Source organism: Bacillus sp. JJ1609 (assembly GCF_036967045.1).
Lineage (GTDB): Bacteria > Bacillota > Bacilli > Bacillales > Cytobacillaceae > Mesobacillus.
This window is the reverse complement of sequence record NZ_JBALSS010000008.1, coordinates 95,719-140,625: the sequence shown is the minus strand read 5'-3', so window position 1 is coordinate 140,625 and position 44,907 is coordinate 95,719. Positions and strand designations below refer to the sequence as shown.

General features: G+C 43.2%; 39 protein-coding genes. 33 read left to right on the top strand and 6 right to left on the bottom strand.

What is annotated here, in order from left to right:
- The first annotated feature begins 404 nt into the window (after positions 1 to 404).
- Positions 405 to 977: a TetR/AcrR family transcriptional regulator gene (locus tag V7654_RS09430; RefSeq protein ID WP_335430089.1), complete on the top strand. Its 573-nt coding sequence runs from the start codon at positions 405 to 407 to the stop codon at positions 975 to 977.
- 73 nt (positions 978 to 1,050) lie between these two features.
- Positions 1,051 to 3,252, top strand: a complete 2,202-nt coding sequence (locus V7654_RS09425) for a YhgE/Pip domain-containing protein (RefSeq protein ID WP_335430088.1) — start codon at positions 1,051 to 1,053, stop codon at positions 3,250 to 3,252.
- A gap of 122 nt (positions 3,253 to 3,374) precedes the next feature.
- On the opposite strand, the gene yhfH is transcribed toward V7654_RS09425, so the two are convergent.
- On the bottom strand, positions 3,375 to 3,509 hold the full coding sequence (gene yhfH, locus V7654_RS09420) for a protein YhfH (RefSeq protein ID WP_335430087.1): 135 nt from the start codon (positions 3,507 to 3,509) through the stop codon (positions 3,375 to 3,377).
- A 172-nt stretch (positions 3,510 to 3,681) separates the two neighbouring features.
- Here yhfH and V7654_RS09415 point away from each other — a divergent pair, with 172 nt between their 5' ends.
- The 10 genes from V7654_RS09415 (at position 3,682) to V7654_RS09370 (ending at position 13,470) form a co-directional block, all read left to right on the top strand.
- A complete protein-coding gene (locus V7654_RS09415; protein WP_335430086.1) occupies positions 3,682 to 4,416 on the top strand; it encodes an MBL fold metallo-hydrolase in 735 nt (244 codons plus the stop codon).
- A 14-nt stretch (positions 4,417 to 4,430) separates the two neighbouring features.
- A complete protein-coding gene (locus tag V7654_RS09410; protein WP_335430085.1) occupies positions 4,431 to 5,420 on the top strand; it encodes a lipoate--protein ligase in 990 nt (329 codons plus the stop codon).
- Positions 5,421 to 5,594: 174 nt separating this feature from the next.
- The gene (locus tag V7654_RS09405) at positions 5,595 to 7,151 is read left to right on the top strand and encodes a fatty acid--CoA ligase family protein (RefSeq protein ID WP_335430084.1); all 1,557 of its coding nucleotides are present in this window, start codon (positions 5,595 to 5,597) and stop codon (positions 7,149 to 7,151) included.
- 94 nt (positions 7,152 to 7,245) lie between these two features.
- Positions 7,246 to 8,022, top strand: coding sequence for an enoyl-CoA hydratase-related protein (locus V7654_RS09400; RefSeq protein WP_335430083.1), 777 nt, complete (start codon positions 7,246 to 7,248; stop codon positions 8,020 to 8,022).
- A 159-nt stretch (positions 8,023 to 8,181) separates the two neighbouring features.
- Complete coding sequence (locus V7654_RS09395) at positions 8,182 to 8,910, top strand: AzlC family ABC transporter permease (RefSeq protein ID WP_335430082.1); 729 nt, start codon at positions 8,182 to 8,184, stop codon at positions 8,908 to 8,910.
- Positions 8,903 to 9,208 carry an AzlD domain-containing protein gene (locus V7654_RS09390; RefSeq protein WP_335430081.1) on the top strand — a complete coding sequence of 102 codons (306 nt, stop codon included), beginning with the start codon at positions 8,903 to 8,905 and terminating at the stop codon, positions 9,206 to 9,208. The genes V7654_RS09395 and V7654_RS09390 overlap by 8 nt, the downstream gene beginning before the upstream one ends.
- A 201-nt stretch (positions 9,209 to 9,409) precedes the next feature.
- Positions 9,410 to 10,198: an ABC transporter ATP-binding protein gene (locus tag V7654_RS09385; RefSeq protein ID WP_335430080.1), complete on the top strand. Its 789-nt coding sequence runs from the start codon at positions 9,410 to 9,412 to the stop codon at positions 10,196 to 10,198.
- Positions 10,182 to 10,937, top strand: a complete 756-nt coding sequence (locus tag V7654_RS09380; protein WP_335430079.1) for an ABC transporter permease — start codon at positions 10,182 to 10,184, stop codon at positions 10,935 to 10,937. The genes V7654_RS09385 and V7654_RS09380 overlap by 17 nt, the downstream gene beginning before the upstream one ends.
- An 18-nt stretch (positions 10,938 to 10,955) precedes the next feature.
- Positions 10,956 to 11,954 carry an ABC transporter substrate-binding protein gene (locus V7654_RS09375; RefSeq protein ID WP_335430078.1) on the top strand — a complete coding sequence of 333 codons (999 nt, stop codon included), beginning with the start codon at positions 10,956 to 10,958 and terminating at the stop codon, positions 11,952 to 11,954.
- Between the two features lie 238 nt (positions 11,955 to 12,192).
- On the top strand, positions 12,193 to 13,470 hold the full coding sequence (locus V7654_RS09370; protein WP_335430077.1) for a M48 family metallopeptidase: 1,278 nt from the start codon (positions 12,193 to 12,195) through the stop codon (positions 13,468 to 13,470).
- 91 nt (positions 13,471 to 13,561) lie between these two features.
- Here V7654_RS09370 and V7654_RS09365 read toward each other — a convergent pair whose 3' ends face one another.
- The gene (locus V7654_RS09365; protein WP_335430076.1) at positions 13,562 to 13,798 is read right to left on the bottom strand and encodes an IDEAL domain-containing protein; all 237 of its coding nucleotides are present in this window, start codon (positions 13,796 to 13,798) and stop codon (positions 13,562 to 13,564) included.
- Positions 13,799 to 13,988: 190 nt separating this feature from the next.
- Between V7654_RS09365 and V7654_RS09360 the strand changes: the two genes are divergently transcribed.
- The gene (locus V7654_RS09360) at positions 13,989 to 14,570 is read left to right on the top strand and encodes a competence protein ComK (protein WP_335430075.1); all 582 of its coding nucleotides are present in this window, start codon (positions 13,989 to 13,991) and stop codon (positions 14,568 to 14,570) included.
- Positions 14,571 to 14,628: 58 nt separating this feature from the next.
- Here the strand turns inward: V7654_RS09360 and V7654_RS09355 are convergent, their stop codons facing one another.
- Positions 14,629 to 15,015 carry a hypothetical protein gene (locus V7654_RS09355; RefSeq protein ID WP_335430074.1) on the bottom strand — a complete coding sequence of 129 codons (387 nt, stop codon included), beginning with the start codon at positions 15,013 to 15,015 and terminating at the stop codon, positions 14,629 to 14,631.
- A gap of 253 nt (positions 15,016 to 15,268) precedes the next feature.
- Between V7654_RS09355 and V7654_RS09350 the strand changes: the two genes are divergently transcribed.
- The 6 genes from V7654_RS09350 (at position 15,269) to V7654_RS09325 (ending at position 23,860) form a co-directional block, all read left to right on the top strand.
- Positions 15,269 to 17,257 (top strand): S9 family peptidase, encoded by a 1,989-nt coding sequence (locus tag V7654_RS09350; protein WP_335430073.1) that lies wholly within the window; start codon positions 15,269 to 15,271, stop codon positions 17,255 to 17,257.
- A gap of 290 nt (positions 17,258 to 17,547) precedes the next feature.
- Entirely contained in the window at positions 17,548 to 18,486 is a 939-nt protein-coding gene (locus V7654_RS09345) for an LCP family protein (protein ID WP_335430072.1), read from the top strand.
- Between the two features lie 178 nt (positions 18,487 to 18,664).
- Entirely contained in the window at positions 18,665 to 19,282 is a 618-nt protein-coding gene (locus V7654_RS09340) for a TVP38/TMEM64 family protein (RefSeq protein ID WP_335430071.1), read from the top strand.
- A 240-nt stretch (positions 19,283 to 19,522) separates the two neighbouring features.
- Positions 19,523 to 20,077 (top strand): signal peptidase I, encoded by a 555-nt coding sequence (gene lepB, locus V7654_RS09335; protein WP_335430070.1) that lies wholly within the window; start codon positions 19,523 to 19,525, stop codon positions 20,075 to 20,077.
- 126 nt (positions 20,078 to 20,203) lie between these two features.
- The gene (locus V7654_RS09330; RefSeq protein WP_335430069.1) at positions 20,204 to 23,446 is read left to right on the top strand and encodes a BTAD domain-containing putative transcriptional regulator; all 3,243 of its coding nucleotides are present in this window, start codon (positions 20,204 to 20,206) and stop codon (positions 23,444 to 23,446) included.
- 15 nt (positions 23,447 to 23,461) lie between these two features.
- Entirely contained in the window at positions 23,462 to 23,860 is a 399-nt protein-coding gene (locus tag V7654_RS09325) for a VOC family protein (protein WP_335430068.1), read from the top strand.
- A gap of 7 nt (positions 23,861 to 23,867) precedes the next feature.
- On the opposite strand, the gene V7654_RS09320 is transcribed toward V7654_RS09325, so the two are convergent.
- Both V7654_RS09320 and V7654_RS09315 read right to left on the bottom strand, forming a co-directional pair.
- Entirely contained in the window at positions 23,868 to 24,185 is a 318-nt protein-coding gene (locus V7654_RS09320) for a hypothetical protein (protein ID WP_335430067.1), read from the bottom strand.
- 69 nt (positions 24,186 to 24,254) lie between these two features.
- A complete protein-coding gene (locus V7654_RS09315; protein ID WP_335430066.1) occupies positions 24,255 to 24,953 on the bottom strand; it encodes a DNA alkylation repair protein in 699 nt (232 codons plus the stop codon).
- Between the two features lie 164 nt (positions 24,954 to 25,117).
- On the opposite strand from V7654_RS09315, the gene V7654_RS09310 reads away from it, so the two are divergent.
- The 12 genes from V7654_RS09310 to V7654_RS09255 all read left to right on the top strand — a co-directional run bounded on the left by V7654_RS09310 (position 25,118) and on the right by V7654_RS09255 (position 35,964).
- Positions 25,118 to 26,365, top strand: coding sequence for a substrate-binding domain-containing protein (locus V7654_RS09310; RefSeq protein ID WP_335430065.1), 1,248 nt, complete (start codon positions 25,118 to 25,120; stop codon positions 26,363 to 26,365).
- 210 nt (positions 26,366 to 26,575) lie between these two features.
- Positions 26,576 to 27,349 (top strand): ABC transporter ATP-binding protein, encoded by a 774-nt coding sequence (locus V7654_RS09305; protein WP_335430064.1) that lies wholly within the window; start codon positions 26,576 to 26,578, stop codon positions 27,347 to 27,349.
- Positions 27,327 to 28,034, top strand: a complete 708-nt coding sequence (locus tag V7654_RS09300; RefSeq protein ID WP_335430063.1) for an ABC transporter ATP-binding protein — start codon at positions 27,327 to 27,329, stop codon at positions 28,032 to 28,034. The genes V7654_RS09305 and V7654_RS09300 overlap by 23 nt, the downstream gene beginning before the upstream one ends.
- Positions 28,035 to 28,051: 17 nt before the next feature.
- A complete protein-coding gene (locus tag V7654_RS09295; protein WP_335430062.1) occupies positions 28,052 to 28,912 on the top strand; it encodes a branched-chain amino acid ABC transporter permease in 861 nt (286 codons plus the stop codon).
- Between the two features lie 7 nt (positions 28,913 to 28,919).
- On the top strand, positions 28,920 to 29,930 hold the full coding sequence (locus V7654_RS09290; protein ID WP_438825276.1) for a branched-chain amino acid ABC transporter permease: 1,011 nt from the start codon (positions 28,920 to 28,922) through the stop codon (positions 29,928 to 29,930).
- Complete coding sequence (locus V7654_RS09285) at positions 29,930 to 30,109, top strand: hypothetical protein (RefSeq protein ID WP_335430061.1); 180 nt, start codon at positions 29,930 to 29,932, stop codon at positions 30,107 to 30,109. Before V7654_RS09290 ends, V7654_RS09285 begins: the two co-directional genes overlap by 1 nt.
- A complete protein-coding gene (locus tag V7654_RS09280; RefSeq protein ID WP_335430060.1) occupies positions 30,096 to 30,278 on the top strand; it encodes a hypothetical protein in 183 nt (60 codons plus the stop codon). Before V7654_RS09285 ends, V7654_RS09280 begins: the two co-directional genes overlap by 14 nt.
- Positions 30,279 to 30,610: 332 nt before the next feature.
- Positions 30,611 to 31,624, top strand: a complete 1,014-nt coding sequence (locus tag V7654_RS09275; RefSeq protein WP_335430059.1) for a 3-oxoacyl-ACP synthase — start codon at positions 30,611 to 30,613, stop codon at positions 31,622 to 31,624.
- A gap of 2 nt (positions 31,625 to 31,626) precedes the next feature.
- Positions 31,627 to 32,538: an intracellular short-chain-length polyhydroxyalkanoate depolymerase gene (gene phaZ / locus V7654_RS09270; protein ID WP_335430058.1), complete on the top strand. Its 912-nt coding sequence runs from the start codon at positions 31,627 to 31,629 to the stop codon at positions 32,536 to 32,538.
- Between the two features lie 12 nt (positions 32,539 to 32,550).
- Positions 32,551 to 33,291 carry a 3-oxoacyl-ACP reductase FabG gene (gene fabG / locus V7654_RS09265; protein ID WP_335430057.1) on the top strand — a complete coding sequence of 247 codons (741 nt, stop codon included), beginning with the start codon at positions 32,551 to 32,553 and terminating at the stop codon, positions 33,289 to 33,291.
- A gap of 619 nt (positions 33,292 to 33,910) precedes the next feature.
- A complete protein-coding gene (locus V7654_RS09260; protein WP_335430056.1) occupies positions 33,911 to 34,237 on the top strand; it encodes a hydrolase in 327 nt (108 codons plus the stop codon).
- Positions 34,238 to 34,422: 185 nt separating this feature from the next.
- Positions 34,423 to 35,964: a class I adenylate-forming enzyme family protein gene (locus tag V7654_RS09255; protein WP_335430055.1), complete on the top strand. Its 1,542-nt coding sequence runs from the start codon at positions 34,423 to 34,425 to the stop codon at positions 35,962 to 35,964.
- A 45-nt stretch (positions 35,965 to 36,009) separates the two neighbouring features.
- On the opposite strand, the gene V7654_RS09250 is transcribed toward V7654_RS09255, so the two are convergent.
- Positions 36,010 to 37,140: an MFS transporter gene (locus tag V7654_RS09250; protein WP_335430054.1), complete on the bottom strand. Its 1,131-nt coding sequence runs from the start codon at positions 37,138 to 37,140 to the stop codon at positions 36,010 to 36,012.
- Positions 37,141 to 37,429: 289 nt separating this feature from the next.
- On the opposite strand from V7654_RS09250, the gene addB reads away from it, so the two are divergent.
- Together addB and addA are read left to right on the top strand one after the other, a co-directional pair.
- Positions 37,430 to 41,005: a helicase-exonuclease AddAB subunit AddB gene (gene addB, locus V7654_RS09245; RefSeq protein ID WP_335430053.1), complete on the top strand. Its 3,576-nt coding sequence runs from the start codon at positions 37,430 to 37,432 to the stop codon at positions 41,003 to 41,005.
- A gap of 1 nt (position 41,006) precedes the next feature.
- The gene (addA, locus tag V7654_RS09240) at positions 41,007 to 44,792 is read left to right on the top strand and encodes a helicase-exonuclease AddAB subunit AddA (protein WP_335430229.1); all 3,786 of its coding nucleotides are present in this window, start codon (positions 41,007 to 41,009) and stop codon (positions 44,790 to 44,792) included.
- The last annotated feature ends 115 nt before the right edge of the window (positions 44,793 to 44,907 follow it).

Sequence of the window (44,907 nt, the reverse complement as noted above, 5' to 3'; positions counted from 1 at the left end):
AGAGGCCTTATTGGAGCCCTCTTTTACCATTTTTTGTACTATTCAGGTACCCAAGACGTCTTTTCGGCGCCCACTTATTCCAGTTTTTGCTCATTAAGTTATCCAACAGGCCATGTGTCCCACTGGAGCCTAGCACTTACCGCTCTAGTCATCGATTTGTTTATAAACAAAACAGCAAACGTTTAGTAAAGTACCTCCTTTTTTGAAATTGTTTCACGAATCTAAATGGCTTTTATTTCACGCTCATAACTATGGGAATCAATAGAAATCATAAAACTCCACAAGCTAAGAAACAAAACAACTATTTTAATGTTGTAAAGCAAAATAATATGTGATAAAGTATCTATTGAACGAATTGACCAATTCTCTCATTTGGTCATTTTTATTCGTAGAGAGGTGTAATCATGGCAATCGACCGAAAACAGCAAATCATTGATGCAGCATCCAATTCATTTTCTCTCTATGGCTATAAAGCTACAACCATTGACCAGGTTGCTAAAATGGCCAACGTTGGAAAAGGAACGATATATACCTTTTTCAAGAACAAGGAGGAACTTTTCGATGAGATCGTTAACAGGCTTATCAAGGAAATGAAGCGGGTTGCAGACGAATCAGTAGATCCGTCTCATTCATTTTACGAAAACGTTCATCGGGCGCTGTATAAGCTCCTTGAGTTCCGTAAAGAACACCAGCTGACGATCAAGCTTTCCCAGGAAGCGAGAGATCTAGGGACACCGGCAGTATTGGAAGTGATGGCAAAAATGGAAACAGCCATTATCAACTATATTAAGGATAAGGTCGTCCTGGCTGTTCAAAAAAAGGAGATTAAAGAGTGCGATCCCGAAATGACGGCGTTTATCATGATGAAACTCTATATTGCCTTAATATTTGACTGGGAGAAAAAACACAAACCGCTGGAAAAGGAAGAAATCTCACAGCTGTTTGAGTTTTACATTTTCAAAGGATTGTCTATATAGGATAATCCTTGTTTTATGGAGTCGATTGACCGAATGAACGAAATGGTCATTTATTACCAAGAGGAGGACAACAATGAAAAACAAACTATTGCAACAGGAATTGTTAGCGGTATTTCGCAATAAGAAGCTGCTGATCCCAATTTTAGCTGTGATTTTCATCCCGGTTCTATACAGCGGAATGTTCCTGTGGGCCTTTTGGGATCCTTATGAACATCTATCTGATTTGCCAGTTGCTATTGTCAATGAGGATTCAGGAGCGATGATCGAAGGGGAACAACTGGAGCTTGGGGATAATTTGGTTGAGAAACTACAGGAAAGCAAAGACTTTAGTTTTGATTTTGTAGATAAAGCAGACGGAGAAAAAGGGTTAAAAGAGCAAAAGTATTATATGCTCATTAAAATTCCTGAGAATTTCTCCGAAAATGCTACCACATTGCTGGATGACACTCCAAAAAAACTTGAACTCATTTACATGCCGAATGAAAGCTTTAACTTTCTTTCTGCTCAAATCGGTGAAACGGCAGCTGAAAGAATTAAAGCCTCTGTATCTGAGAAGGTGTCTGAAACTTATGCAGAAACAATGTTTGATAAAATAGGTGAACTGGCTGACGGATTGGATCAGGCTAGTGAAGGCGCATCAGAATTAAAGGATGGTGCAGGGAAGTTAAAAAATGGTTCAAGTGAGCTTTATGAAAATCTTTCTGTGCTCGCCGGCAAATCTGTTGAGTTCAACAATGGCATGCTGTCGGCCAAGTCAGGTATCAAAGAAGTTGCTAATGGGGCAAATTCCCTTGCTGGAGGACTGGGACAGCTGGAAACTGGGCATAAGAAGCTAGAAGCCGCATCCGGGGAAATCCTTGCAGGTGAAAAGGAATTGTCCGCAGGCGCATCAAAGTTAGCTGCCGGTTTACAAGAAGCTAACAGCAAGCTTCCTGCCATGGAGGACGGTACATCCAAGCTCAAACAGGGCTCTGAGCAGCTGTCACAAAATATGCTTGCCTGGAAAAAGGGCTCAGATCATGCAGCTGCAGGAGCAAATGAGCTGCATTCAGGCATTCAGGAGCTGCAGAAACAAATGCAAATGATGCAGCCGCTTTTAGCTGCTTATCCAGATAAGGAGAAACAACTTGCAGAAGCATTGCAAAAATTGGAAGCAGGAAGTGCCCAGCTTGCTCAAGGGACAGGAACTCTTTCAGATTCCGCTGGTGCCCTTGCAGGAGGAGCACAGCAGCTTACTGGTGGTCTGGATCAATTAGCTCAGGGTCAATCACAGCTGGGTAAAGGATTTGAGACTCTTTCATCAGGAGGAGCACAGCTTCAAGAAGGAGCCAATAAACTAGCTGCTGGACAGGAACAGTTTAATTCCGGGATGGTCATGTTTGGTGAAAAGCTTGCCGAAGCTAAAGCTGGATCAGATAAGCTTTCTGCTGGATCAACGAAGCTTGCGGGAGGCATGGACCAGCTTGCAGCAGGATCATCTGCAATGGCTGATGGAACTGGTAAGCTGTCATCAGGTGCCGAAAGGCTTGCTGAAGGGAATGGGAAAGTAGCGGCTGGCACAACGGAACTCGCCGATAAGCTTAAAGAAGGTGCAGAAAAAGCGAAGGTCAATCCTTCTGATGATACGTATAATATGCTTGCTGCTCCTGTTAAATTGGATAATGAGAAGATCAACAAAGTTCCAAATTATGGAACAGGTTTCGCGCCTTACTTTTTATCTTTAGGACTTTTTGTCGGTGCATTGCTGCTGTCAATTGTCTTTCCGTTAAGAGAACCTGCAGGGGTGCCATCAAGCGGCTTCAGCTGGTTCAGGAGTAAGTTTGTGATTTTAGCTGGAATAGGGATTATTCAGGCATTGATCGCTGATGCCATATTGCTTGGAGGATTAGGTTTGCAGGTTACGAGCCTTCCGCTCTACCTTCTCTTTTCCATAATAACAAGTCTGACATTTATCACCCTGGTCCAATTCCTTGTTACTTTATTGGGGGATCCAGGACGATTTGTGGCAATTGTCATCTTGATCTTACAACTTACAACAAGTGCTGGAACATTCCCATTGGAATTAATACCAGGATTCCTGCAGAAGTTCAATGCGTTTTTGCCAATGACGTATTCAGTACAAGGCTTCAAAGCCGTCATTTCCAGCGGGGATATCGGCTTCATGTGGCAAAATGCCGGAATCCTCGGAGCGTATATTGCTGCATTGTCTATGGGAACGTGGTTCTACTTCCATCTCATGCATAAGAGGCGATTTGCCATTTCTGCAGAAAAATAGACGTTTTTTATAGCATTTTAAAAAAGGCCAGCCGTTCAAAATGAACGAGCTGGCCTTTCATTTGCTCTCAAAAACTGCTGAAAGGGGTTGTATTACAACCGGAAAGGAAAATAATTTAAGTTTTATAGTTTCCCAGGATGCAAGCATCCATCGCACTTATTCCCATAACATTCGTGCTGTTCTTTTATTGGTTCTCCACACTCCATGCATTGTTTCTGAGGTAAATTACGAAAGAATTCAACGATATTTTCAATCATGCTGTTCGCCTCCAAGTATTAAAGTGTTTTGATACAGATGTCTTATTGATTAAATTGTATTATAACAGTTTGGAATCGTCAATGATTGTTTTCTGAAAAATACCGTTTAAATGAAAAAATGGGCAAAATGAAGTATAGTGAAAGCAAACACGGGATTAAAGGAGGAATATTATTGAAGCTCACAATAGTAGGGTGCTGGGGCGGATATCCTAAGGTTAACGAGGCAAGCACTGGATATTTGCTGGAGCATGACGGCTTTAAACTTATGATAGATTTTGGCAGCGGTGTCCTGGCGAAACTCCAAAACTTTGTACAGCCAGAAGAGCTGGATGCAATGGTGCTGTCACATTACCATCCTGATCATGTGGCAGATATCGGTGTGTTCCAGCACGCAAGACTTATCCAAGGATTTTTAGGAAAAAAATCGCCGCAGCTTCCTATTTATGGCCATACACAGGACAAGCAGGAATTCGCGAAGCTTACATATAAAAACATCACAAAGGGCGTAGCTTACGACCCTAAGAAAAAGCTGGAGATTGGTCCTTTTACTATTACTTTCATGACCGCGGTCCATCCAGTGCCATGCTATGCGATGAGAATTGAAGCAGGAGGGAAATCCCTTGTTTATACGGCCGACACATCATACAAGCAAGATTTCATTTCCTTTGCTAAAGGTGCAGATTTGCTGTTGTCCGAGTGCAATTTTTACGGCAGCCAGGATGGGAAGGGAGCGGGTCATATGAACAGCTATGATAATGGAAGGCTCGCTCAAGAAGCAGGGGTTAAACAGCTCGTACTGACCCACCTTCCTCATTATGGAGAATTGGAACAGCTTGTTACTGAGGCATTGACACTATATGAAGGCCCAATTTCACTGGCAAAAGAAGGGCTGGAGCTTACATTATAAAAGGAGAATCAACTATGCTATTTATCGATAATCAAGGAATCACAGATCCAAGAATAAACCTGGCGATAGAAGAATATGCCTTGAAAAATCTAGATATAAACGAAACATATCTTTTGTTTTATATAAACGAACCGTCCATCATCATCGGCAAAAACCAGAACACAATTGAAGAAATCAATACAGCGTATGTCGAGAAGAATGGCATCCACATTGTTCGCCGACTATCAGGCGGAGGCGCTGTTTACCATGATTTAGGTAACCTGAATTTCAGCTTCATTACAAAGGATGACGGAGAAAGCTTTCATAACTTCAGAAAGTTTACAGAGCCAGTCGTCAATGCTTTGAGAAAATTAGGTGTGGACGCTGAATTAAGCGGCAGGAATGACCTTCTCGCTGCAGGAAGAAAAATTTCAGGAAATGCCCAGTTCTCTACAAGGGGCAGAATGTTCAGCCATGGAACCTTATTATTCGATTCAGAAATTGATAGTGTTGTTTCAGCTCTTAACGTGAAAAAAGATAAAATCGAATCAAAAGGCATTAAATCCATACGGAGCCGTGTGGCCAACATTTCTGAGTTTCTTTCTGAAAAAGTGACAATTGAAGAGTTCCGGAACCTTCTATTAAAAAATATCTTTGAAGGGATGGAGGAAGTTCCAGAATATATCTTAACGGAAAAGGACTGGGAGAATATCCATGAACTTTCAAAAGAAAGATATCAGAACTGGGAATGGAACTATGGGAAGTCACCGAAATTCAATCTTCAACATTCTCATCGTTTCCCTGTCGGCCAAATCGATGTACGCTTTGAGGTGAACAAAGGAATCATTGAAAACTGCAAAATATATGGAGATTTCTTTGGTGTCGGCGATGTGAACGAAATTGAGGCTAAGCTCACAGGCTTAAAATATGAGAAATCACAAATAGCGGCAGCTTTAGAAGAGATGGATATCAAACATTATTTCGGAAATGTTTCTAAGGAAGATTTCATTAATTTAATTTATTGAGCATGAAGAAACGCAATGTCTTTGACATCGCGTTTTTTTATTTACTTAAGTTAAATTGATGGAAATGTCAGCACATTTTTCTTGAATACATAATTTTCTTTCAATATAATATATTTAGAAAACTTTTTACGAGTTTGGTGATAATTACATCACCGCAAAGGGGGAAGGGAGTTAATGAATCTTTCATCACAGCTTCATCACACTGCCTCAATGCTTGGCGAAAAGCCGGCATATTTTTTCATGGACAAGGCAAGTACATATGCTGAACTCGATGCCACTGTTACCAAGTTTGCTTCGGGCCTTGAAAAATTAGGGGTGAAAAAAGGCGATCATATCGCGCTGCTGTTAGGAAACTCTCCACATTTTGTCATCAGCTTGTACGGAGCTCTCCGGCTCGGTGCAACAGTTATTCCCATCAATCCCATTTATACTGCAGATGAAATTGGCTATATTCTGAACAACGGGGATGTTAAAGCCGTTGTTGGACTGGACCTGATGCTGCCTTTGGCTGAAAAAATGCATCACCACCTGCCTAAGGTAGAGAATTTCATCATTTGCGAAACAGGTCAGAGCCAAATGCCAGAAGAGGAAATTTCCAAGTTGTCATTAGGTTCAAAAATGAAACCGTTTACACATGTCGTCGGTTCTGGTGATCACGGATATAAAGGACCAGAGCTTAATGATGACGATGTCGCCATCATTCTTTATACCTCTGGAACAACAGGAAAACCAAAGGGTGCCATGCTTTCACACAAGAACCTTTACAGCAATGCGAAAGATGTAAGCGATTACCTTAAAATGAATGAGGATGATCGTGTCATTACTGCATTGCCTATGTTCCATGTATTTTGTTTGACAGTTGCATTGAATGCACCATTAATGAATGGAGGAACTTTGTTAATCGTTCCTCGCTTCAGTCCGGCAGAGGTTTTCAGAATTGCTAAGAAATATGAGGCAAGTGTATTTGCTGGTGTACCTACGATGTACAATTTCTTATACCAGTATCCAGAAGGAAACCCAGATGATTTAAAATCCTTGAGACTGTGCATTTCCGGTGGAGCATCACTTCCTGTAGCATTGCTGCATAATTTCGAAAGAAAATTCAACGTGATGGTCTCCGAAGGGTATGGACTGTCCGAGGCTTCACCAGTGACATGTTTCAATCCTCTTGACCGCCCTCGCAAGGCCGGTTCGATTGGCACTTCGATTATCAATGTAGAAAACAAGGTTGTAAATGAACTAGGGGAAGAAGTTGCTCCAGGAGAAGTTGGCGAATTGATTGTTCGTGGACCAAATGTTATGGCAGGCTACTATAAAATGCCTGAAGAGACAGCTGCAACAATTAAAGACGGCTGGCTTTATACTGGAGACCTTGCGCGCATGGACGATGAAGGCTATTTTTATATCGTCGACCGCAAAAAAGATATGATCATTGTCGGTGGGTACAATGTGTATCCTCGTGAAGTCGAAGAGGCCTTGTATAACCATCCTGATGTTGTCGAGGTTGCCGTCCTGGGGGTACCAGACCCTAATTTGGGCGAAGCAGTCAGATGCTACGTTGTCAGCAAGAATCCAGACCTGACAGAAGAGCAGCTGCTCGAATATTGCCGTGAGCATATGGCTAAATACAAAGTGCCAAGTGCAATCGAGTTCTTGGAAGAACTGCCTAAGAATACAACCGGCAAAATTTTAAGAAGAGCATTGAAAAATCAAGTTTTACAGGGTCAATAAATTCGAGAGAGGCAGGCTTCCAAGCTCGCCTCTTTTTTAAAGAGGATTTTTTGATATTAAACAAGAATGAGAATAAAGAAAGGAGTAGAGTGGTTTGCAAAATATCCATTTTGAATTAAAAGGGCATACTGCTATCGTTACACTAAATCGCCCTGATGCACTCAACGCATTTAATTATGAGACGCTTGAAGAGCTCCAGAAGACTGTTGAAAAAATCAGGATAAGCGTTGAAGCAAGAGTGATTATTTTTACAGGTGCCGGAGAGAAAGCATTCAGTGTTGGAGCAGATCTAAAAGAGCGCAGGACTTTGGCTGAGGAAGACGTGAAGCGGAATATTTATAAAATCGGTGAAGTATTCACTGCAATAGACCAGCTGCCGCAGCCTACCATCGCAGCAATCAATGGATTTGCGTTTGGAGGCGGGATGGAGCTAGCCCTTGCCTGTGATTTCCGCATTGCCGCAGCGGGAACGCTCATGGGTTTGACAGAAACAAGTCTTGCCATCATCCCCGGTGCTGGCGGGACACAGCGTCTGCCAAGGCTAGTAGGACAGGCAAAAGCATTAGAATTGATTTTGACTGCCCGCCGAATTAAAGCAGAAGAAGCCCTGCAATATGGCCTTGTCACATCAGTAGCCGAGAAAAAAGGTTTACTTGATGAGTGCTTCCGTTTGGCAGAAATGATGCTCGCTAACGGACCAGTGGCATTACAACAAGCAAAGTTCGCAGTCAAGCAGGGATTGAACGCTGATTTACAGACAGGTCTGCAGATCGAGAGAAAAGCGTATGAAGTGACGATTCCAACAGAGGATCGAATTGAAGCATTAGCTGCTTTCAGTGAGAAGAGGAAGCCAGTTTTTAAAGGAAAGTGATGAAACACGGCTATAGCCGTGTTTTTTTATTTCGGGAGAAGAAGTACTTTTCCAAAGTAATGGAAATATGTATAATATATTTTAATGACTTAATTCGTTTAATGGGGTAAAGTATTTTTAATTGAGTAATATTTAATAGTTTCAAAGGGAGGGAAGCGCGTGGAAAGCACATTAGCAGTCAAGCAGGCAACAGAGTTTAAAAAAGGAATCCAATCAGGCATCAGCATTGCGATAGGCTATATGCCGATTGCGCTTACCTTCGGTTTGATTGCCAAGACGACAGGGCTTTCATTGGGTGAAACAGTGATGATGAGCCTGCTGGTCTTTGCAGGTGCAGCTCAATACATATCATTAAGCCTGCTGGCGCAGGGAATTGGGATTTTTGAAATTGTCCTTACAACTTTTATTGTAAATATCCGTCATTTTCTTATGTCTGCCTCACTGAACGAAAAGGCGGACGAAGACAGTATCCCCGCGAGAATGGCCTATTCATTCGGCATTACCGATGAAACCTTTTCGGTAGCTGCGACTCGTGAAGGGACTGTAAATGCAGGATACATGTTCGGTTTGAACCTTACCGCTTATTCCAGCTGGGTAATTTTTTCAGGATTGGGCTTCCTCATTGGTGCAGCTTTGCCGCAAACCCTGCAAGAGAGCATGTCGGTTGCTCTATATGCGATGTTTGTCGGACTTTTGGTGCCGTCGATGAAAAAGAATGTGAAGGTAGTTTTCCTTGCCGTTCTGGCGGCGTGCTTCAACTCAATTTTCACCTTGGCTGAATTGATGTCCACAGGCTGGGCAATTGTATTGGCAACGCTGCTGTCTGCAATTTTAGTAGAAATAGTGGAAACAGTTAAGCTTGGCAGGAGGGCAGAGGCAGATGAGTAAAGAGATTATTATCATGATTATCGGCATGGCAGTCGTAACCTACCTTCCAAGAATGCTTCCGTTTGTCATGTTCAAAGGGAAGGAACTTCCACCATTTTTACAGGGAGTGTTGAAAAATGTTCCCTATGCCACGCTTGGTGCCCTTATTTTCCCAGCGATACTTTTTATCCAGGAAGATATCTGGTACGGAGTTATCGGAGCAGCATCTGCGTTCATTGCTGCTTTTCTGGGTGCAAATGTAATCGTCGTAGTCATAGGCTCTATTTCCGTATTAACATTATATTCGTATTTTTTCTAGATCTGCTTTATTGCAGGTCTATTTTTTTATTACCTCAAAATTTTGTAGACTGGAAAATCTGCGCGGAAATTACCAATTTTCGTTTGAACGAAAAAAAACGCGCAAAAAAAACGAAATGTTGACAAGGTGAGAGAATACATTATAATTAACTTTATTAATTCCGACTAAACTGATTTGTTTTATTTGAATGGGGTGATTTGATTGTTCATTTCTATAAATAATGTTCATAAACAATACGCAGATAAAGATAATCACCAGATTGATATTTTGAAAGGTATTGATCTTGGAGTAAATAAAGGTGAATTTGTTTCGATTCTTGGTCCTTCTGGCTGCGGGAAATCTACGCTTCTATCGATTGTTGCCGGGCTTACCCCAGCAACCAGCGGAGATATTCTTATAGATGGCAAGCGTGTAGAAAAGCCAGGAAAGGATCGGGGAATGGTTTTTCAGCAGGCGGCTTTGTTTCCATGGCTGAATGTGCTGGAGAATGTCATTTTTCCTTTTAAAAGAGAACTGCCTAAGAAACAGGCAGAAGCAGAAGCGAAAAAATATCTGCAAATGGTCCAGCTAGGAAACTATACAGGTCATTATCCTCACGAGCTTTCTGGCGGGATGCAGCAACGTGTCGCAATCGCCAGAGCACTTGCGATGAATCCGGATATTCTCTTGATGGATGAACCGTTTGGCGCGCTTGATGAACAGACGCGTACTCGACTCCATGACCAGCTGGAGACAATCTGGACAGAAACGCAAAAGACGATTTTATTTGTAACCCACAGCATCTCTGAATCAATCAAACTATCAGACCGGATCATTGTGATGGGGACGAAGCCCGGTATCATCCTTAAGGATATTAAGGTGGATATCCCAAGACCGCGCCATCAGCACAAAAAAGCGATGGTGGAGCTGGAAGAATACATCATGGGATTCCTGAAGAAGGAAATCGACAAAGTGGTCAGAGAGGAACTTGCACATGAATCCAACCATTAAAAGAATCATATTTTTCACAGCAATCATTGCATTTTGGTATACCGGATCGAAGCTGGAGTGGTGGCTGCCAATTATTTTGCCGTCTCCGGAAAAAGTGCTTGAGGCGTTAGTGACTGGATTCCAGGATAAAACATTGATATACGATTTAGTCGCCAGCTTTAAACGTCTGGCAATTGGCCTTGGGATCTCTCTCGTGATTGGATCGGCACTGGGAGTCCTGCTCGCGAGGTCAAAATCAGCCGACGAAACGATCGGTACAGTCGTTCTAGCCCTTCAAAGCGTACCAAGTATCGTCTGGCTTCCACTAGCCATCATGTGGTTCGGCATGAATGAAAAAGCCGTCATATTCGTTGTTGTACTTGGAGGAACATTTGTGATGACTCTGAATCTCAGAATGGGCATCAAGAATGTTTCACCACTTTATATAAAAGCAGCCAGGACAATGGGGTCCACCGGCTGGGATTTATTCAGAAGAGTTATTTTCCCTGCATCGATTCCTTATGCAGTGACAGGCGCAAGGCTAGCATGGGCATTTGCCTGGCGTGCGCTGATGGCAGGTGAGCTGTTGAGCACCGGACCGGGACTAGGCTACACGCTGCGTTATGCTTCAGACTTCGGGAACATGGCTCTGGTAATTGGTGTCATGATTATCATTGGAGTTATTGGAACAATTGTAGACCAGATCATTTTCCAGCGCATCGAAAAATCAGTGCTTCACCGCTGGGGACTTGAATCATAAAACTAAGGGGGAAATCTTATGAAAAAAGCTATTTTAGTAGTAACCTTCTTGTTCACGTTTGCGGTGCTGCTTTCCGGATGCGGTTCAGGCGGGGCATCGAAAACAAACGCTGGCAAAGAAAAAATCGTTATTGGCTATTTCCCGAACATCAATCACGTGCCTGCAATGGTTGCAAAGGATAAAGGCTTTTACCAGCAGCAGCTTGGCGACGGCACAACAATCGAGTATAAAACCTTCGCTGAAGGCGGCTCGTTCATGACGGCGCTTAAAACTGGCGAAATTGACGCGGGACTTGTAGGTCCTGCTCCTGCGATGAACAATTATACAACAGGTGCTGATGTGAAAATCATTGCCGGAGCGTCGACTGGCGGCACGGTCGTTTTAGCAAGAAAAGGAGTCAGCATCGACTCTGTTGAGGACTTTGCAGGCAAGACTTTCATTACTCCAGGCGTAGGCTGCACTCATGACGTTCAATATGAAACATATCTTGAGGAAGCAGGCATTACATCAGAGCGCATCGGCGGAACAATGAAGCATCTTACCGGACAGCCGGCACAATATGCTGCCATGCTGAAATCTGGAAAAATCGACATTGCTGTAGCTCCTGAACCATGGGCTGCTGTTATTGAAAAACAAACTGGTGCTGAGGTTGTCATAGGCTGGGATGAAGTAGCATATGGCGAAACACTGCCGGCTTCTGTCATGGTCACTTCAGGTAAAATGATTAAGGAAAACCCTGAAACGGTTCGAAAAATAATTGATGCTCATAAGCAAGCCGTCAAATTCATTAATGAAAATCCTGAGGAAGCACAACAGATCACAATTAAAGACATCAAAGAAACAACAAAGCAAGAGCTCGAGAAGGACGTAGTAGAGCTAGCCTGGGAGCGAATTGGATTCACTTATGAAGTAGATGAGAAAACAATCCAGGAGTTCTCTGATTCCTCATATGCTTTGAAATTCCTAAAGGATAAACCCGACTTTAAGAAATTGATCGATAAAACTTTTATCAATTAAGCTGTGTAAGGTCTGGGCTAATTTATAGCACCTGACGCCCCGCGGAAAGCGAGTGCCTGGAGCGGAAATCAACAGACTAATTTGACATAACCATTAATTAAATTCACTGAGGGTACCAAGAAGTTGCATCTTGGTACCCTTTTTCTGTGTGCGTTTAAACCCGACAATAACTTGTTCTATTTTTAAAGCAGCAGACTAAAATAGTTATTGAAGGGTTGTACGTAAAGGGGGAAAAGCTATGGCGAGAAAAATGGGCTTTTATGGAGTAATCGCCTATGTGCTCTACGGATTTGCGGTATATTGGTACTTATTTTATTTTGCAGATACAAATCTTCCATTTGAATTTGAAGGCTCGAGGGCTGATCCTGCGACTTTCCTGAACGGCAGGGAATTGATGCTCAGCGAGGAATATTCGAAAGTCAGGAACTTATTATTCTTTCTCTCTACACCATTTGAATGGCTATTTTACTTTTTGATTCTGTTATTAGGGCTCTCCAAAGCTTTTAAAAAATGGGGAGAACAAACATCCAAGAATAAATACGGCCAAACGGCCATCTACTTGATCTGGCTTTCGTTCTTTGCGTTCGTTGCAACATTCCCGCTTAGCTATATAAGCTATACACTTTCAAAGACGTATAATATTTCAACCCAGACTTTTGCTTCGTGGATGAAGGATGAAATGATCGATTTCTGGATCAATTATGCAATGATGTTCGTGATCGTAGTTGTCCTGTACTGGCTGATGAATAAAAGCAAAAGATTCTGGTGGCTGTTCGCATGGCTGCTGTCGGTGCCGTTTACACTTTTCATTATGTTCCTCCAGCCGGTCGTGATCGATCCGCTGTATAATGACTTTTACCCGCTAAAAAACAAGGAGCTCGAAACGAAAATCCTTGATCTTGCAGAGCAAGCGAACATCCCGGCGCAGCATGTGTTTGAAGTGAATATGGCTGAAAAAACGAATGCTCTTAACGCATATGTTACTGGTATCGGTTCTAATTCCCGCATCGTCCTGTGGGATACGACCCTGAATCGGCTGAATGATGACCAAATTCTGTTCATCATGGCCCATGAAATGGCCCACTATGTAGAAAAACACATATATATCGGTATTGGCGGATATCTGCTCCTATCTCTCGTCGGCCTGTATGCTGTTTCACGATTGATGAATTGGGCAATCGCGCGCTGGGGACGAGAATTTAAAATCACGGATCCCGGTGATCTCAAATCGCTGCCACTATTCCTTATGTTCCTGTCGATGATTATGTTTGCTGCAAGCCCGGTTTCAAACCTTGTTTCACGTTATCAGGAAACCCGCGCTGATAAATATGCGATTGAAATGACTGATAATACAGATGCAGCGATTTCATCCTTCCAAGAGCTGACAAAGGCAGGGCTTAGCCAGGTTAATCCTCCATTTATGGTGAAGATTTTCAGGTACGGACACCCGACTATGCTCGAAAGAATAACCCGTCTTGAGGATTATGAAGTGCAGAAGCGGAATGAACAAGAGTGAAAATGAAACAATAAGCCCCTGAATGAATTTTTCAGGGGCTGTTTTTTATTGTAAAATAATAAAAACCCCCTTTATGGGGGATTTCACTCATTTACGTTCCAAATTGTTTATTAAGATCCTTCAACTCTTCTGTCAGGGATAGAAATAAAATCTGGTCGCGTTCATCTATTGCTTTATCGATTTTAGACAGCAATTTTTCTTTTTTCGTGTTTAATTGGATTTCAGAAATAAGCATGTCAACATACAGGTCCAGAACAAAAGATTCCTTGGCTTTTATGCGTTTCATTACACTGGCCTTCATGATTTCAGAATACGATTTTTCTTTCACTGACCTCACCTCTTAGACCTTTTTTATATTATATGGAGGAAAGAAAAGATAATCAACTAAATTTTTATAATTTTTAGAAAATTTTTCTCGTGTGATTAAATGTGGCTAAATAAGGAATTTTTCATGAGAGGAAAGAAAATTTTAGCAATTATGCTACAATAGGGTATATGGTATTTTAGGAGATGAAGGAATGACAATCAACCAAAAGAATTTAGTAGAAGAGTACGAAATAAATCCTTTTACAATGATCATTCTTCCTGAAGAATACGGAAGCAAGACCTACAGCAAGGTAATAGAATTGGAAGAGGAGTATTTGTCTCCGTTCAGGCCGATTGAAATCGTAAAAAAAAGCTGTAAATACTTTGGCTCCAGTTATGAAGGGAGAAAAGAAGGAACCCGACAGCTGACAGGGATTACCCATAAAATCCCCATCATTATTGACCCCATAAGCTCCATTTACTTTATGCCCACAAGTTCACCTGCAAATCCAGACTGTATATGGGTGTCACATGAGCATGTTTTGTTCCATAAAAAGGTGGATTCCCATAGCACACAGGTTATCTTCAGAAACAAAAAATCCATTACCTTGCCAGTATCTCACCATTCTTTTGAAAACCAGCTGCTGCGCACATCCTTGCTGCGCACAAAATTTATGCAGCGGATGAAAGAAACTGAACGGAAAGCCCTTTACTTGCTCCATGGACCAAAATATAGTGAAGTACAGGGATATCATCATGCTAGTTTAGTAAGTGAAGTTTTTAGGGATAATTAAGCTATTTTACATTCTCTGTAAGTGAATCAAGGGAATCCGGATTAGAACCGGATTCCTTTTAGTTTTTTTCCAGAGGAACATCGACTTGCTTGAACCGCTTGAGTAAATAATAAAGCATCAATTCCTGGACCTTGTTGCGGATGCGGGGATTAAAATAATTGTGGTGTTCTTCGTAGCCTTGATAAATGAAGAGGAACATCGTAAATGCATCATCACGCTTTACTTCCTCAACCTTAAGGTTATGCTTTTTTAAATAGCTTTTGACCTTAGCGAGTTCTTTCTGGACTGCCTTCATTGTTTCTTCAATTAGCTCCAAATATGGCTTCTTTAATTTGAATGGACTTTTTTCAACGACAGAAAGATCCCGGTTCAGCACGACAAGTACCATCGGCAAATAAATGGCCTGTTCCATGATATCGCGGTCTTGTTCAGGAATCCTTGTCATTATGCTTTGCCCCTTTATGAATGAAATAGAACATTTGTTCGTTATTATCGTACTGGATTTTTTAGCGGATTTCAAGAGTGTAAAAAAAATTTCCTGCTCCTTATCATAATTTCCAAACGATATATAAAAATTTCAAGGTATTTATCCCATCATTTAAAGCGTAAAAAGATTTTTAATTGAAAAGAAGGAAATATATTTCTGTTATCGAAATAAAATAAATAAACAATTTTTATTTGGAAGGGTGGCTGCTCAGATGGGAGAAAAAAGATTCCTCAAAGCAGAAGATTTATACGAATTGAAGTCCGTAACAGATCCTCAACTTTCACCTGATGGCAAGAAGTGTGTATTTGTTCAGACTGATATGCTGAAAAAAAAGAATGACTATGTCTCTAATTTATACATACTCGATCTCGAAGAAGGCGGTGAGCCGAAGCAATGGACGTATGGTGAATACCGAAACCACTCACCTAGATGGTCTCCTGACGGATCTAAACTCGCGTTTGTTTCCAACAGAGCAGGTAAAAATCAAGTTTATGTACTGGATGCAGCCGGAGGCGAGGCAAGGCAGGCGACGAGCTTTAAAAATGGTGCAAGCGGGCCTGTGTGGTCGCCTGATGGTTCAAAACTAGCTTGTTCCGTTTTCCTCAAACCAGAAGAGGATTTACTGGAGAAGGAAGAAGAGAAGAAGGAAGAAAGGAAGCTTGAGCCATTTGTTACAGAGGAAATGAAGTATAAATCTGATGCTGCTGGTTTCTGGGATGGAAAGTATAAGCAGACAGCAATCGTAAATCTTGTGGATGGCAAAGCAGAGCTGCTTGCAAGGGGAGAAGCGGACTACCATCTCCAGTGCTGGTCGCCTGACGGCAAAACGATTGTCCTTTCAGCGGATGAAACTGCAGAGCGCGATTTCTCTTTTAAAAGCGATTTATTGCAAATGGATGTTGAAACAGGAAAGGTCTCAAAAATAACGGATGGAAAAGGGTACTATGGCAATGCGGCTTTTTCTCCTGATGGAATGTACCTTGGTTATACTGGCCATGAAAGAGAATATGAAAATGCCACCTTGTCTCAGCTATGGATTCAAGAATTAGCAACAGGCAATGTTCAATGCATCACTGAGAACATGGATATCCTTGTAGGAGATGGGGTTGCAGCTGATTTTCAGCAAGGAGCCCACAGCCCTGGCTTTTTATGGGGCGAGGATAACGAGAGCTTCTACTTCCTTGCGAGCGACCAGGGCAATACGGTCATCTATTTTGGGAATTTAGCTGGTGAAATTTATCCTGCCTTGCTGGATCAGCAACATGTATACGGGTATACACTTGACCGCAAAAACCAAAGAATCGTGGCTGCCATTAGCAATCCGGTTCTTCCTGGGGAGCTATTCCAGCTGGAAGTAACAACAGGAGAAATGAAGCAGCTTACATCTGTGAATGAAAAATTCCTGAATGAAGTTAGATTATCGATGCCAGAGCCAATTTCGTTTGCGGCAAGTGACGAAACTCCGCTTCATGGGTGGATCATGAAGCCAGCTGGCTTTGAAGCTGGAAAGAAATATCCGCTGATTCTGGAAATACACGGCGGACCACACGCTCTGTATGCGAATACGTATTTTAATGAATTCCAGGTCCTTGCTTCTGAAGGATACGCGGTTCTCTACATCAATCCGCGTGGCAGCCATGGGTACGGACAGCAATTTGTCGATGCCGTTCGCGGCGATTATGGCGGTGGCGATTACCAGGATGTTATGGACGCAGTCGATTACGCACTAGAAAATTATGATTTCATTGATAGTGAAAGACTTGGGGTGACAGGCGGAAGCTATGGCGGCTTCATGACAAACTGGATAGTGGGACATACAGACCGTTTCAAGGCTGCCGTCACCCAGCGCTCCATCTCGAACTGGATCAGTTTTTATGGAGTCAGCGACATCGGCTACTATTTTACAGAGTGGCAAATAAAAGCAGATCTAAATGATATTGAGACATTATGGAAGCATTCACCGCTTTCGTATGCTGATAAAATCAATACTCCTTTATTGATTCTTCACAGCGAAAAAGATTATCGCTGCCCGATTGAGCAGGCGGAACAGCTGTTTATCGCATTGAAGAAACAGGGGAAGAAAACGAAGTTCATCCGCTTCCCAGAATCAAACCACGAGCTGTCCCGAAGCGGAAAGCCAAACCTTAGGTTAAACCGATTGGGTTACATTGTAGAATGGTTTAATGATCATCTTAAGTAAACAGTAGTTTTTAGTATAAAAATTAGGTTCAATTAAGGCTCGTTGTTAATTTTGGCCCTTTGTTGATTGGAGTGCCTGAGTGGAAATATCTATTCAAGGTTAACAAATCTAATATTAAGAAATATATACGTTACAAGCCCGCAGTAATCATTTACTGCGGGTTTATTTTTGAAATTTCCTTCGGAGAAGTTTAATGTTATAGAGAAAGAAGGAAAATAAGATCATCAGTAACTATTTAAGAAAAAAATAAGTCGATTATATTAAAAACTAATTTTGGAAGGAATTTTAACATGAGATATGAAAGAACCCAGCGTAATAAAAAGAAGAAAAGAATCAGATGGTCAGGGGTCTTTTTCTTGCTGTTTCTTCTCATTGGTGCTTTGGCTGTTTATTCCTATTTTCAATATAGAGCAGGTGTAAGTGATTCAGCCAAGACAGCTGAGCAAAATAAGCAGGAATATGAATTCAATGGTGAACGAGACCGGAATGGTGCCACCAATATTTTATTGCTTGGCAGCGATGCCAGAGGAAAAGAGAAGTCGCGTGCAGATACAATTATGATTGCAAGCTATAATCCGGATAAAGGAACCTATAAACTGACGTCTATTATGAGGGATACGTATATCAGCATTCCGGGCTATGGTGATAATAAGATAAATGCTGCATTTGCTTTAGGCGGTCCTGAGCTGCTGAGGCAAACAATTAAGGAGAACTTCGATATAGATCTCCAGTACTATGCCATTGTCGATTTTGAAGGATTTGTCCGCGTGGTGGATGAGGCTTTCCCAGACGGTGTTGAAGTCAATGTTGAGAAGAGGATGTCAGAAAACATTGGAGTCACACTGGAGCCAGGATTACAGAAGCTGGATGGCAAGCACTTACTAGGCTATGTGCGGTTCCGCCATGATGCTGTCGGTGATTTCGGAAGGGTAGAACGCCAGCAGAGCGTCATAAAGGAAGTGGGCAAACAGTTCGCCAGCTTTCAAACCCTGCCTAAGCTTCCGAAGCTTGTCGGTGTAGTAATGCCATTTGTGAATACGAATATGGATACAGGGGATATCCTGTTCATGGGAAAAGGTTTCCTATCAAAGGATAATCGGAATATCGATACGATGAGAATCCCGGTAGAAGGCTCTTACGAAAATCAAAGGGTTGAAGATGCAGGTGCCGTGCTGGCAATCAACCTTGAAGAAAACAGGCAAGCGCTTCAGGAATTTTTAGCAAAATAAATGAATGATGTTAGAAAGTTCTCATTCATTCGTTTGAGGTGTACAATAATTTCAATGAGGTATTTATTGAAATAAGATGGTTTGGTGAAGCTCTGCAGAAATGGAAAGCAAGCCAAAGAATGAATGGCATAAGGCTGGGCTTTTTTAGCCTGCAGAGCTATTGGACAAGGAGACTTCCATGGATTTTGAATTATTGAAACAATGGTTTACAATCGAAAATATTATGGACCTTCTCAGGCAATATCGGTCATTTGGACCTATCCCGGGAATATTGCTCCCGATGCTGGAAGCATTTCTTCCTTTTTTGCCATTGTTTTTATTTGTCATGGCCAATGCAAATGCTTTTGGCCTTTGGCTGGGTTTTCTATTTTCCTGGATAGGCGCGGTGCTGGGTGCTTTGATTGTATTTTTGATTTTTAGGAATTATGGACAGGGTCGGGCACTGCGTTTTTTACAACGTCATTCAAAGGTCCAAAAGGGAATGAGCTGGATTGAGCGCCATGGATTTGGCCCGATCTTCCTGATGCTTTGCTTTCCGTTCACACCATCTGCTCTCGTAAATATTGTTGCCGGTCTGTCGAAAATAAGCATGGCTCAGTATATGCTGGCAGTTATTGCTGGCAAGATGGTGATGATTTTCACGATAAGTTTTGTCGGATATGATCTCCGCTCTTTGATCACAAACCCATTCCGGACTGCCATTGTCCTTGTGATCATCGCTATTCTCTGGTATATCGGGAAAAGAATTGAAGTAAAAATGAATACGAGTGTGGGAAAAGATGATAAAGTTCGATAATCAAACCAGTCCTTATAAAAGTACTTGAAGCGGAAATCTACAGAATAATTTAAAACGCCTAATGATTGTATACACATAGATAGCTATTTTCTGTAAATAATCTTGTTCCCTTATATTTTCGTAAAGTTCCTTACAAAAGTATTTGATAGCAAAATACCTAGAGTTTCTTTCCAAGTGATAGTAAAGACACGGGAACCAGAAGTTTAAGAAAAACAGCATATGGTGGTGGTGAGGAAGCATATGAAAGAGAGTATAAAAAAAGAGGGAATCGAGTGGTTCAAAGCTTTTGCTTTGGGGATTGTTATTTTCGCATTTATCAGGATTTTCTTTTTTTCAAATTATGTAGTCGAAGGGGAATCAATGCTTCCGACCTTGGAGGAAGGCAACAAGGTTGTGGTCAATAAATTCGGGGATGATGTTGATGAACTTGAACGTTTCGACGTCATTGTCTTTCATGCAAATGAAAAAGAAGACTTCGTAAAGCGAGTCATTGGCCTTCCGGGAGAGAAAATTGAATACCGGGAGGATCGGCTGTATGTCAACGGAAAGAAGGTATACGAACCCTTCTTGAAGCAGTACAGGGAAGAATCACTTGGAGGCTATCTGACAGGAGACTTTACGCTGGAAGACCTGACAGGCGTGAAAAGAGTACCAGAAGGAAAGCTTTTTGTCCTGGGAGATAACAGGCTTGGCAGCTGGGACAGCAGACAATTTGGTTTCATTTCTGTAGATCAGGTTGTCGGAAAGGTTAATTTGCGGTACTGGCCGCTGGAAGAGATGGCCGTAACATTTTAGTCGAAGCTGTTCGACTTTTAGAATAGCATGGAAAAAGAAATGGAAGGACTCGGCAGATTTCGAGTCTTTTTTTATTTCCCTTATGTTAGAATAGCATTAATATTATGAAAATAAGGCGGAGATTATATGCAGGGGACATTGCCGTTAATCAAAACAAAGCTGATTGTTCCTACACTTCAGGAGCAATGGATTCGTCGCGCAAAATTTTCGAAAAAAATGAAAGCGATTACTGAAAAACCGCTGACGATCATCCAGGCTGGTGCTGGCTATGGAAAAAGCACTGCATTAGCTATGTTTGTTAAGGATGAAAACCAAACCTGCTGCTGGTATACCATCTCCTCATCCGATGATGAAATCCTTCCGTTCCTCTCTTACTTGACTGCCTCCATTCAAACGGTATTCCCTGAATTTGGAAATGAACTGTCTTCTTATATTAAAAATATGGATCGATACATAAGAGAAGAAGAACTAAGCATGCTTTGCTCCATCTTCATCAATGAAATCCTGCAAATTGAAGAACCAATCACGGTCATTCTGGATGACTTTCATGCGATTGAGCATTCATACCATATCAATATTTGGATTGAAAAGCTCCTTGAGCATATCCCGGGACATTTGCACCTAGTCCTATCCACCAGAACAAGGCCGGGATGGAAAATCCTCGCTAAAATGAGGGTGAAAAATGAACTGAATGAGCTTTCAAAGACGGATTTGGTATTTGGCCAAGACGAAATCGAATTATTATTATCCGAGTATTATGAGCTTCAAATTACAGATGATCAAATTGAACATCTTTATAAAATAACTGAGGGATGGGTAATTGCAGTAGGAATGATCGCGCAGCAAATCCCGCATTTGCAAAGTCTGGATCAACTCTTGACGGAACCTTCAAAATCGCTGGAGGATTTATTCCAATACCTTGTGCACGAGGTATTCTCGAAACAGCCGCCGATGATCCAGCAATTTCTGGAGCAAACCTGCATCTTTGAAGAAATCAGTCCAGATGTATGCGATAGCGTTCTTGGAATGAATGGCTCATTACAGATGCTTCAGCAGCTGACCGCGAAAAATTTGTTCATCCATCAGGTTGGAGACAATCAATTTCGCTATCATGCTTTGTTTCGGGAATTTCTGGAGGACAGGCTCATGCTCAGCCAGCCAGAGAATTATCGGAGACTGATGCTGAACAGCGCCCGCTATTTTGAAAAAAATGGGCAGTGGGAAGAGGCTTTATTTTGCTATGAAAAAATCGGGCAATATGATGCAGCCGCAGCCATCATGGATGAGCAGGGCATGCAGCTGCTGGAAAGGGGGAAGCTCAAAAACTTGAATGAGCGTCTTTCCAAAATTCCTCAGCAGGAAAAAATGCGCTACTGTACCCTACTATTTTTGGAAGGGGAAGTATATCGCTATCGGTCTCTATATAAACAGGCAGAAACAAGCTATGACCTGGCTATCCAAACGGCTGACAAATTCGGTGATATGGAATGGAAAAGCAAGGCGCTAGAAGGGAAGGCCAAAATCTATCTTGATACTATTCAGCCTTTAAAAGCAGAACGTATACTCGCGCAAGCAATTGAACTTCGTGAAAAGGCATTGCCAGAAGAATCAGCAGAGGAAACTGGCAGGCTCTATCGGATGCTTGCAGAAAATCTGATTAATTCTGGTCAGGCTTTGAAGGCTGAAAAATGGATTGAACGTGCAAGGGCAATTGGCGTCCCGATTGAGGACGGCAATCTTGAAGCAAGACTGTACTTAAGAACAGGCCGTTTTGAGGAAATGCGAAGAATTTTGGCGTCAGTGAAGGAAGTTCATGCTTCAGCTGATAAGCAGCTTCTGCCTCAATCACATAGGGAGACAGACCTGCTATTGGCTTTGATCGAGGCATTTACAGGTAATGGGCTCCAGGCAAAAGCATTATCTCAATCAGGTATACAGCACGGAATTAATGTCCAGGCTCCATTTGTAGAAGCTTGTGGATGGATCAGGATGGGCCATGCTGTCCAGTTGATGGATCAATATGATTTGCAGCTCGCAGAAAAGTGCTATGAAACGGCGCTTGAGATTATGGGACGGTTAAATATGGAGAGGGGAAAAGCAGAACCGTTGATGGGTCTGTGCATTCTCTATGGCAACAGGCGCGAATATGAACGTGCAGCTGAGGCAGGAAGGAAGGCGCTGCTTGAAACCGAACAGGTGAAAGACATTTGGCTGTCTTCGTTGATTACGCTTTGTATGGCGATAGCAGGAATTCACAATAACAAATTTCAGGAGGCAAGGGAGGACCTGCGAAAAGCGGAGGATCTTTTTAGCCAGTGCGGGGATGAATATGGAAAAATGCTCCTGTCTTTTTGGAATTCCTTTTACTTTTATTTGAAAAATGAGGAGGAAGGATTCAAAGCTTCCTTTACAAGATTTTTAAAATTGATGAAATCAGGAGGATATGAATTTTTCCTCAAAAAAAGGACGACTTTTGGTCCGAGCGACCTGCAAGTTTTTGCTCCAATGCTGATTGATGCTGTGAAACAGTCACTTATGCCATCGTATGCGGAAAAGCTGCTTGAGGATATGAACCTGCCCCGTTTAAGCGCGCATCCCGGCTATTCATTGAAGGTTCAGATGCTAGGCCAATTTAGGGTTTGGCTCGGAGACCGTGAAGTGGAGGACAGAGATTGGCAAAGAGGTAAAGCAAAAGAATTGTTTCAGTTATTTTTGACGAAGCGCAGCCAATTTCTTATGAAGGAAGACATTTTCCAGATTCTTTGGCCGGAACATCTTGAAAAGAATGCAGACAGAGATTTCAAGGTTGCCCTGAATGCTTTGAATAATGTCCTGGAGCCTGCGCGTAAAGCAAGGTCTGCCCCATTCTTTATCATTAGGGAAGGAACTGGTTATGGCATAAATCCTCAGGCGGTTCTCAATTTGGATTCGCAATTATTTGAAGACTGGGCAGAGTCAGGATTAGAGGAAATAAATATAGAAAAATCAATTGAAGATCTTGAAAGAGCCTTGTTTTTGTATAACGGAGACTTCTTGCCGGAAAGAAGGTACGAGGACTGGTGCATCAATGAACGTGAACGCCTTCTCGTATACTTTTTGCGAAGTGCAGAGAAACTGGCGCAGCTGAATGTAAGAATGGAGAACTATGATTCTGCGATTCACTGGTGCCAGAAAATCCTTCATAAAGACCGGACTTGGGAGGAAGCATACCGATTATTGATGTTTTGCTATTACCGCAAAAACAATCGCCCTCAGGCAATCAAATGGTATAAGAAATGCTGCGAAGTCCTTGAGCAGGAATTAGGCGTTACTCCGCTTGAGCCAACCAGGCATATGTATGACATGATTATTCAGGGCAATAATGTCTAAGAAGGAATTACGATAATGAAAAAAAGACAAATTCATAGTTCATTAAAAGTGTTAGTAGTTTCAGATATTGAAAGAGCAAAGAACTACTATTCCGAGGTGTTAGGCTGCGAAGTGACGGACTGGTGGGTGCTGAGGGATGGCTTTACGGGACTTGCAATAAAACTGCTCGAGGCCCGGGATCCAAAAGATGTTAAGCCAAATCCTCCTGCAAAAGGAATGGAGCATGGTATTGACCTGTATTGCTATGTAGAGAATTGGCAGGCACTGGATGAGCTTTACAGGGAGTTCAAAGCTAAAGGAGCAAAGATTGTATTTGAGCCATGGGTAGATGAAAACAATGGCCCATGGAAGGAGTTTGCCCTCACAGATCTGGATGGATATTGCATCGCTTTTAGAGGTACAGACGGTAACTAATCTTTGATTAGACAACTGTCAAAATTCGATCAAAATAGCTTTTAAGTATCAGCCATCGTGCAGGATATGTCTCTGCAAAATCGTCAATTGAGTTCCTTGAATACATCAGCAGACAATCTAACTGCCTTTTATGAAGTTTTAAATCATAAAGAAGTGCGTGCGGGATGGTGTAATGCGTGTATAGCTGATAAGGATTCAATTTCACGGGCTCCATGCGGGTTGCTTCAATGTAATTCAGCAATGCCTGCTTCTGGATTGCGATACTTTCTTCACGTGAAAAATCATTTATATGAATCTGTTCATTTATATAATAGATCCCCTTCATAAAATAAATCCCCTCCCAGGCTATTGGCAACTAAGTACAGTTATTGCCATTTTCATGGGAGGGGATACTTTATTGTTCTATATTTTCAACCATTGATTTCTGCAATAGTTTTAATGCTTCTCTTTTTGAGAGCGGAGACAGGGTATGGCTGTTAACAAAATTTATCGTAAAAGCAGGATTGGTTTTACCGTATTCTCTTAATGCCCAGCCAATTGCTTTATTAATGAAAAACTCCTTTGATCCCAATGACCTTTCAATGATAGAAGAAAGCAACTCCTCATTTGTTTTATCCTTATATCCAAGTTGAAATAGAATAGCTGAACGGATTAACCAGAAATTTCCTGACTCAAGCCAGGTATCAATTGTTCCAAGCTTCTCAGGGTACAAGGAAAAATACTTCCCTGCATGGTGTCTGGCAATATGATCTACAGAATCCCACCAGGATTTTGTAGTAATCATGAATTCAATCAAACCGAGATCGCTTGACCGAATGTTTTTAATCATTTTATCCATGATGTAAAGTCCGGCTATCTGCATTTCTCTTTCCTCAAACGACCATAAAGCTTTGATTGTATCCACTAATACATCTTGGTCAGGGAGACCGTTCTTTGCGATGTATTCTTTAACTAAACCTCTTGAAAGAGGAGCGCGCAAACCAAAGAATTCAAACTGGTTTCGCATATATTTGCTCAGCCTTACAGCCTCCTCTTCATTTCTATGCTCCTGCAAGACAAGTCTCAGTTTTTCTGCATATTCAGTTGCCGTCACGAAAATACCTCCGCTTTTTATTATGTCCTTATTATATTTCATCCGCCTTCTAAGGTTAAGAGGATTATGTTTTTAGAGATGTAACTCATTTGTAACTTCCTTTTTTTAAGATGAAGTCAAAGCTTGGTGAGCTTTTAGTTAACCATTTTAAAGGGGGAAAGGAAATGAAAGCTTCAAAACGGAATTTTGCCTTATCTTTTATGCTGATTTTAGTACTGCTGTTCGCGAGTGCCTGCTCTGGATCATCGGGGACAGAGAAAACAGCCGGTTCAGGTGAAAAGGATAAAAAAGAAGAACCAAAGAATACTGAACCAATCAAGATTGGTGTTCTTGCTTCTCAGACAGGCGGCCTGGAGGCATACGGAAAACAAACTCTTCGCGGCTTCGAGCTTGGGCTTGAATATGCGACAAATGGCACGAACGAAGTTGCTGGCCGCAAAATCGAATTTATTGTGGAAGATACTGAAACAAAGCCAGAAGTAGCAGTCCAAAAGGCAACAAAGCTTCTTGAAGAAGATAAAGTGGATTTCCTTGTCGGATCTTCTAGTTCAGGTGACACATTAGCCGTGCTGCCACTGGCTGAAGAATATGAAAAGATCATGGTTGTCGAACCTGCGGTCGCAGACAGCATCACTGGCTCGGAATTCAATGAATATATTTTCCGTACAGCTCGTAACTCTTCGCAGGATGCAGTAGCAGGTGCAGCGGCAATTGCAAAGAAAGGCGTGAAAATCGCAACTCTTGCTCCAGATTATTCATTTGGACGTGACGGCGTAGCAGCATTTAAGGAAGCAGCGGAAAAATTGGGTGCTGAAATCGTTCATGAAGAATATGCAGATCCTGCTGCTACAGATTTTACTTCTAATATTCAAAAAATCATTGACCAGAAGCCTGATTACCTTTTTGTCGTTTGGGCTGGGGCTAACTCTCCTTGGAACCAGATTGCTGACATGAAGGTACAGGAAAAAGGCATCAAGATTTCAACAGGTGCTCCTGATATCGCAGCCCTTGCAACAATGCAGCCGCTTGTAGGCATGGAAGGCTTCACGGTTTACTACCACGACCTTCCTCAAAATGACATAAACAAATGGCTTGTTGATGAGCATAAAAAGCGCTTTAATGGCGAGCTTCCTGATTTATTCACTCCAGGCGGTATGAGCGCTGCGATCGCGATTGTCGAAGCTCTTAAGAAAACAGAGGGCGACACAGATTCCAAGAAATTGATTAAAACAATGGAAGGCATGAGCTTTGAATCTCCAAAAGGCAAGATGACATTCCGTGCAGAAGACCATCAGGCACTTCAGGCACTATATGCGATCAAGCTTGAGAAGAAGGATGGAGTGGACTATCCAGTACCTGTTCTGATTCGTGAACTTTCGCCGGAAGAAACGGCTCCTCCAGTCCGCAACTAAAACACTCATAATGAACTTCGGTACTTTTCACCGGAGTTCATTATGCTTTTCTCTATGGCACTTTTCGTTAACAATGTCACTTTTACGAGTCATGATGATTTTTGATTCGGGAACATTTCGAAAAGTGCAAAAGGCCGAAAAAGAATAGAGGATAAAATGCTTATCCGAGAAGCATGAAAATAGCTTAATCAAATAAGGGTGGTGAATAAAGTGGCTGCAATATTAGAAACAAAAGACTTGAGCATCACGTTTGGAGGGCATACGGCCGTTGATTCTGTCAGCATCTCGGTCCCGCAAAATCATTTTAAATCCATCATTGGTCCGAACGGGGCAGGAAAGACGACTTTCTTTAACCTGCTGAGCGGGCAGCTTATGCCAACAAAAGGACAGGTCATGTATAAAGGCAGCGAAATCACAAAGCTTTCTCCAACGAAAAGGACGAGGGCGGGGATTGGTCGGTCCTTCCAGATCACCAATGTATTCCCTAATCTAACAGTGATGGAAAATGTCCGATTGGCGGTGCAGTCACATGCTGGAGTCCGATATCAGATGCTGAGGCATTTCAAGGCGTTCAATAAATTTGAAGAGGAAGCCGCAGAGTGGCTGAAGCTTGTTTTACTTGAAGACAAAAAGGATGCCCTCGCAAGGAACCTTGCCCACGGTGAAAAAAGGAAGCTGGAAATCGCGATGCTTCTTGCCTTGAATACGGAAGTACTGCTCCTTGATGAACCGACTGCAGGCATGTCGCTCGAAGAGGTCCCGGCGATTCTTGAAGTCATCCGTAAAATTAAACAAAGAGGCGACCGTACGATCATCTTGATCGAACACAAGATGGATATGATCATGGACCTTTCAGATTCCATTATGGTTCTATTCAACGGGACCCTGCTTGCCGATGGGACTCCAGAAGAAATCATGAAAAATGAAACAGTCCAGTCTGCTTATTTAGGAGGTTTGCACAGTGAGCACGCTGCTAAAACTTGACCAGGTTGAAACATATATCGGCCAGTACCACATTCTTCAAGGAATTTCCTTTGAAGTACCAAAGGGGGAAGTAACTGTCCTGCTGGGAAGGAACGGTGCCGGAAAAACGACTACTTTAAGGACGATCATGGGCTTGAACCAGGCATCAAAAGGCTTGATTCAATACAAAGACGAAGAAATCAAAGGCCTGCCAACCTATACGATTGCCAATAAAGGCATCGGCTATGTTCCCGAGGATCAGGGGATTTTTGGTGAATTAACGGTTGAAGAGAATATTAAAGTGGCTGTCAAAAAGGAAAATGATGAAACACGCCAAAGGTTGGATTATATTCTTGATCTGTTTCCAGACCTAAAACGGTTTTGGAAAAAGCCAGGTGGCCTCTTGAGCGGCGGGCAAAAGCAAATGCTGTCCATCGCACGTGCTTATGTCAACGACAATGAACTCCTCTTGATTGATGAACCAAGCAAAGGACTTGCGCCAATTGTCGTGGAAAAGGTGATGGAATCTATCCAGCAAATGAAGGAAAAGACAACGATTATACTGGTGGAGCAAAACTTCATGATGGCCAGTACGATTGGCGACAGTTTTTACATCATCGATGATGGCCGGACTGTTTCAAATGGCCCAATGAAAATCCTGCGTGAAGATGAAGAAATGAGAAGGAAATATCTCGGGATTGCATAGGAAGGGAGGAAGAAATAGTGGATGTCCTAATTAGTTTAAGTCTTAATGGCCTGGCGACAGGAATGCTGATCTTCCTGCTGGCTGCAGGCCTGACCTTGATATTCGGCTTGATGGATGTGCTGAATTTTGCACATGGCGGACTGTTTGCCTGGGGAGCCTACAGCGGCATCTGGATCTACACCTCGACGGGAAGCTTTCTTATCGGCATTATCGGCGCCATTTTAACAGGGATGATTCTTGGAATCATTACAGAACGCTGGATCATTAAACCTGTTTATGGGAACCATGTCCAGCAAATTTTAATAACGCTCGGATTGATGCTGGTGTTATCTGAAATGTTAAAAGTAGTCTGGGGGCCAAACCAGATTTCTGCTGCTACTCCTGATTATCTTTCAGGAAGCTGGGAGGTCGGCAATGTCATTATCATCAAATATCGTGCATTTATCATAGCAGTTGGATTTGCGGTGTTCCTTGCAGTCCAATTCCTGCTTAAAAAGACAAAAATCGGTTTGGTAGTACGCGCCGGGGTTATGAACAAGGAAATGGTTCAATCGCTGGGAATCAACATCCAAAAGGTCTTCATGTTCGTGTTCATGATTGGTGCAGGCATGGCGGCACTTGGCGGAATGCTTCTTGGACCATATTCCGGCGTCATTCATGCCGATATGGGCATGGAATTTGCCATTCTTGCTTTCATCGTCGTAGTCATCGGTGGAATGGGCAGCTTCTCCGGATCGGTTATGGCAGCAATTTTAGTCGGTTTGTCTGGTTCCTTCATGGCGTATTATGTGCCGGATCTTGCTCTTGCTGCAAATATGCTGCTGATGGCAGTAGTTCTAATCTTCAGGCCACAGGGCTTGTTCGGGGCAAAGGGGTGAGCGGGGGATGACAAAAATGCTTTCTAACCGTATGAATATTTTTTATCTGATCATCGCTGTGTTTTTAGCGATACTTCCTTTTGTCTATGATTCACGAAGCATGCTGATCCTGCTTTCCCAGGTTTTCATCTTTGCAGTCCTGGCGATGAGTTATGATATCCTGCTCGGCTATACAGGCATTGTCTCATTTGGGCATGCGATGTTCTTTGGAATCGGCGCGTACACAGTCGGTGTTTTCATGAAACGATTCGAGCCGGAAACAAGCTACTTCCTGCTGGCGGTTCTGGTAACGATTTTATTGACCGCCCTGGTTAGTTATTTTGTCGGCCTGCTGACATTAAGACTAAAGAGCCACTTCTATGCGATGCTGACAATGGCGTTTGCAGGCTTGTTCCTGGTCCTCGCTGAAAAATGGCGTACGGTCACTTATGGCAATGATGGATTCACCTTCAGGGTTCCGGACTTCTTAAAGGACCGTACTGATTTTTACCTGATCTGCCTTGCCTCGATGGTGATTGTTTTTATTCTCCTCAGAAGATTTACCAATTCGCCTCTCGGAAGGGTATTGCAGGCAATCAGGGAGAATGAACAGCGCACGGAATCGCTTGGTTACAGTGTTCTTCAGTATAAAATCATTGCGAGTGTCGTTTCTGGTGTACTAGCTGGAATCGCTGGGATTTTGTATGCTGTGTCACTCAGATTTGTAAATACCAGTGTATTCACGATGGATATCACGCTTGACGCATTGCTGATGACAATCATTGGCGGAGTCGGAACTCTGATTGGTGCAATCATCGGTGCGGGTATCATTGAGTTCTCGCATCACTGGCTGACCGAGCTGGCGAAGGTTCACTGGATTTTTGAAAGATGGATCATTTTCTTTGGCATTATTTATATACTCGCTGTCATGTTCTTCCCGATGGGCATCGTCGGTTCCCTGCAAAAGCTGAAGTTCAGCAGGAAAAAGAAGCCGGCTGTCCCGGTTAAATCAGAAGCCGTAAGCCAGGGCGACTCATGATGGAAACGAAGCAGATCACATCATTCGTACTCCGTTTCCAGCTGGCGGACATCGAAATGGACAGCGGAAAAAAATGCTGGAGAGTCAAAGTCACCCATGTACAGGATGAAAAAGAAGCCTTGTTTGATTCAGTAGAATCAGCAATGGAATTTATTAAAGAGATTGTTGGAGAAGGTTAGATTTGTTGGTTTGAAAGTGCTGTATGGTTCGTTAGAACGATACAAGGGCGTTAAAAGCCTCTTTGATGTTCCAATGAGGGCCATTGGAACAATGAATGAAGAAAAAAGCATGATTGATGTTCCAATAAGAGCTATTGGAACAATGAAAGGGAGAAAAAAGCTTGATTGATGTTCCAATAAGGGCCATTGGAACAATGAAATGAAGAAAAAAGCTTGATTGATGTTCCAATAAGAGCCATTGGAACAATGAAGGGGAGAAAAAAGCTTGATTGATGTTCCAATAAGAGCCATTGGAACAATGAAATGGAGAAAAAAGCTTAATTGATGTTCCAATAAAGGCCATTGGAACAATGAAATGAAGAAAATGGCACTCCTGATGTTCCAATAAGGATTTAAAGCTGAGAAAGTACACACAAACAATTTTTCACATTCAAAATTAAGCAAGCTAGCAATGACACTGCTTTTTAGGCAGTGTCCACTATTTTCACGGGGGGAAGAGCAGTGCAAATAGGGATTGTAAGTACGGGGATCTATCTTCCCGAAACATATATATCAGGTACAGAAATTGCAAAATTGGCAGGAATTCCAGAAGCAGTTGTGGAAGTGAAAATGGGAATCAAGAAAAAGCCTGTTCCGGGACCGGATGACCATACTTGCGAGATGGGAATCAAAGCTGCGAGAATTGCAATTGAAAAAGCAGCTATTGACCCATTAGACATAGACCTGGTCATCTATATTGGCGAGGAATACAAGGAGTATCCTTTATGGACAGCAGGCATCAAGCTTCAGGAAGAAATTGGCGCTAAAAACGCCTGGGCGTTTGATACTGCTTTAAGATGCGGCACAACAGTGATGGCCTTGAAATTGGCTAAAGGGATGATGCTCTCGTATCCTGAGATCAATACAGTCCTGCTCGCAGGCGGCTACCGTAACGGCGACTTCATAGATTATGAGAATCCGAGGACACGCTTCATGTATAACCTTGGAGCCGGAGGAGGGGCTATTTTATTGAAAAAGGGCCACAAAGAGAATCTCCTGCTTGAAACAGAAATGATTACAGATGGTTCTTTTTCCGAGGATGTGGTCGTTGTTGCAGGCGGAACGAAAAATCCGATATCTGCTGAAAATCTTGAACGCGGATTGTACCAGCTTGATGTATTGGATCCTCAAGGGATGAAAGACCGCCTGGAGCAAAAGTCGATGGTTAACTTCCTAAAGGTGATAAGGGGCTCCGTACAAAAGAGCGGATTTTCTGATAAAGAAATCGCTTATGTCGGCATGCTTCATATGAAAAGATCAGCACACGACTATGTTTTGAGCGAGCTTGGCTTAGCAGACTCGAATTCTATTTATCTTGAAGAGTATGGCCATATCGGCCAGATTGACCAGATTCTATCGCTGGAGTTAGCCGAAAGTTCGGGAAAGCTGAAGGACGGCGATATTGCAGTTCTTGTCAGTGCCGGAATCGGATATGCATGGGGTGCCACAACCATACGCTGGGGAAAGGGTGAGTAGTAATGGAAAAAACGGAAGCTCAGGCAGTCGAAATTAAGAAAGTGGATTTGCCAAATGGAGAGACGATCGCATACCGGGAACGGGAAGGTGGCGTGAAAAACGTTCTGTTGATTCATGGGAACATGACTTCATCGAAGCACTGGGATTTGCTGATTGACAAGATGGATTCTGCTTATAAAATTTACGCACTCGACATGAGAGGCTTTGGTGAATCAAGCTACCATAAACCAAATATGTCGATCAAGGATTTTTCGGATGACGTAAAATTGTTTGTCGATGAAATCGGCTTGAAGGATTTTTCAATCATTGGCTGGTCGACAGGCGGGGCTGTTGGAATGCAGTTTGCTGCCGATTATCCTGGCTATTGTGAGAAGCTCATTTTGCTGGCATCTGCTTCAACCCGCGGTTATCCTTTCTTTGGCACAAGCCCGGAAGGCCAGCCGGATGTAAACAATCGGATAACCTCCTATGAAGATGTTAAAGCGGACCTTGGCAAGACAGTCGCTGTCCAAACTGCATATGACCAGCAGAATAGAGCGTTTTTAAAGGCGATGTGGAATATGCTGATCTACACGAATCGTCAGCCGGATGGAGAGCATTATGAAGAGTATGTTGACGATATGCTGACTCAGCGCAATCTAGCGGAAATCTATCATTCTCTCAATACTTTTAACATTAGTGCTGTAAATAACGGGTTAATGGAAGGCACGAATCAGGTGAAGGACATCCAGATACCTGTCCTTGTGCTTCGAGGTGACCGTGATTTGGTCGTCACACAGCGGATGACAGAAGAGATTGTCGAGGATTTTGAAGGCCGTGCTAAATTTGTGGAATTACAGGATTGCGGACATTCTCCGCTGGTGGATGATTTAGCGCAGCTTCAGCAGCATATCGAAGAATTTTTAGCAGAATAGGAAGGTGAGCTTATGAGATTGAAAGATAAGGTTGCGATCATTACAGGCGCTGCTAACGGAATCGGCTTGGCAGCGGCGAAGACCTTTGCTAAAGAAGGAGCAAAAGTGGCATTAGCAGACTTTGACGAGGCAACAGGAACACAGCGTGCAGCTGAGCTGTCTGAAGAAGGATACGAGGTAGCATTTTTTCAGGTGAATGTAGCAGACAGAAGCAGCGTGGATGCCATGGTTCAAAAGGTTCTTGGACAGTTTGGGAAAATTGATATCCTGGTCAATAATGCTGGAATTACAAGAGATGGCATGCTGCACAAGCTAGCAGTCGAAGACTTCCAGAAAGTTGTAGACGTAAACCTGACTGGAGTTTTTAATTGTGCCCAGGCAGTAGTCCCTGCATTGGTCCAGCAAGGCTCAGGCAAGATCATTAATACTTCATCTGTTTCAGGAGTGTATGGCAATGTTGGGCAGACCAATTATGCTGCAACAAAAGCCGGTGTAGTCGGGATGACCAAAACATGGGCAAAGGAACTCGGCCGCAAGGGAATAAACGTAAATGCAGTAGCACCAGGGTTTATCGAAACCGGTATGACCGCCATAGTTCCGGAAAAAGTGCTAGATCAAATGAAAATGATGGTTCCGCTAGGGAGATTGGGTTTACCGGAGGACATCGCGAATGCTTATTTATACCTTGCTTCAGATGAATCCAATTATGTAAACGGAACAACCCTTCATGTAGATGGCGGGATTATGATGTAGATGGTGAAAAAGCGCACTTGTGGCGCTTTTTTTATTTGGGGTGTGGAGGGACGAAAGGCTCAACTGGTAATAAAATTGGTCCAACTGGTAATATATCTGTTTCAACTGGTATTAAATTCATATCAACTGGTATTATATCTGTTTCAACTAGTATTAAAATATGGGGATACAATCGTTCCAACTCAAAATCAATTGTACAATTGCGATTTATGTCGGTAAATCAGTCCAACTGGTGAAAAAGACAATTCAACTGGTGAAAAAACTGCTTCAACTGGTGAAAAAACTGCTTCAACTGGTGAAAAAATGATTCCAACTGGAGAAATAGTTTCCCCGCAACTAAAAAAAGTGTTTAAAAGGATTCATAATGATAAAAAAACTGCACTCATACCAATAATTTGTCCCTTCCAATCTTGAAATCCTTTACAACCGATATTAAATGACACAAAAAACATATATTTTTTACGATTTCAAACTGAAATTTAAATAATTTATAAGCAGCAGATTCTAAATCTTCATTAAAAAAACTGTTTAAACCCAAAAACTTCTTATGGATAAATTTTATAAGATTAACTTTCTATCAAAAGTGGTAAATGGTAATAAAAAGAATGAGGTGCTATACATGGAGGAAAAAAAACAAACTTATTACTTTAACATAGAAAGCGGCGAGGTATTGGATCAGCCTGCTGAGCCGGAGGGCCATTTTACCCTCATTGCTACTGGGGAGGAAATCAAGCATTTTCGTGAGTTCCTGGTTGAGAACTATAAAGCGGATTGGGAAACCTTCGGAAATGCTCATGTCCCTTTCAGAGATCCTGATCGTGAAAATGCGGAATATGATATGACGATGAAGGAAATTTATGCAATGGTTTACAAGCTTGGCGATGCTGAAGCGAAGAACCATGTTAGAAACATGGGAATTCTGGATGAACAGCAGCTGAATAGATAATCAAACTAGAAGCCACAGTCTCGTGCTGTGGCTTTACTTATAAATCTCAACCAATGGATTGTTTGTTGAGAAACATATCTTCACTAATTCCAATCATCAAATCACTCTCTTAGCGTTCTGTAACTAACCTGTAACTCTTATTTTCTAAAATGAATTCATCATGAACGAGAGAGGGAGAGATTGCGGTGAGGTGGGAGCTCGATTGGCTGGAAACGAGAGCGAGAATGACACCGGCGGCCCAAGCAATTGGTGATGCTGAATCGGATCATGCCTGGACTTTTAGGGAGGTCAATGATCGGGCAAAAGCAATAGCCATGTGGCTGCAGGAAAAAGGTGTCCAAAAGGGTGACAGGGTTGCGCTGCTCGCGCCAAACGGAATTAGTTACTTTGATTTGCTGTTTGCCTGTGGGAAAATCGGCGCTATTTTCGTGCCGCTTAACTGGAGACTGTCCGTCGATGAACTTGCCTATATAATTAGCGATTCGGATCCGCTGCTTCTTGCGTTCCATTCCAACTTTACCAATGAGGTTACGATGATATGGCAGCATGAGGCGCGCAGCCTTCCGATAGATGGAACACAATATGAATTGCTGATTGACCAATACGCTGGCCGTCTCAACAAGTCTAAGTTCAGGAACGCTGAAGTGAATGAGGAAGACCCGCTGGCGATGATTTATACCGGAGGAACGACCGGAAAACCGAAAGGGGCAGTCCTGTCACACCGTGCGATCATTTGGAACGGGATATCCACGGTTGTCAGCTGGAACCTGACGAATGAAGATAAGACGGTGACTTATTTGCCGTTGTTTCATACAGGCGGCCTTAATGCGCTTTCGATTCCTATATTGATGGCTGGGGGCCAAATTATTATTGCGAGGGAATTTGTCCCGGAACAAGCCATCGAGAATTTAATAAAATTCAAGTGTACAATCATCCTGTTTGTGCCGACGATGTATCATATGCTTGTGAAATCCGAACACTTTTACAAAGCTGAGTTCAAGGATATGAAAATATTTCTGTCAGGGGGTGCGCCTTGCCCGCTAGATATCTACGAGGCTTTCAAGCAGAAGGGGATGGCGTTCAAGGAAGGCTACGGCTTGACGGAAGCTGGGCCAAATAACTTTTTTATTGATCCAGCAGAGGCTGAACTGAAACGGGGGTCTGTCGGAAAACCGATGCTCTTTAATGCAGTCAGAATCATAAACGAGGAAGGCTGTGAAACAGTTCCCGGCGAGGTTGGGGAACTGGCGATACAGGGGAATCACTCTTTTTCCTACTACTGGAATAATAAAGACGCAACGAAAGACACATTAAGAGATGGCTGGTTATATACTGGTGACCTGGCTAAAAAGGATGAAGAAGGCTATTTCTATATTGTCGGCCGGAAAAAGGAAATGATCATTACCGGCGGGGAAAATGTTTTTCCGCTTGAAATCGAGCACTGGCTATGTTCACATCCATCGATTCAGGAAGCAGCTATAATTGGGATGCCCGATGATAAATGGGGTGAGGTTGTGACAGCCTTTATTGTCCGTGAGGAGAAAAGCGACCTTGAAGAGGCAGAGGTCAAAGAGTATTGCAGACAGAAGCTCGGTGGCTACAAAGTGCCAAAGCATATCCATTTCATTGCTCAAATGCCAAAAACGCATGTCGGTAAAATCGACAAGAAGCTGCTAAAGAATAATGCGTTGATTAAAAACACTGAAAAACAGAAGCCTGTCATATAGAAAACTATATTCCATAGGATTGTTGCAGGTAAATGAAAAGGCATTTCAATTGGCATCAGCTGATTGAAATGCCTTTTCTTCTTTTATAAATAAGCACAGGACAATGTTAAACAAAAACAGCGATGATAACAGCAGCATGACTCCTTTGAATGATAAAAGAGCTGCCACTGGCGGAGCGAGACTTGCGCCACTCAAAAGGATGAAGGAATAGAGCGATAGTGCTTTGGCCCGCTGTCTGCTGCCATAAAAGCCAATCAAGGTTATTGCTGTCGGAATCACAAGTGAGATGGAGGAAACGAAAAAAATCGAAAAAATAACTAAATGAAGCGTGGAATGAAGGACCAGCAGCATGAACGCACTCGTGGCACCAATTGCCAGGCCTCCAATCAATGTCCGCACCTCTCCCCATCGATCCATCATTTTCCCGGTGAAAAGCGATAAGGAAGCACCAATCAAGCCAACCAGTCGGATCATCAGCAGGTCTGAGGGCGGACCGATAAAGAACCTGCCGATTGAATCGTAAAATGCAATGATTGAAAATAGAAGCGAAAACGTAATGATAAAGCATTTCATCAAGCGCGAATCGGATAATAAGTTGAAAAAAACACTACATAGTGGCCTGCTTCCCACTTCAGGACTTGGAGATTCTTTTAGCAAAAAGTAAGCAATCGCAAACAGGACAAAATAGGCTCCAGAGAAAAAAATATAAACGCTGTTCCAGGAATACAGGCTTGCAAGGAAAGCGCTGGCGACCTGCCCAAAGATGCCAGCGATTAAAAACCCCGTATTGATTAAAACTACAAGGATGGTCCTTTGTCTGAAAGTGAATAAATCGTAGGAATAAGCAAATGCGACAGAAGCGAAGGTCGCAAGAGTGAGCCCCTGCAGCGAACGGGTGACCCAGAGGCTGATCGAGCCGGTGGAAAAGCCGACAGCAAGCGTTGTCAGCGCAGATGCCAAAAGTCCATAGACAAGGATTTTCCTGCGGCCAGTGAAGTCAGAAATTGGTCCAAAGGAAAGAAGCCCGCATGCATAGAAAAAGGTAAACAGCCCGCCAGCTAACACGACATGGGACTCGGCAATGGCAAGATTGTCCGCCAGAATGGAATAGATCGGAATTAAAGTATAAATATTGCTCGCAACCATAATTGCACATACCGTCAGAAGAATTGACACTTTTTGAAAAAGGGTCATTGATTTCACATCGATCACCTGCCAACAATAACATATGCATACACCCAACAGATTGTAGGTTGTTTTGGGAAAAATTAACGGAGTCTTTGCTTCCAAAACCAGGGGTAAAAAAGGTATAATAAATTCATATACAGAACAATTGTTTGGCAACAGAAATACATCCAAAGGCGCATAGAATGAAGCGCCTTTTTCAATTTTTATATGAAGAAAAATTCTATGCTATCATCAACATAAGAGACTTTAATTTTAATAGGGAGAAAGGGGAAGTCAGATGTCTGTACGTTTGGTATTAGGGCGCTCGGGGAGCGGGAAGACCGAGCTGATCATTCAGGAAATTAAGCACAGGCTTATTGCTGACCCGCAAGGCGACCCGGTCATCTATCTTGTTCCTGAGCAAATGTCGTTCTTGTCAGAATACCGGTTATCCACTGATCCAGAGCTCGGGGGAATGATCAGGGCGCAGGTGTACAGCTTTCCTCGTCTTGCCTGGAGGGTTCTTCAGGAAACAGGCGGATTCACAAGGCATCATTTGGATAGCGTCGGGGTCAGCATGATGATCCGCAAGATTATTGAGGATAAAAAAGACGACCTGAAGATCTTTCAAAAAGCAGCTGACAAAAATGGCTTCGTCCAGCAAATGGAACAGATGCTGATCGAGTTTAAGCGTTATGCAATCAAGCCGGAAGAGCTTGCGGGAAAAATGGCAGGTACTTCCGAGGGCAATAAAGCGCTTGGCGATAAAATCCATGACCTGGAGCTTGTTTACAGGCAATTTGAAGATGAGCTGTTTGGTAAATATATTGACTCAGAGGATTACTTCAGGCTACTTGCCGAAAAAGTGCCTGTTTCTGAGTACTTAAAAAATGCAGAAGTATATATAGATGGCTTTTACAGCTTCACTCCGCTTGAGTTGATGATTATTGATCAGCTGATCGGTACGTGTAAAAGAGTAACCATCGCCTTGCCAGTTGATGAGAATTTTAAAGACGAACAGCCGGATGAACTCCATTTGTTCAGGGTCACCGGAGAAACATGTCAAAACCTTCACGATATGATCAAGACAAAGGGGTATGACCTGGAAGAAGAAGTTGTTTTGACAGAACAGAAGCGATGGAATGAGGAGTCTTTAAAGCATCTCGAGAGCGAATTCGATTCCAGGCCAGCATCAAGGTTTAATGGAGAGGCCGCTATCCATATTGCCCAGGCCGCCAACAGAAGAGCCGAAATAGAAGGTGTTGCCCGGAAAATACGCGGACTTGCAAGAGTTAAGGGCTATCGATACCGGGATATAGCGGTGCTTATGAGAGGCAGCGACTATCGGGAAGTGCTTGAAACGATTTTTGATGACTACGGTCTTCCTTACTTTATCGACCAGAAAAGAAATATGCTGAACCATCCGCTGGTCGAGCTTGTTCGTTCAAGCCTTGAAACGGTCTTGGGGAAATGGCGGTATGAACCGATTTTCAGGGCAGTAAAAACGGACCTGTTATTCCCTGCTGGAGCAGACATCAACAAAATGCGCGAACAAATGGACATGCTTGAGAATTATGCTCTTGCCTATGGTATCCAAGGTGAAAAATGGACGAAAAAGGAACGATGGAAATACAGGCGGATCAGAGGCCTTGAGTTTGACGGTGCTGTACAGACTGATGCAGAAAAGCAGACAGAGCAGGAACTGAATGACCTGAGACTGCTCATTACAGCGCCGCTGATGAGGATGGCCCGGAGGCTGAAGAGGGCAGACACTGGACGGAAAATGTCTGAAGCGGTGTATTTGTTCATGGAAGAGCTTGATATTCCAGCCAAGCTTGAACTCTGGAGAATGGCCGCTGAACAGGAAGGCAGGCTCGTCGAAGCAAGGGAGCATGAACAAGCGTGGAATGCTGTTATTGACCTGCTCGATCAGTTTGTGGAAATGCTCGGATACAGCAAGGTAGCCCCTAAGCAGTTCGTCACAATCCTGGATGCAGGCTTTGAATCTTTGAAGTTTTCACTGATTCCTCCGGCTATTGACCAGGTGCTCATCGCAGACATTGAAAAGACAAGGCTAGCCGATATCAAGGTTGCGTTTGTCATTGGGGTTAACGAAGGCGTACTTCCTGCGAAGATGTCCGAGGATGGAATTTTCGGCGATGATGACCGTGATCTTCTGCAATCAAAGGGAGTAAAGCTTGCTCCGGGCAGCCGTACGAAATTGCTTGATGAGAATTTCATCGCCTATAAGGCGTTTGTTACGCCATCAGAGCTTCTTTATATCAGCTATCCAATTGCCAATGAAGAAGGAAAAGCGTTGATGCCATCCTCCTTTATCAAAAGGATATCAGACCTTTTCCCGGAGCATCAAACTCACTACTTCTTGCCTGATCCATCTGAATTGCCAGAGCAGGATCAGCTTGAATACGCAGCAGGAGAAAATGTGGCATTATCTTACCTGACTTCCCAGCTGCAGCTTAAGAAGCGGAATTATCCTGTCTACGATTTCTGGTGGGATATATACGATTATTATATGAAAGACCATCGCTGGGCGGACACTGCGCGTAAGGTTCTATCCAGTCTCTTTTACGAAAACAGGGCGAAGCAGCTGTCCGAAGATGTCAGCAAGGAGCTGTACGGAGAGCAAATTGAAGCGAGCGTATCAAGAATGGAGCTTTTCAACAGCTGCCCGTTCTCACACTATGTCCAGCATGGACTGAAGCTCCGCGATAGACAGATTTTCAGGCTCGAAGCACCAGATATCGGAGACTTGTTCCATGCAGCATTAAAAGAAATTGCCGAAACGGTTATGGAACAAAACCTCAGCTGGGCAAGCTTGACAAGAGTACAGGCTGAAGCACTAGCCAAGGATGCGGTTCAGAAACTGGCGCCGAAATTGCAAAACGAGATACTGCTCAGTTCGAACAGGCACCATTATATCAAGCAAAAGCTGCAAAATATCATCAGCCGTGCTTCACTAGTGTTAAGTGAGCATGCTAAGGTCAGCGGGTTCTCACCTGTGGGGCTGGAGCTTGGTTTTGGCCGACAGGGAAAGCTGCCTCCGCTTGCGTTTTCACTTAAGAATGGCACAAGGATGGAACTGATGGGCCGAATCGACCGTGTCGATAAAGCAGAGGATGATCATGGTGTATATCTGAGGGTTGTCGACTATAAATCCAGCGTGAAGGATGTCAATCTGACAGAGGTTTACTACGGGGTTGCATTGCAAATGCTCACCTATCTGGACATTATCATCACCCACTCGCCATTATTGGTGGGAACGCCAGCAGACCCAGCCGGAGTCTTGTATTTCCATGTCCATAATCCGATTGTCAATGCTTCAAAAATGCTGACCCTTGATGAAATTGAAGAAGAGATTCTCAAGCGGTTTAAAATGAATGGCTTGCTGCTTAACGATGAAAATGTCATTAGGCTTATGGACAAAAGCATTGATACAGGCAGCTCCCAAATCATTTCAGCTGGTTTTAAAAAGGACGGAAGCCTTCTTAAAAGCTCGAAGGTTGCGAGCAAAGAAGACTTTGATCATTTAAGGCAGTTTGTACGCAAGAAATATGTTGAAACAGGAAACGGAATCGTCAGCGGAATCGTTGATGTTTCTCCATATAAGCTCAAGGACCGCGCTCCATGCACATTCTGTTCCTTCAAGCCTGTTTGCCAGTTTGACCAGGCAGTGGAATCCAATGAGTTCAGGAAGCTTCCAGTGATCAAGAAGGAAGATTTGCTTGAAGCCTTGCGCCAGGATGAAAGCCTAAAGGTAAATGATGGCCTGAATGTAAACTCAGATAGATTAGAAGAAATAAAGAAACAAGATATTCTTGCATCAATCGGGGAGGAGGAAGAGGATCTTGGCTAAAATGAATATACCCCCAGTACCGGAAGGGGCAACCTGGACGGAAGATCAGTGGAAGGCGATCATGGCATCAGGACAGGATATCCTGGTCGCAGCTGCGGCTGGATCTGGAAAGACGGCTGTTTTAGTAGAGAGGATCATCAAAAAAATTACAGCGGAGAATGATCCCATTGATGTGGACGAGCTGCTCGTTGTGACGTTCACCAATGCTTCAGCCGCGGAAATGCGCCACAGAATTGGAGAGGCTCTGGAGAAAGCGATTGATGCCAATCCTGGTTCGATCCATTTAAAAAAGCAGCTTAGCCTGCTGAACCGGGCATCCATTTCCACACTCCATTCCTTTTGCCTTGATGTAATCAGGAAGTATTATTATCTGATTGATGTTGACCCAGGCTTCAGGATTGCTGATGAGACCGAGGGCCAGCTATTAAGAGATGAAGTAATAGAGGAGCTATTCGAAGAAGAATACGGAAAGGCAGACAACCAGTTGTTTTTTAACCTCGTTGATGCGTTCACGAATGACCGCAGCGACGAAGGATTGAAGGATATTATTGCAGACCTTTTTGATTTTGCCAGATCCAATCCATCACCCGATGTGTATCTCGATTCGATCGTTTCGATGTATGATGCTGCAGGAACATCGTCCATTGAGGACCTGCCATTTATGAAGGTTCTAAAGGCAGATATCGAGCTCCAGCTTCAGGGAGCAAAGCAACTCCTTGAACAAGGATTGGAGATTGCAAGAATGCCAGCGGGCCCTGCACCGAGAGCTGTTAATTTTACAGATGATCTCCATGTAGTTGAAACGTTATTGAATGCCAAAGATCAATCATGGTCTGAGCTTTATGAGGCGATGCAGCTTGCCAAATTTGACCGGGCAAAAACGTGTAAGGGCGATGATTTTGATAAGCAGCTGGTGGACAAGGCTGGAAATCTTAGGGACAAAGCAAAGAAAATTGTTCAGGATATGAAAAGCGAACTGTTTGCAAGGAGGCCGGAGAGCTTCCAGAAGGATATGCAGGAGATGAAACCATTGATTGCTGTCCTGATTGATCTGGTAAAGGAATTTTCACGCCGTTTTGGAGAAGTGAAGCAGGAACGCGGACTTGTCGATTTTTCCGATCTTGAGCACTATACACTGGACATCCTGACTGCACATCCTGAATCAGAAGGCGGGGAGCTAACATATGCCGCCATGCCGTCAGAAGCAGCGATTGCTTATCGCAAAAAATTCAAAGAAGTGCTAGTGGATGAGTATCAGGATACAAATATGGTACAGGAAGCAATCCTCCAGCTAGTGACATCAGATGGTGAATCGACTGGAAATATGTTCATGGTAGGTGACGTGAAGCAGTCCATTTACCGTTTCCGCCTTGCTGAGCCAAACCTGTTTTTAGGAAAATACAACAGGTTCACAGCGGATGGCGAGCAAACCGGTTTGAAAATTGACCTGGCCAAGAACTTCAGGAGCCGCAGCGAAGTCCTTGACGGTACCAATTATCTTTTTAAGCAAATCATGGGTGTCAAGGTTGGCGAGATTCATTACGATGAAAATGCTGAACTGAAAAAGGGAGCTCCGTATCCTGAGGATGAGTCATTCCCAGTCGAACTCCTGCTGATTGATAAAGGTAATGCCGGTTCGGGTGAAGCCGAAGCCGCAGAAGAAAATGAAGCAGCTTCAACGGAGTTTGACGCTGATGACCTCGAACAATCACAGCTTGAAGCAAGACTGATGGCGAAGCATATAAAAGAGATGGTTGAGGAGCGCAGGGGTGTCTATAATCCTAAGACGAAGACTTCTAAGCCTGTGAATTACCGGGACGTTGTCATCCTGCTCCGCTCGATGACATGGGCACCGCAAATCATGGAGGAGTTCAAGCAGCAGGGGATTCCGATTTACGCTAATTTATCGACCGGTTATTTTCAGGCTACTGAAGTGGCGATTATGCTCTCACTTTTAAAAGTGATTGACAATCCATATCAGGATATACCGCTCGCTGCTGTACTCAGATCTCCGATTGTTGGCTTGAACGAAGAGGAACTGGCGGTCATCAGGATTAGCCAGAAACGAGGCACTTTTTATGAGGCATTGTCAACCTTTTGCCTAAAAAAGCCGACAGCCGAAAATGAAGCTTTGCATGAAAAGTCACGAAATTTCTTTGATCGCTTAAAGAACTGGAGAACAGCAGCACGTCAGGGATCTGTTTCCGATTTAATCTGGCAGCTTTACAGAGAAACCAGATTCTTTGATTTTGCCGGTGGAATGCCAGGCGGAAAGCAGCGTCAGGCAAACCTGCGGGCCCTATACGACCGGGCAAGGCAATATGAGGCAACAACCTTCAGAGGATTGTTCCGATTTTTGCGCTTCATTGAACGGATGCGTGAACGCGGTGATGACCTTGGTGCAGCCAGGGCGCTTGGGGAGCAGGAGGATGTTGTCCGGATCATGACGATCCACAGCAGCAAGGGACTTGAGTTCCCAGTGGTGTTCGTCGCCGGTTTGGCGAGGAATTTCAACACGATGGACTTGAAGAAATTTTACATGCTTGATAAGGAATTTGGCTTTGCCGCTAAATATATTAACCCTGAAAAACGTATTTCTTACCCTTCACTGCCTCAGCTTGCCTTTAAGCGTAAGCATAAGATGGAAATGCTCGCTGAAGAAATGAGGGTGCTATACGTTGCTTTGACTCGGGCAAAGGAAAAGCTTTATTTAATAGGGTCAGTAAAGGATGCTGAAAAAACAATCAGCAAATGGCAGGATGAAGCAAGCCATCCAGAATGGCTTCTTGGTGAATATCTCAGAGCTTCAGCGTCAGGCTATATTGACTGGATCGGCCCTGCGGTCATCCGTCATAAGGATTGTGATTCGATAAGAGGCAGCGAGGCAAGTACTGCGCCTGTTGATGAAATCAGCAGCCATCCATCACGCTGGAAAATCGAAACGATAACGGCCGAGGAAGTGGCAACCTATGCTGATGAAAAGACTGAAGAGCACGAAAGCCTAATGGATCTCGTAGCAGAAGGGAAGCCGGTAAATATCAATTCTGCTTTATCAGAAGAGGTGCGCAATCAGCTTTCATGGAACTATCATTACAAGGAAGCAGCGACACACCGTTCGAAGCAATCCGTCACAGAACTGAAACGGAATCATGAAACAAGGGATGAGGGAAGCGGCACCCAAATGATCCGCCGTTTTACAAAACCAATCCTGAACAGGCCAAGATTCATGCAGGAAAAGAAATTAACACCTGCAGAACGCGGTACTGCGATGCATATGGTCATGCAGCATATCGACCTTACAAAACCTGTTAACGAACTTTCACTCGATCTGCAGTTGGAAAAAATGGTGGAGAGTGAGCTTCTTTTCCCAGAGCAAAGAGAGGCCATCGAGAAAAAATGGATTCTTGCCTTTTTTGAAACGGAAATTGGCAGTAGGTTATTGAATGCTCAGAAAGTAAGCAGAGAAGTGCCGTTCTATCTCTCGCTGCCAGCGAAGGAAGTTTACCCAGACTGGCAAGGTGAAAATGAACCGATTTTTATCCAGGGGGTCGTCGATTGCATTTTCCAGGACGAAAAAGGCACGGTGCTGCTCGACTTCAAGACAGACGGCATCCATGACCGCTACAAAGGCGGCTTCGAACAGGCAAAATCCATCTTAGAAGAACGCTATCGCATACAAATCAGCTTATATGCTAAAGCGATCGAACAAGTATGGAAACAGCCAGTAAATGAGAAATATTTATATTTCTTCGATGGCGGCCATCTGTTAGAACTTGAACAGGATTAATAATCTTATTTACGGCTTTGCTCCGTAAAAAATACTGAAAACCGGTCGGATGCGTACAATATTCCAGACCGGTTTTTTTGATTGCTGTGTTAAACTTGGCTGTTGATTTCCGTTC

Coding starts and splice junctions, on each gene's coding strand:
- V7654_RS09430 (WP_335430089.1), top strand. CDS start 405: ATGGCAATCGACCGAAAACAGCAAATCATTGATGCAGCATCCAATTCA.
- V7654_RS09425 (WP_335430088.1), top strand. CDS start 1,051: ATGAAAAACAAACTATTGCAACAGGAATTGTTAGCGGTATTTCGCAAT.
- yhfH (WP_335430087.1), bottom strand. CDS start 3,509: ATGATTGAAAATATCGTTGAATTCTTTCGTAATTTACCTCAGAAACAA.
- V7654_RS09410 (WP_335430085.1), top strand. CDS start 4,431: ATGCTATTTATCGATAATCAAGGAATCACAGATCCAAGAATAAACCTG.
- V7654_RS09405 (WP_335430084.1), top strand. CDS start 5,595: ATGAATCTTTCATCACAGCTTCATCACACTGCCTCAATGCTTGGCGAA.
- V7654_RS09390 (WP_335430081.1), top strand. CDS start 8,903: ATGAGTAAAGAGATTATTATCATGATTATCGGCATGGCAGTCGTAACC.
- V7654_RS09380 (WP_335430079.1), top strand. CDS start 10,182: ATGAATCCAACCATTAAAAGAATCATATTTTTCACAGCAATCATTGCA.
- V7654_RS09375 (WP_335430078.1), top strand. CDS start 10,956: ATGAAAAAAGCTATTTTAGTAGTAACCTTCTTGTTCACGTTTGCGGTG.
- V7654_RS09370 (WP_335430077.1), top strand. CDS start 12,193: ATGGCGAGAAAAATGGGCTTTTATGGAGTAATCGCCTATGTGCTCTAC.
- V7654_RS09360 (WP_335430075.1), top strand. CDS start 13,989: ATGACAATCAACCAAAAGAATTTAGTAGAAGAGTACGAAATAAATCCT.
- V7654_RS09355 (WP_335430074.1), bottom strand. CDS start 15,015: ATGACAAGGATTCCTGAACAAGACCGCGATATCATGGAACAGGCCATT.
- V7654_RS09350 (WP_335430073.1), top strand. CDS start 15,269: ATGGGAGAAAAAAGATTCCTCAAAGCAGAAGATTTATACGAATTGAAG.
- V7654_RS09345 (WP_335430072.1), top strand. CDS start 17,548: ATGAGATATGAAAGAACCCAGCGTAATAAAAAGAAGAAAAGAATCAGA.
- V7654_RS09340 (WP_335430071.1), top strand. CDS start 18,665: ATGGATTTTGAATTATTGAAACAATGGTTTACAATCGAAAATATTATG.
- lepB (WP_335430070.1), top strand. CDS start 19,523: ATGAAAGAGAGTATAAAAAAAGAGGGAATCGAGTGGTTCAAAGCTTTT.
- V7654_RS09330 (WP_335430069.1), top strand. CDS start 20,204: ATGCAGGGGACATTGCCGTTAATCAAAACAAAGCTGATTGTTCCTACA.
- V7654_RS09325 (WP_335430068.1), top strand. CDS start 23,462: ATGAAAAAAAGACAAATTCATAGTTCATTAAAAGTGTTAGTAGTTTCA.
- V7654_RS09320 (WP_335430067.1), bottom strand. CDS start 24,185: ATGAAGGGGATCTATTATATAAATGAACAGATTCATATAAATGATTTT.
- V7654_RS09310 (WP_335430065.1), top strand. CDS start 25,118: ATGAAAGCTTCAAAACGGAATTTTGCCTTATCTTTTATGCTGATTTTA.
- V7654_RS09290 (WP_438825276.1), top strand. CDS start 28,920: ATGACAAAAATGCTTTCTAACCGTATGAATATTTTTTATCTGATCATC.
- V7654_RS09285 (WP_335430061.1), top strand. CDS start 29,930: ATGGAAACGAAGCAGATCACATCATTCGTACTCCGTTTCCAGCTGGCG.
- phaZ (WP_335430058.1), top strand. CDS start 31,627: ATGGAAAAAACGGAAGCTCAGGCAGTCGAAATTAAGAAAGTGGATTTG.
- fabG (WP_335430057.1), top strand. CDS start 32,551: ATGAGATTGAAAGATAAGGTTGCGATCATTACAGGCGCTGCTAACGGA.
- V7654_RS09260 (WP_335430056.1), top strand. CDS start 33,911: ATGGAGGAAAAAAAACAAACTTATTACTTTAACATAGAAAGCGGCGAG.
- addB (WP_335430053.1), top strand. CDS start 37,430: ATGTCTGTACGTTTGGTATTAGGGCGCTCGGGGAGCGGGAAGACCGAG.
- addA (WP_335430229.1), top strand. CDS start 41,007: ATGAATATACCCCCAGTACCGGAAGGGGCAACCTGGACGGAAGATCAG.